49 protein-coding genes and 1 pseudogene (1 of these 50 running past the window's edge) are annotated in these 57671 nt (G+C 59.5%); 28 read left to right on the top strand and 22 right to left on the bottom strand.

Annotated features, from left to right (window positions below):
- Positions 1 to 545 carry the beginning of an efflux RND transporter permease subunit gene (locus ACESMZ_RS00250; protein WP_372956098.1) on the bottom strand. The gene continues 2728 nt to the left of window position 1, outside the view, so the window shows 545 of its 3273 coding nt (coding positions 1–545); its start codon is at positions 543 to 545; its stop codon lies off the left edge, out of view.
- Entirely contained in the window at positions 542 to 1582 is a 1041-nt protein-coding gene (locus ACESMZ_RS00245; RefSeq protein ID WP_372972058.1) for an efflux RND transporter periplasmic adaptor subunit, read from the bottom strand. The genes ACESMZ_RS00250 and ACESMZ_RS00245 overlap by 4 nt, the downstream gene beginning before the upstream one ends.
- Before the next feature lie 206 nt (positions 1583 to 1788).
- Here ACESMZ_RS00245 and ACESMZ_RS00240 point away from each other — a divergent pair, with 206 nt between their 5' ends.
- Positions 1789 to 3045, top strand: coding sequence for a sensor histidine kinase (locus tag ACESMZ_RS00240; RefSeq protein WP_372956096.1), 1257 nt, complete (start codon positions 1789 to 1791; stop codon positions 3043 to 3045).
- On the top strand, positions 3038 to 3568 hold the full coding sequence (locus ACESMZ_RS00235; RefSeq protein ID WP_372956095.1) for a response regulator transcription factor: 531 nt from the start codon (positions 3038 to 3040) through the stop codon (positions 3566 to 3568). The genes ACESMZ_RS00240 and ACESMZ_RS00235 overlap by 8 nt, the downstream gene beginning before the upstream one ends.
- A gap of 10 nt (positions 3569 to 3578) precedes the next feature.
- On the opposite strand, the gene ACESMZ_RS00230 is transcribed toward ACESMZ_RS00235, so the two are convergent.
- Positions 3579 to 4634, bottom strand: a complete 1056-nt coding sequence (locus ACESMZ_RS00230; RefSeq protein WP_372956094.1) for an NAD(P)-dependent alcohol dehydrogenase — start codon at positions 4632 to 4634, stop codon at positions 3579 to 3581.
- Positions 4635 to 4778: 144 nt separating this feature from the next.
- On the opposite strand from ACESMZ_RS00230, the gene ACESMZ_RS00225 reads away from it, so the two are divergent.
- Positions 4779 to 6881, top strand: coding sequence for a putative bifunctional diguanylate cyclase/phosphodiesterase (locus tag ACESMZ_RS00225; protein WP_372956093.1), 2103 nt, complete (start codon positions 4779 to 4781; stop codon positions 6879 to 6881).
- Here ACESMZ_RS00225 and ACESMZ_RS00220 read toward each other — a convergent pair.
- Entirely contained in the window at positions 6846 to 7505 is a 660-nt protein-coding gene (locus ACESMZ_RS00220; protein WP_372956092.1) for an energy-coupling factor ABC transporter permease, read from the bottom strand. The genes ACESMZ_RS00225 and ACESMZ_RS00220 overlap by 36 nt on opposite strands.
- A 187-nt stretch (positions 7506 to 7692) precedes the next feature.
- Here ACESMZ_RS00220 and gdhA point away from each other — a divergent pair, with 187 nt between their 5' ends.
- Both gdhA and ACESMZ_RS00210 read left to right on the top strand, forming a co-directional pair.
- Positions 7693 to 9042, top strand: coding sequence for an NADP-specific glutamate dehydrogenase (gdhA, locus tag ACESMZ_RS00215; protein ID WP_372956091.1), 1350 nt, complete (start codon positions 7693 to 7695; stop codon positions 9040 to 9042).
- A 2-nt stretch (positions 9043 to 9044) separates the two neighbouring features.
- Positions 9045 to 11651, top strand: coding sequence for a PEP/pyruvate-binding domain-containing protein (locus ACESMZ_RS00210; RefSeq protein WP_372956090.1), 2607 nt, complete (start codon positions 9045 to 9047; stop codon positions 11649 to 11651).
- Here the strand turns inward: ACESMZ_RS00210 and ACESMZ_RS00205 are convergent.
- From ACESMZ_RS00205 to ACESMZ_RS00170, 8 genes are all read right to left on the bottom strand, one after another.
- Entirely contained in the window at positions 11592 to 13355 is a 1764-nt protein-coding gene (locus ACESMZ_RS00205; protein ID WP_372972057.1) for a SulP family inorganic anion transporter, read from the bottom strand. The genes ACESMZ_RS00210 and ACESMZ_RS00205 overlap by 60 nt on opposite strands.
- A gap of 11 nt (positions 13356 to 13366) precedes the next feature.
- Entirely contained in the window at positions 13367 to 14233 is an 867-nt protein-coding gene (locus ACESMZ_RS00200) for an MBL fold metallo-hydrolase (protein ID WP_372972056.1), read from the bottom strand.
- A 76-nt stretch (positions 14234 to 14309) separates the two neighbouring features.
- Positions 14310 to 15824 (bottom strand): diguanylate cyclase, encoded by a 1515-nt coding sequence (locus tag ACESMZ_RS00195; RefSeq protein WP_372956087.1) that lies wholly within the window; start codon positions 15822 to 15824, stop codon positions 14310 to 14312.
- 138 nt (positions 15825 to 15962) lie between these two features.
- On the bottom strand, positions 15963 to 16688 hold the full coding sequence (gene phoU / locus ACESMZ_RS00190; protein ID WP_372956086.1) for a phosphate signaling complex protein PhoU: 726 nt from the start codon (positions 16686 to 16688) through the stop codon (positions 15963 to 15965).
- A gap of 32 nt (positions 16689 to 16720) precedes the next feature.
- The gene (pstB, locus tag ACESMZ_RS00185; RefSeq protein WP_372956085.1) at positions 16721 to 17620 is read right to left on the bottom strand and encodes a phosphate ABC transporter ATP-binding protein PstB; all 900 of its coding nucleotides are present in this window, start codon (positions 17618 to 17620) and stop codon (positions 16721 to 16723) included.
- 8 nt (positions 17621 to 17628) lie between these two features.
- The gene (gene pstA / locus ACESMZ_RS00180; RefSeq protein ID WP_372956084.1) at positions 17629 to 18906 is read right to left on the bottom strand and encodes a phosphate ABC transporter permease PstA; all 1278 of its coding nucleotides are present in this window, start codon (positions 18904 to 18906) and stop codon (positions 17629 to 17631) included.
- Positions 18899 to 20287: a phosphate ABC transporter permease subunit PstC gene (gene pstC / locus ACESMZ_RS00175; RefSeq protein WP_372956083.1), complete on the bottom strand. Its 1389-nt coding sequence runs from the start codon at positions 20285 to 20287 to the stop codon at positions 18899 to 18901. The genes pstA and pstC overlap by 8 nt, the downstream gene beginning before the upstream one ends.
- A 155-nt stretch (positions 20288 to 20442) precedes the next feature.
- Positions 20443 to 21492, bottom strand: coding sequence for a substrate-binding domain-containing protein (locus ACESMZ_RS00170; RefSeq protein ID WP_372956082.1), 1050 nt, complete (start codon positions 21490 to 21492; stop codon positions 20443 to 20445).
- A 177-nt stretch (positions 21493 to 21669) separates the two neighbouring features.
- On the opposite strand from ACESMZ_RS00170, the gene ACESMZ_RS00165 reads away from it, so the two are divergent.
- The 6 genes from ACESMZ_RS00165 (at position 21670) to ACESMZ_RS00140 (ending at position 26593) form a co-directional block, all read left to right on the top strand.
- The gene (locus ACESMZ_RS00165) at positions 21670 to 22068 is read left to right on the top strand and encodes an acyl-CoA thioesterase (protein WP_372956081.1); all 399 of its coding nucleotides are present in this window, start codon (positions 21670 to 21672) and stop codon (positions 22066 to 22068) included.
- Positions 22069 to 22251: 183 nt separating this feature from the next.
- Positions 22252 to 23199, top strand: coding sequence for a phosphate/phosphite/phosphonate ABC transporter substrate-binding protein (gene phnD / locus ACESMZ_RS00160; protein WP_372956080.1), 948 nt, complete (start codon positions 22252 to 22254; stop codon positions 23197 to 23199).
- A 16-nt stretch (positions 23200 to 23215) separates the two neighbouring features.
- Complete coding sequence (gene phnC / locus ACESMZ_RS00155; RefSeq protein WP_372956079.1) at positions 23216 to 24031, top strand: phosphonate ABC transporter ATP-binding protein; 816 nt, start codon at positions 23216 to 23218, stop codon at positions 24029 to 24031.
- A 3-nt stretch (positions 24032 to 24034) separates the two neighbouring features.
- The gene (gene phnE / locus ACESMZ_RS00150; RefSeq protein WP_372956078.1) at positions 24035 to 24838 is read left to right on the top strand and encodes a phosphonate ABC transporter, permease protein PhnE; all 804 of its coding nucleotides are present in this window, start codon (positions 24035 to 24037) and stop codon (positions 24836 to 24838) included.
- Positions 24835 to 25644 carry a phosphonate ABC transporter, permease protein PhnE gene (gene phnE / locus ACESMZ_RS00145; protein WP_372956077.1) on the top strand — a complete coding sequence of 270 codons (810 nt, stop codon included), beginning with the start codon at positions 24835 to 24837 and terminating at the stop codon, positions 25642 to 25644. Before phnE (ACESMZ_RS00150) ends, phnE (ACESMZ_RS00145) begins: the two co-directional genes overlap by 4 nt.
- 4 nt (positions 25645 to 25648) lie before the next feature.
- The gene (locus tag ACESMZ_RS00140) at positions 25649 to 26593 is read left to right on the top strand and encodes an HAD-IIA family hydrolase (RefSeq protein ID WP_372956076.1); all 945 of its coding nucleotides are present in this window, start codon (positions 25649 to 25651) and stop codon (positions 26591 to 26593) included.
- A 77-nt stretch (positions 26594 to 26670) separates the two neighbouring features.
- Here the strand turns inward: ACESMZ_RS00140 and ACESMZ_RS00135 are convergent, their stop codons facing one another.
- Positions 26671 to 27858, bottom strand: a complete 1188-nt coding sequence (locus ACESMZ_RS00135) for an OmpA family protein (protein WP_372956075.1) — start codon at positions 27856 to 27858, stop codon at positions 26671 to 26673.
- Positions 27859 to 28070: 212 nt separating this feature from the next.
- On the opposite strand from ACESMZ_RS00135, the gene ACESMZ_RS00130 reads away from it, so the two are divergent.
- Positions 28071 to 28406 carry a TraR/DksA family transcriptional regulator gene (locus ACESMZ_RS00130; protein WP_372956074.1) on the top strand — a complete coding sequence of 112 codons (336 nt, stop codon included), beginning with the start codon at positions 28071 to 28073 and terminating at the stop codon, positions 28404 to 28406.
- A gap of 116 nt (positions 28407 to 28522) precedes the next feature.
- Here the strand turns inward: ACESMZ_RS00130 and arsJ are convergent, their stop codons facing one another.
- From arsJ to ACESMZ_RS00115, 3 genes are read right to left on the bottom strand one after another with little or no spacing between them, the layout of a single operon-like run.
- Entirely contained in the window at positions 28523 to 29728 is a 1206-nt protein-coding gene (gene arsJ / locus ACESMZ_RS00125; protein ID WP_372956073.1) for an organoarsenical effux MFS transporter ArsJ, read from the bottom strand.
- A 1-nt stretch (position 29729) separates the two neighbouring features.
- Positions 29730 to 30734: an ArsJ-associated glyceraldehyde-3-phosphate dehydrogenase gene (locus tag ACESMZ_RS00120; RefSeq protein ID WP_372956072.1), complete on the bottom strand. Its 1005-nt coding sequence runs from the start codon at positions 30732 to 30734 to the stop codon at positions 29730 to 29732.
- A 46-nt stretch (positions 30735 to 30780) separates the two neighbouring features.
- Positions 30781 to 31542 carry a metalloregulator ArsR/SmtB family transcription factor gene (locus ACESMZ_RS00115; protein WP_372972055.1) on the bottom strand — a complete coding sequence of 254 codons (762 nt, stop codon included), beginning with the start codon at positions 31540 to 31542 and terminating at the stop codon, positions 30781 to 30783.
- Between the two features lie 83 nt (positions 31543 to 31625).
- Between ACESMZ_RS00115 and arsH the strand changes: the two genes are divergently transcribed.
- From arsH to ACESMZ_RS00100, 3 genes are all read left to right on the top strand, one after another.
- A complete protein-coding gene (gene arsH / locus ACESMZ_RS00110) occupies positions 31626 to 32345 on the top strand; it encodes an arsenical resistance protein ArsH (RefSeq protein WP_372956070.1) in 720 nt (239 codons plus the stop codon).
- Positions 32346 to 32354: 9 nt separating this feature from the next.
- Positions 32355 to 33425, top strand: a complete 1071-nt coding sequence (gene arsB, locus ACESMZ_RS00105) for an ACR3 family arsenite efflux transporter (protein WP_372956069.1) — start codon at positions 32355 to 32357, stop codon at positions 33423 to 33425.
- Between the two features lie 115 nt (positions 33426 to 33540).
- Positions 33541 to 34857, top strand: coding sequence for a DUF3422 family protein (locus ACESMZ_RS00100; RefSeq protein WP_372956068.1), 1317 nt, complete (start codon positions 33541 to 33543; stop codon positions 34855 to 34857).
- A gap of 75 nt (positions 34858 to 34932) precedes the next feature.
- Here the strand turns inward: ACESMZ_RS00100 and ACESMZ_RS00095 are convergent, their stop codons facing one another.
- A complete protein-coding gene (locus ACESMZ_RS00095) occupies positions 34933 to 35484 on the bottom strand; it encodes a sigma-70 family RNA polymerase sigma factor (protein ID WP_372956067.1) in 552 nt (183 codons plus the stop codon).
- A gap of 205 nt (positions 35485 to 35689) precedes the next feature.
- On the opposite strand from ACESMZ_RS00095, the gene ACESMZ_RS00090 reads away from it, so the two are divergent.
- The 3 genes from ACESMZ_RS00090 to corA all read left to right on the top strand — a co-directional run bounded on the left by ACESMZ_RS00090 (position 35690) and on the right by corA (position 38021).
- The gene (locus ACESMZ_RS00090; RefSeq protein WP_372956066.1) at positions 35690 to 36703 is read left to right on the top strand and encodes a permease; all 1014 of its coding nucleotides are present in this window, start codon (positions 35690 to 35692) and stop codon (positions 36701 to 36703) included.
- A 39-nt stretch (positions 36704 to 36742) separates the two neighbouring features.
- Positions 36743 to 36979, top strand: coding sequence for a thioredoxin family protein (locus tag ACESMZ_RS00085; protein ID WP_372956065.1), 237 nt, complete (start codon positions 36743 to 36745; stop codon positions 36977 to 36979).
- Positions 36980 to 37067: 88 nt separating this feature from the next.
- Positions 37068 to 38021 carry a magnesium/cobalt transporter CorA gene (gene corA, locus ACESMZ_RS00080; protein ID WP_372956064.1) on the top strand — a complete coding sequence of 318 codons (954 nt, stop codon included), beginning with the start codon at positions 37068 to 37070 and terminating at the stop codon, positions 38019 to 38021.
- A 216-nt stretch (positions 38022 to 38237) separates the two neighbouring features.
- On the opposite strand, the gene uvrD is transcribed toward corA, so the two are convergent.
- Positions 38238 to 40403: a DNA helicase II gene (gene uvrD / locus ACESMZ_RS00075; RefSeq protein ID WP_372956063.1), complete on the bottom strand. Its 2166-nt coding sequence runs from the start codon at positions 40401 to 40403 to the stop codon at positions 38238 to 38240.
- A 130-nt stretch (positions 40404 to 40533) separates the two neighbouring features.
- Positions 40534 to 41985 carry an NAD-dependent succinate-semialdehyde dehydrogenase gene (locus ACESMZ_RS00070; RefSeq protein WP_372972054.1) on the bottom strand — a complete coding sequence of 484 codons (1452 nt, stop codon included), beginning with the start codon at positions 41983 to 41985 and terminating at the stop codon, positions 40534 to 40536.
- A gap of 247 nt (positions 41986 to 42232) precedes the next feature.
- Here ACESMZ_RS00070 and ACESMZ_RS00065 point away from each other — a divergent pair, with 247 nt between their 5' ends.
- Positions 42233 to 43249 carry a histone deacetylase family protein gene (locus tag ACESMZ_RS00065; protein ID WP_372972053.1) on the top strand — a complete coding sequence of 339 codons (1017 nt, stop codon included), beginning with the start codon at positions 42233 to 42235 and terminating at the stop codon, positions 43247 to 43249.
- Between the two features lie 5 nt (positions 43250 to 43254).
- Here ACESMZ_RS00065 and ACESMZ_RS00060 read toward each other — a convergent pair whose 3' ends face one another.
- The gene (locus ACESMZ_RS00060) at positions 43255 to 43998 is read right to left on the bottom strand and encodes a YdcF family protein (protein WP_372972052.1); all 744 of its coding nucleotides are present in this window, start codon (positions 43996 to 43998) and stop codon (positions 43255 to 43257) included.
- Positions 43999 to 44078: 80 nt separating this feature from the next.
- Entirely contained in the window at positions 44079 to 45530 is a 1452-nt protein-coding gene (gene thiI / locus ACESMZ_RS00055; RefSeq protein ID WP_372956060.1) for a tRNA uracil 4-sulfurtransferase ThiI, read from the bottom strand.
- A 141-nt stretch (positions 45531 to 45671) separates the two neighbouring features.
- On the opposite strand from thiI, the gene ppnN reads away from it, so the two are divergent.
- Positions 45672 to 47057: a nucleotide 5'-monophosphate nucleosidase PpnN gene (gene ppnN / locus ACESMZ_RS00050; protein ID WP_372956059.1), complete on the top strand. Its 1386-nt coding sequence runs from the start codon at positions 45672 to 45674 to the stop codon at positions 47055 to 47057.
- A gap of 94 nt (positions 47058 to 47151) precedes the next feature.
- Here ppnN and ACESMZ_RS00045 read toward each other — a convergent pair whose 3' ends face one another.
- Entirely contained in the window at positions 47152 to 47490 is a 339-nt protein-coding gene (locus ACESMZ_RS00045) for a c-type cytochrome (protein WP_372956058.1), read from the bottom strand.
- 196 nt (positions 47491 to 47686) lie between these two features.
- Here ACESMZ_RS00045 and ACESMZ_RS00040 point away from each other — a divergent pair, with 196 nt between their 5' ends.
- From ACESMZ_RS00040 to ACESMZ_RS00005, 8 genes and pseudogenes are all read left to right on the top strand, one after another.
- Positions 47687 to 48790, top strand: coding sequence for an enoyl-CoA hydratase/isomerase family protein (locus tag ACESMZ_RS00040; protein ID WP_372972051.1), 1104 nt, complete (start codon positions 47687 to 47689; stop codon positions 48788 to 48790).
- A gap of 20 nt (positions 48791 to 48810) precedes the next feature.
- A complete protein-coding gene (locus ACESMZ_RS00035; RefSeq protein ID WP_372972050.1) occupies positions 48811 to 51648 on the top strand; it encodes a mechanosensitive ion channel domain-containing protein in 2838 nt (945 codons plus the stop codon).
- 70 nt (positions 51649 to 51718) lie between these two features.
- On the top strand, positions 51719 to 52342 hold the full coding sequence (locus tag ACESMZ_RS00030; RefSeq protein ID WP_372972049.1) for a MarC family protein: 624 nt from the start codon (positions 51719 to 51721) through the stop codon (positions 52340 to 52342).
- A 32-nt stretch (positions 52343 to 52374) separates the two neighbouring features.
- Positions 52375 to 52473, top strand: a pseudogene (locus ACESMZ_RS00025) (integrase); the annotation flags it as partial.
- Positions 52474 to 53043: 570 nt separating this feature from the next.
- Entirely contained in the window at positions 53044 to 54090 is a 1047-nt protein-coding gene (locus tag ACESMZ_RS00020) for a hypothetical protein (protein WP_372972048.1), read from the top strand.
- Positions 54091 to 54174: 84 nt separating this feature from the next.
- Positions 54175 to 55479, top strand: a complete 1305-nt coding sequence (locus tag ACESMZ_RS00015) for an SIR2 family NAD-dependent protein deacylase (RefSeq protein ID WP_372972047.1) — start codon at positions 54175 to 54177, stop codon at positions 55477 to 55479.
- A gap of 130 nt (positions 55480 to 55609) precedes the next feature.
- Positions 55610 to 56551, top strand: coding sequence for a HEPN domain-containing protein (locus ACESMZ_RS00010; RefSeq protein WP_372972046.1), 942 nt, complete (start codon positions 55610 to 55612; stop codon positions 56549 to 56551).
- A gap of 186 nt (positions 56552 to 56737) precedes the next feature.
- Positions 56738 to 57352 (top strand): tyrosine-type recombinase/integrase, encoded by a 615-nt coding sequence (locus ACESMZ_RS00005; RefSeq protein ID WP_372972045.1) that lies wholly within the window; start codon positions 56738 to 56740, stop codon positions 57350 to 57352.
- Positions 57353 to 57671 lie beyond the last annotated feature (319 nt).

The following is a 57671-nucleotide window of genomic DNA, read 5'->3' as shown; positions in this document are numbered from 1 at the left end:
GGTACCCGTTTCAGGGCCACTTCCAGGGTATGGGCCAGCCGGGTCAGCTCCTCGCCGGTATGACGGTTGGTGGGGTCATACAGGGTGAGACTCATGATGGGCACATCATCGATGGAGCGGGGCTTGATCACCGGCTGACTGGCGCCCAGGTCCGGGGGGAGCCAATCCTGGTTGGAGTAGACCTGGTTGTAGAGACGAACCAGGGCCTCCTGGCGGGTAATGCCCACCTCGAACTCCACGGTTATCACCGCCTGGCCCTGGCGGGACACCGAGTAGACATGCTCCACGCCGGCGATTTCGCTCATCACCTGCTCGGCCGGCGTGGCGATAACATTCTCCACCTCACGGGTGCTGGCACCGGGTAGCGCCACCATGATATCCGCCATGGTGACGTCAATCTGGGGCTCCTCCTCCTTGGGGGTGACGACCACCGCCATTACCCCCAGCAGTATGGCCAGTACCGTAAGCAACGGGGTCAGGCGGGAATCCTGGAAAGCCCGGGCAATCGCCCCGGATGGTCCTGTCGGTGGCAGCTCCCGGCTCACTCGTCACCTCCGGGCAGGGGTGCCAGCCGCTCAGTACCCACCAGGTCCTGCGGATTCAACACCAGCCGCTCACCGACGGACAGGCCGGCCAGGATCTCCACCTGGCCATCCTGGCGCCCGCCGGTACGCACCTGGCGTAATCTGGGATGCCCCTCCCCTTCGCCTTCCATGATAAATACCGCCCGGAGCTCACTGCGGTGGATCACGCTGCTTTCCGGCACGAGGACCGTCTGGCGCTTACCCACCGGCACTGACACTTTCACCAGCATCCCGGGAAACAGGGTGCCATTGGGCTCGGACAGACTCATGCGTACGCGGAACGTGTGGGTGCCGGGGTTGGCATAGGGGTAGAAAGTCATCTCGCCGGTAGCGATGGCGCGACCATCGCCCAGGGTGACCCGTGCCCGCCGCTGGTCCCTGGCCACGCCGGCGTACTTCTGGGGCAGGTCCACCACCACCCGCAGCTGTTCCAGGGAAAGGCCGCTGATCAGGGGCTGGCCGGGGCTGACAGACTCACCGAGTTCCACATGGCGCTCGGTCACAATGCCACCATAAGGCGCCTCAATCCGGGTATAGGACATTTGTTTGGCGGCTTCCTCGACCACACTCCGGGCCCGTTCCACGCGGGCGTTGGCTGATGTCAGGTTGTTGCTGGCCTGGTCATACTCCTGACGCGATACCAGCCCCCGGTCATGTAGCTCATCAATACGGCGAAAGCGCTGGCGGGCATCGGAAAGGCCAGAACGGGCCTCCTCCAGACCGGCCTCTGCCTGGGCCAGGCGGGACTGCTGTTCGCTGTCTTCGAGCCGCACTATCAACGCGCCGGCAGGCACCGAGTCATCCACATCAAAGGGGAGCTCCATGACCTTGCCGCTGGTCTGTGCCGATACGGTGCTCTGCTGCACCGCCTCGATCAGGCCGTCCAGCTGGAGCACTTCTTCGAAGGTACCCCGTTGCACCTCGCTGACCTGTACTTCGGCAAGGGCAGGAACTGCCAACAGGGCCATTCCCAGCAAACACCAACGCAGCATTACCATTACCCGGACTCCCCAGCGCACAATCATTCGTTTACGTTATAACCTTATGAGATATACGGTGACATGTCAGTATAGTCCGGTATACAGCATCCTCCGCCAGACAGAATGACGGCGATCAATCCCTGGGGCCCGGATGAGGGACATTCAGGTTCAGCTGAGACAGAATGTCGCGGCGGGCCGTTACAGGAGGGCACTATAATCTCGCCATGAAACTGCATACGATTTCCCAGGCTGGGTTCCGTCAGGCGGCCCGCTACCTTTTGCTGATGCGTCTTTCCATGGTAACCATGGAGTGGCTGGCGCTGGCCATACTCTGGTTCCTGGCTCCGCCCCTGGCAGGGCCGGCACCGTTGCTGGTCACGGTAGCCCACGCCCTGTTCGCCGCCGCCAGCTGGCTGTGGCTGACCCGTCATCCACCACGGCTGGCGTTTCCGGTGACCCTGTCACTTGGGGCAGACCTCATCGCCCTTGGCATCTGGCTGGCGCTGACCGGCGGCTCCACCAACCCGCTGGTCTCACTGTTACTGCTGCCCCTGGCCACCGGCCTGGTCCTGATACCGCTGCGGCAGAGCCTGTTCATAACCCTGCTGGCCATTATTGTTTACACGTTGCTGATGCTGTTCCCGGTACCCACACCGGTCAACCTGACACAGTCGAGTTACATGCACCTGCACCTGATGGGCATGTGGGGCACGTTCGCGCTCACCGCTGCCATCATGCTGGTGGTGGTCGGCTCGCTGGCGGGTCGACTCAGGGAACAGCAGCAGGCCCTGGCCCGTAGCCGCGAGGAACGGCTGCGGGATGAGCAGATCATCGCCCTGGGGCTGTCAGCGGCCAACGTGGCCCACCGTCTCGGCACGCCCCTGAACACCATGACCCTGGTGGTGGACGACCTGAGGCTGGCCCCGGAGTGCGCCCCCTTCCGGGAGGATATCGACCTTCTGAACCAGCAGCTGGGCCTGTGTCGGGAGCAACTGCAAACCATGACGGAAGCCGCTGTCCGGGCCCGGGAAGCCGCCACCGAAACCCTACCACTGGCCCGCTGGCAGCAAAGACTGCGGGAATCTGCCACCCTGCTGTGGCCGGGGGCCCATATCCAGTGGGCACAAATCCCGCCTGACGCAACCGTGCAGGTTGACGCCACCCTCGACCAGGCGGTACTGAACCTGATCGCCAACGCGTTGAGGGCGAGCCCGGAGGGCATCAGGATCAGCGCACAATGCCATAATGGCCGTGTGCAACTGAGTATTATCGACCGGGGCGCCGGCATTGAGGATACCCTGCCCGGGCAACGCCCGGTACACTCGGAGCAGGGACTGGGTGTCGGCCTGTTCCTCTCCAACGCCACCATCCAGCGCCTGGGTGGCCGACTCAGTGCCGAGGCGCGCACCGAAGGCCCCGAACGTGGTACCACAATGACCATTGAACTGCCGGCTGTTTCCGAGGAGGCTGCCCATGAGTGACACCCCCTGGCTACTCATTGACGACGATGAAACCTTTGCTGCCACCCTGGCCCGGTCCCTGGGACGCCGGGGCATCGACTGTGTTCAGGCCCATGACCCGGAAGCGGCCCTGAGCCAGCTGAGTGCCAGCGGCGCCCGTCGCTGCGTGCTGGACCTGAACCTGGCGGGAGAAAGCGGCCTGCAGCTGCTGCCGGAATTACTGGCAAAACAGCCCGAACTGGAAGTACTGATCCTGACCGGCTATGGCAGCATTGCCACCGCGGTGGAGGCCATGCGCAAGGGTGCGATGAACTACCTGTGCAAGCCGGTGACGGCGGACCAGATCATCGAAGGGTTCGAGCCGGACCACCATGAGCCCGCACTACGAAGCCAGCCTCCATCCGTGGAGGAACTGGAGTGGGAGCACATCCAGCGGGTGCTGTCGGAATACGACGGCAACATCTCTGCCACCGCCCGGGCCCTGAACATGCACCGCAGAACCCTGCAGCGCAAGCTGGGCAAGCACTCCCGCTGGCGGGAATGAGTGCGGGCGATCAGGCCCCCTTGAGGGACTTCATGTCGATCACGAAGCGGTACTTCACGTCGCCTTTTTTCATGCGCTCGTAGGCTTCGTTGATGTTGTGAATGTCCAGCATCTCGATATCACAGCTGATATCGTGCTCTGCGCAGAAATCCAGCACTTCCTGGGTTTCCGGCATGCCGCCGATCAGTGACCCGGTAAGGATGCGGCGCCTGCCAATCAGGTTGCGGGAATGTACCGTCGGTTCAATGGGCTCGATCATGCCCACCAGGATGTGACTGCCGCCCACCCTGAGAGTCGACAGGTAGGGGTTCAGGTCATGGTGAACCGGAATGGTATCCAGCAGGAAGTCAAAGCTCTCTGCAGCGGCCGCCATCTGATCCGGATCTGTCGAGATGATAACGTGGTCTGCCCCCTGTTTTTTTGCCTCGGCCACCTTCGCTTCAGAGCGGGTAAAGATGGTGACTTCGGCCCCCAGGGCCCTGGCGAACTTGACACCCATGTGACCAAGGCCACCCATGCCCAGAACCCCCACCTTGTGGCCCTTACCCACGCCGAAATGTTTCAGGGGGGAGTAGGTGGTGATACCCGCACACAGGATCGGCGCCGCAGCGGCCGGATCCAGCTTCTCCGGCACCCGTACCACAAAGCGCTCACTGACCACGATGCGTTCCGAGTAACCTCCATAGGTACGCAGACCATCAATGCGGTCTTCACCGTTGTAGGTGGGGGTCATGCCTTCCCGGCAATATTGCTCCAGGCCCTGCTCACAGGACGGACAGGAGCGACAGGAGTCCACCATACAGCCGACACCGACCAGGTCTCCGACTGTGAATTGATTCACATCATTTCCAACCGCGGTTACACGGCCGATAATCTCATGCCCCGGAACGACCGGATAATTGGTGCGTCCCCAGTCGTTCTCGGCAAAGTGGATATCAGTATGGCAAACGCCACAGTAGAGAATATCGATCGACACATCGTCCGCGCGGGGATCGCGGCGGTGAAAGCTGAAGGGGGCAAGTCCGGAAAGCTCGGAAGTGGCGGCATAGCCCTTTACGTCTGACATGGTCTTCTTACCTCTGTGCAGTTTGTCTCATTGTTTTAGTGTGGCACCTTGATCATAATCAGTTAACTACCCAATACGCCACGGAAGTCTGTACTGATCGCAGGGCAGCGTTTATTTTCATTTTCTACAGCCCGAGCCCGGAGTATGGACGACACACCCGCTGATCACCACAACGACGACCTCACCGCCCTGCTGGCGGAGGTCGCCCACCAGACCAGCAACGGTGTGGTGATTACCGATACGCAGCGACGTGTCCGCTGGGTCAACCGCGCCTTTGAAGAGTTGACCGGTTTCCGACTGGACGAAATCCGTGGTCACCGCACCGGTGAATTCCTTGCCGGCCCGGACACCGACACCAGCACGGAAAACGCCATCCGGGCGGCCGTGGAGTCCGGACAGGGCTTTGACAAGGACATCCTCGCCTATCGCAGGAATGGCACCACCGTCTGGCTGCGCGCCGTGTGCAATCCCATCGCACCCGGTAGCTCCGGGAATGGTGGATTCATGGCGGTGCTGATCGACGTTACCCAGCGCAAGGATCTGGAGCGCCGCCTCAAAATCACTTCCAGTGTGTTCGAGCGCAGCCAGGACGCCATTATCATCTCCGATGCCGATAACCGGATCGTTGACGTCAACCCGGCCTTCACCAGCATCACCGGCTACACCCGGGAAGAAGCCATCGGCAACAACCCCAGCATGCTCAGCTCGGGCCGGCAGGGGCCGGAATTCTACCGCTCCATGTGGCGGGCACTCCAGGAACAGAACTTCTGGCGGGGAGAAATCTGGAACCGGCGCAAGGACGGCGAGGAATACCCGGAATTCCTGTCCATCACCCGGGTGCAGCTGGATGAGCCGGGGGAACACTATTACGTCGCCAGCTTCTCCGATATCACGGCACTCAAGAACCATGCCGAGGAGCTGGAACGGGCCGCTCACTACGATGACCTCACCGGCCTGCCAAACCGGCAACTGATGGTCACCCGCCTGGAGCGGGAAATGGACCACAGCGACCTGAGTCACCAGCCCCTTGCGGTCTGCTACCTGGACCTGGACGGCTTCAAGACCGTCAACGACCAGGTGGGCCAGGGCCTGGGAGACCGGGCGCTGGTCACCATCGCCAACCGCCTGCGGCTGGCGGTACGCAGCGATGATACCGTGGCCCGGGTCGGTGGCGACGAGTTCGTGCTCTTGCTGCGCAATGTGGATGACGAGCGAGTCTACCAGCGCATCCTCAATGCGGTTCGCCAGCCCCTGTCTGTTGGCCCCACAACCGCCAATATTACCGGCAGCATGGGCATCACGGTGTACCCCCATGACGGGTCTGACGGCGAACGGCTGGTACGCCATGCGGACCAGGCCCTGTACTCCGCCAAGGAGAAAGGCCGAAACAACTACCACTTTTTTGACCCCACTCTCGACGACAACCTCCAGCAGCGGCGCCAGCAAATCACCGAACTGGCCCGCGCCCTCCGGAATAACGAGTTCGAACTTTACTACCAGCCCCAGGTTCAGCTGCGGGACTCGGCGGTTGTCGGCGTCGAAGCCCTGGTACGCTGGCAGCACCCCGACCGAGGCCTGCTGGCACCGGGCCAGTTCCTGCCCTACATAGAGGGCAGTCACCTGGAAGAGCGCTTTGGCCAGTGGGTGCTAAGGCATGCCCTGGCCCAGCAGGCGGAATGGTCAAGGGCGGGACTGACTCTGGGCATGAGCATCAACATCAGCGCCGCGCACCTGCTGGCACCGGGGTTTTCAAGGTTCCTGGGCCGGTACCTGGACGATCACCCGAAACAGGATCCGGCTTCTGTCACCCTGGAAATTCTGGAATCCACCGCCCTGGATGACATGCAGAGGGCCAGTCAGGTCATCAACGAGTGCCGGGACCTGGGCGTACAGATCGCCCTCGACGATTTCGGCACCGGGTTTTCCTCCCTGAGCTACTTCCGCAGCCTGCCGGTGAACGTCATCAAGATCGACAGGAGCTTCACCTTCGGCATGCTGGAGGACGACAGCGACCGGGCCATTGTGGAGAGTGTGATCTACATGGCCCAGCGCTTTAACCGCACGGTGCTGGCCGAAGGTGTGGAAACCGACCGCCATGCTCAGGCTCTGGCGCCCCTGGGTTGCGACCAGATCCAGGGCTTTGGCATAGCCCGCCCCATGCCGGCGGGAGAGATTGAAGACTGGGTGCGCCAGTGGCACGCGAGAGCACCGCTAACGGTACCGGCGTTCGTCCAGGGTGGTCAGTAATTCCGGGTGAAACACCATCAGGCCGGTGACCACCACACCATTGACGAACCCTTCCGGCAGCAGGAAAAGCGGCAGGTAGCGAACATAGTCGTGTTGCAGGTGGTACCAGTCATAGACGCCGGTCAGCCACAGCAGAACCACCATGGTCATTCCGGCGGCCAGCACCGAGGCCCCGGCCCCGAAAAAACCGCAGAAAAAGATATAGGCAAAGAAATTACGGAAGTTTCGGCGGCGCTCCCAGCGCATGATGGCATGGGTCACCAGCGCCGGCACCATTACCGTAATCAGGCCGTTGACCGCAAACAGGCTGACCGGCTCCCGCCCGGTAATCACCACAATCACCAGCGCCAGCAGGCCGCTGAACACCGCCAGCCGCCACCCCAGCATCAGGGTTACCGCTGTCATGCCAAAAATATGGATGCTCAGCCCCGGCGACAGCCCGGCCCGTAACTGCCACAGGAAACCCAGCACGACCGCGGCACCGAACAGGCAGTGCTGGGCCCGCTGCCCGGATCGCAGCCACTGCCAGTCAGTCTGGCGGATGGCCCGCAACAGAATGCCCACAAACAACACGGCCGTTAACACCAGCAGCCAGGCCGGAAAAAGGTTCTCAGTCAGACCCATAGGCGGACCCTACGCAAATAAATCCGGTAACCGGTGAGCCCGGCAGAACGTTGTTATATACGTTCTGACAGGGAAAGCGAACACTGATCTGAATCAATCATTGATTGCCAAACACGCCCTATCATGGTGCAATAGCTGGTTCCCATAAGTATTACCCACCATTAAATCCCACTATCAGGAGAATTCTATGCCGGCACGCCTGGACGAAAAACTTGAGCCCATTTTTCAGGACGTCCTGCACAGGAACCCCGGCGAGTCCGAGTTCCACCAGGCCGTACACGAGGTCCTGGAAACCCTCGGCCCGGTACTGGTGAAGTACCCCGAGTTCGCCGAGAAGAAAGTCATCCAGCGCATCTGTGAGCCTGAGCGCCAGATTATCTTCCGGGTACCCTGGCAGGATGACAAGGGCGAAATCCATATCAACCGGGCGTTCCGCGTCGAGTTCAACAGCGCCCTTGGCCCCTACAAGGGCGGTATGCGTTTTCACCCGTCTGTGTACCTGGGCATCATCAAGTTCCTTGGCTTTGAACAGATTTTCAAGAACGCCCTGACCGGTTTACCCATCGGTGGCGGCAAAGGCGGCAGTGACTTCGACCCCAAGGGCAGGTCCGATGATGAAATCATGCGTTTCTGCCAGAGTCTGATGACCGAACTGTACCGCCACCTGGGCGAGTACACTGACGTACCTGCCGGCGACATCGGCGTTGGCGGCCGTGAAATCGGCTACCTGTTCGGCCAGTACAAGCGCATCACCAATCGCTACGAATCCGGCGTACTGACCGGCAAGGGCCTGGACTGGGGCGGCAGCCGCGCCCGTACCGAAGCCACCGGTTACGGCACCGTGTTCTTCACCCAGGAAATGCTGAAGGCCCGTGGTGACTCCCTCGACGGCAAGACTGTAGTCGTTTCCGGTTCCGGTAACGTCGCCATCTACGCCATCGAGAAAGCCCACCAGCTTGGCGCCAAGGTTATCGCCTGCTCCGACTCCGGCGGCATCATCGTGGACGAGAAGGGCATCGACCTGGCCACCGTCAAGCGCCTCAAGGAAGTGGAGCGTCGCCGCATCAGTGCCTACACTGAAGCCCACAAGCACGCGAAATATGTAGAAGATGGCAACATCTGGAGCGTGCCTTGCGATGTGGCCCTGCCCTGTGCCACCCAGAACGAACTGAACGGCAACGATGCCAAGACCCTGGTGGAGAATGGCTGTATCGCCGTGGCGGAAGGTGCCAACATGCCCACCACGCCGGAAGGCATCCAGATTTTCCAGGAAGCCAGCCTGGCCTACGGCCCGGGCAAAGCCGCCAATGCCGGCGGTGTGGCCACCAGCGCCCTGGAAATGCAGCAGAACGCCAGCCGTGATTCCTGGACCTTTGCCTACACCGAGAAGCGCCTGGAAGACATCATGATCGAGATCCACAAGAGCTCCTTCGAAACCGCTGAAGAGTTCGGCTCCCCGGGCAACTATGTGCTGGGTGCCAACATCACCGGCTTTATCAAGGTTGCTCGTGCCATGGACGCCATGGGCCTGATCTGATCATGGCCAACGTCACCGATACTCAGGCCACCCCGATGATTTCCACCGGGCTGCCAGGGCTGGACCAGGTCCTGGATGGTCTGAGAATTGGTGACAATGTGGTCTGGCGGGTCACCGACCTGGATGACTACCGGCGGTTTGTGACGCCCTTTGTGGCGTCGGCCACCGCCGCCGGCCGCCAGATCATCTATCTGCGTTTTGGCCAGCACGAACCCTTGCTGGCACCCGCTCCGGGCATCCGCATCATCGAAGTGGACGCCCGGGACGGTTTCGAATCCTTCACCGCCCGTATCTGGGAACTGGTGGAAACCTGGGGCCGCGGCGCCTTCTACGTGTGCGACTGCCTCAGCGACCTGCTCAATGCCTGGGCCACCGATACCATGGTGGGCTATTTCTTCCGGGTGATCTGCCCCTTCCTGTTCGAGCTGGACACCGTCGCCTGGTTTGCCCTGCTGCCCCAGCGCCACTCCCGGCAGACCCTGGACCGCATCCGCGCCACCACCCAGGTGATGATCGACGTACACCGGGCCGACGACGACATGCAGCTGCAACCGGTCAAGGTATGGCAGCGTCAGTCCCCCACCATGTTCCTGCCCCACCGCTACCGGGACGGCGAGTTCATCCCGGTGACCGACAGCAGCAACGCGACCCGGCTGCAGGCTGCCATTGAGCAACAGGCCCACGCCACCCAACAACTGCTGGATGGCTGGGACCGATTATTCCTGGAAGCCGAGGAATGCGACACACCGGATAGCGACCGGGCCCGCGCGCTGGTACGCCGCATCCTTCAGGTACTGGTCAGCCGGGACCCCCGCATCCTGGCGTTGGCCGAAGACTATCTGTCACTGGATGACCTGACTGCGATACACAACCGCACCATCGGCAGTGGCTTTATCGGCGGCAAGGCCGTGGGCATGCTGCTGGCCCGGGCGATCCTGACCAGGGAGGATCCGGACACCTGGGGTACTGCCATGGATCCCCACGACTCCATGTTCCTGGCGTCGGATGTCTGGTATGCCTTCCTGGTTCACAACGGGCTGTGGCCTGCGATCATGAAGCACCGCACCCGGGAAGGTTTCTTTGATGAGGCCCCCGCCCTGCGTGAAGCCATACTTGAAGGCGAGTTCCCGCCGGAGGTACGCCCGGAGCTGATCCGCACCCTGGACCACTTTGGCCAGTACCCGATCCTGGTGCGTTCCAGCAGCCTGCTGGAAGACGGGTTCGGCAACGCCTTTGCGGGCAAGTACGAGAGTGTCTTCCTGATCAACCAGGGTGACCCGGAGCAGCGACTGGCCGCTCTGGAGAACGCCATCCGCCAGGTCTACGCCTCCACCATGAGCGAAGATGCCCTCAGCTACCGCCGGGGCCGTGATCTGGAAGACCTGGAAGAGCCCATGGCGCTGCTGATCCAGCGGGTGAATGGTCGCTTCCACGACCACTGGTACCTGCCCGATGCCGCCGCAGTGGGGGTGTCCCGCAATACCTTTGTGTGGGCGCCGGACATGGCCCCGAAGGCCGGCATGTTGCGGCTGGTAATGGGCCTGGGTACCCGGGCCGTGGACCGTATCCAGGGAGACCATGCCTGGGTTATCGCCCTGGACCAGCCCCTCAAGCAACCGTTCCGCAACCTGGAAGAGAATTACCGCTTCAGCCAGCACCTGGTGGACACCCTGGACGTCACCGGTCCGGGCCTGACCACCACGGATCTGACCACCTTGGTGCGGGAGGCGCCGTCCCTGCCCCTGGAACACCTGGGCGAGACCGACAGGGCCGCTTCACAAAGGGCCCGGGAACTGGGCCTGGACGCCCCTGTATGGCGGCTTACCTTCCGGCCGCTGATCCGCCAGGGGGCGTTCATCGACCTGGCCCATCGCATGCTTGCGACCCTTGAGAAAGCGTACCGACACCCGGTGGATGTGGAGTTCACGGTCCACCTGGATAACAGCGAGGTCCCGGTTCGCCTCAACCTGGTCCAGTGCCGCCCCCTGGCCACCATCGGCGACAGCCAGCCGGCGTCCCTGCCGGACCAGCCGGATCCCAGGCGCCTGCTGATGGCCAGTGAAGGGCGTTTCATGGGGGGCAACATCAACCTGGCCATCCATCGCGTCATCCTGGTCAGGGCGACGGAATACAGCGCCCTCGACCTCAACGGCAAGCATCAGGTGGCGAAACTGGTGGGCCGGCTGGCCCGGCAGACACCCGAGCATTTCAACTTGATGCTGGCCGGCCCCGGCCGCTGGGGCACCAGCAGCCCGGAACTGGGGGTTCCGGTGGGCTTTGCGGACATCAGCCGGGTGTCACTGCTGGTGGAAATCGCCGATATGGGTAACGGTATGGTGCCGGACCTGTCCTTCGGCTCCCACTTCTTCCAGGACCTGGTGGAGTCCGGCATCGCCTACGTGGCAATCTTCCCCGACCAGCAGGACTCCACCTGGAATCCGGACTGGCTGACGCACCATGCCCATCAGCGACACATCGACAGCCTGCTGCAGCAGGACCTGCCACCAGCCGCCATCCAGGACTGCGTCACCGTCCTGGAATGCGAGGGCTCACCCCTGCGGGTGCTGGCCGACGTGACCCGCCAGCGCCTCCTCGCCGGCCACTTCTGACGGCGTGAGGGCCTGCCAGGCCTGGAAGTTGGTCAGATACACCTTGCCAGTGAGGCTTTCCAGGAACGAGGTGCGCCGCAGGCGGTCCATTACCGGGCCTTTGACCTCGGACAGGTGCAGCTTTACACCACTGTCGTGGAGCCGCTCGTTGATTGCCTCCAGGCTCTCCAGCGCCGAGGCATCAATCAGATTGACCGCCGGGCAGACCAGTACCACATCCTTCAGTTCCGGGCGACTGCTCACCAGGTCCAGCACACAGTCCTCCAGGAAACGGGCATTGGCGAAATACAGGCTCTCATCCATCCGCAGCATGGCCAGCTCGGGCCGGGTTTCCACCTGGTGGCGCCGTACGTTCCGGAAATGCTCGGTACCGGGAACCCGCCCGACGATCGCACTGTGAGGCCGACTGGTGCGGTAAAGGAACAGCCAGAGGGACAGAATCACGCCGGCGACGATGCCCGCCTCCACGCTGTGGACCAAGGTTAATACAATGGTGGCAAGCATGGCGACGAAGTCCGAACGGGAATAGCGCCAGGTCCGGATAATTGCGGGAAAATCAATCAGGGTAGCCACCGCCACAATAATGGTGGCCGCCAGGGTGGCCACGGGCAACATGGCAATGGCCGGGGTCAGTAGCAGGGTGGCCAGGGCAATACCTATGGCGGTATACACGCCCGCGGCCGGGGTTTCCGCCCCGGCGTCGAAGTTCACCACCGAGCGTGAGAACCCGCCGGTCACCGGCATACCACCGGAGAAACCGGCAGCCAGGTTGGCAGTCCCCAGGCCCACCAGCTCCTGGTCCGGATCAATGCGCTGCCTGCGTTTGGCGGCCAGGGTCTGGCCCACGGACACCGACTCCACGAAGCCGACAATGCTGATCAGCAGGGCGCTGATTGCCAGCTGTTGCCACAGGGACAGGTCCATGCTGGGCATGACCAGGCCCGGCAGGCCACCGGGAATATCCCCGACCACCGCCACGCCGCTCTGATCCAGGCGCAGCAGCCAGGTGATCAGGGTGGTCACCACCACGGCCAGGATCGGCGCGGTTTTTGTGAGCATTCCTGCAGTCGCCCGGGACAGCCCCATGGTCACCAACAAGGGCTGCAGATACCGGCGGGCAGCCACCAGGAACACCAGCGCACCGACCCCGATCACCAGAGTGGGCCCATGGACGCTACCCAGCTGTCCATATAGGCCAGCCAGCAGCTCCAGCAGGTTGTGCCCGTCGAAGCTCACCCCCAACAGGTGCTTGAGCTGACTCGCCGCAATCACCAGGCCAGACGCGGTAATGAACCCGGAAATCACCGGGTGACTGAGAAAGTTGGCCAGGAACCCCAGCCGGAACACACCCATCAGCACCAGCATCAGCCCGGACATGACCGCCAGCAGGATCGCGCCGGCCAGGTATTCACCGGACCCCGGCTCGAACAGCTTGCCAAGGGCCGCCGCTGTCATCAGCGAAGCAACTGCCACCGGCCCCACTGACAGGGTCCGGCTGGAGCCGAACACCGCGTAGAGCACCAGCGGCAGGATACTGGCGTACAGGCCCACCTGCGGCGGCAGGCCCGCCAGCATCGCGTAGGCCAGCGACTGGGGAATCAGCATGACGGTGACAATCACCGCCGCCAACAAGTCGCTGGCCAGGGTGGACCGGTTGTAGTGTGGCAGCCAGTCCAGCACTGGCAGGAAACGGGTCAGCTTCACAATGGCTGACCTCAGAACCGGTTGATGGGCACTTTCAGGTAAACCTGACCATTATCCTCCGCCGGAGGCATGTTCCCGGCACGCATGTTTACCTGCACCGACGGCAGGATCAGGCGGGGCATATCCAGGGTGGCGTCCCGCTCGGTGCGCATCCTGACGAACTCCTCCTCACTGACGCCCTCGTGTACGTGTACGTTGGCTTCGCGCTGCTCCGCCACCGTCGTCATATGGTTGTACTCATCCCGCCCCGGCGCCTTGTAGTCATGGCAAAGGAAGATCCGGTTCTCAGCCGGCAGCGTCAGCACCTTCTGGATGGAACGGTACAGGGTGCGGGCGTCACCACCGGGGAAGTCACAGCGGGCGGTGCCATAATCCGGCATGAACAGGGTATCCCCCACAAAGGCGGCATCGCCAATCACATAGGTCAGGCAGGCGGGCGTATGACCCGGCGTATGAAGAACCCGGCCTTCCAGGCCACCGATACTGAAGGTGTCACCTTCCCGGAACAGCCTGTCAAACTGACTGCCGTCACGGGCGAACTCGGTACCGGCGTTAAACGCCTTGCCGAAAATTTCCTGCACCTCGATGATGTGGGCTCCGATGCCGGTCTTGCCACCCAACCGCTCATGCAGGTACGGAGCGGCGGACAGGTGATCGGCATGAACGTGGGTTTCCAGTATCCACTCCACCACCAGACCTTCCCGCTCGACATAGGCAATGATCTCTTCCGCCGAGCGCACATCGGTACGGCCGGCGGCGTAATCAAAGTCCAGTACGGAGTCCAGGATCGCGCAGGCGTTGCTGTCAGGGTCACGAACCACGTAGCTGAAGGTGTTGGTGGGTTCGTCGAAAAAGTGCTGAACGATAGGATTGGACATGACCTTACCTCCCGGGTAACGATAATTTAGTTCTAAGCATATACTGGAAGGTAATATAAAGTGAAATACGGTTTTCTTATAGGGGTGATGTTCCTGATGCATCGATCAGGCAGTTCCGACCGGAACGCTTGGCCCGGTAGAGCCGACGGTCGGCTTCGGTAATCAGGTCATCCGGCGTGGGTGAGTCACCAGCGAGGCCGCTCACGTGAACCAGCCCGGCGCTGGCAGTGACCGGTATCGCCTTGCCATGAAAACTGACTGCCAGTTCCCGCACCTCATCGATCACCCGCTCCAGCGCCCATGACGCACGTTCGGGGGTGACATCTGCCAGCACCAGGATAAATTCCTCTCCGCCGTACCTGGCCGCCACGTCTGTCGCCCTGCACTGGCGTTGCAGCAGCCGGGCAAAAATGCGCAGCACCTGGTCGCCGGCCAGGTGGCCATGGGTATCGTTCACCTGCTTGAAGTGATCAATGTCCAGCATCGCCAGGGCAAACCCCTCCCCCGAGCGCTGGTGGCGGGCGAGCATCTCGGCGATACGGGGCTCCAGATATCGTCGGTTGTGGATGCCGGTGAGCGGGTCACGAATCGACTGGCTGAGCAGCTCCTCTTCCAGACGGAAGCGCTCCATGGCCTGGGCAAGCAGGTTGGCCACCAGGATCAGCAGGTCAGAGAGGTCCCGCCGCCAGCGTCTTCTGGTGAGTGAGTCCATGCCGAAGAAGCCTTCGACCGAACCCCGGGTGACGATGGGAATGCAGAACATGGCCGCCACGCCCTGTTTCTCCAGCAGGGCCTTTTCGAGAGCCGCGGAGCCGGGCAGTTTACTGACGTCCTCGATAAACACCACACGGTTGTGTTGCAGCAGGTTGAGGCTCTGTTCCTGCCACCAGCGAAACTCGGTGATATCAACATTTTGCTGGGAGTCTTTCAGCGCAGGAACGCCGGCGCGGCACCACTCATGGGTGTTGGTCATCCGGGTCATCCGCTCGGAAAACCGGTAGATATAGACACGGTCCACGTCGAAGAATTCGCCAATGCGGGCCAGAAAACGATCAATTTCCTGATCGATGTCACCGATGGGGGAGTTGATGAAGTCCGAAGACAGGCTTGCCAGCAGCTTGTGGAACTGTAGCTGATAGGCGGACTCGGCCTCTCTCTCCCGCAACTCCGCTTCCAGCTCCTTGTGGGACTGGATGTCGATGAACTGTCCATACCAGAGCGTACTGCCATCTGCTTCACGGCGGGGCACCGAATGGGCCTCAAACCAGTGATAGGTTCCATCCTTCAGGCGCAGGCGAGCCTGGTACTGCCAGGGTTCAAGCCGCGCCGCCGAAGTCCTGATGGAAGGCAACACCCCAGCCTGGTCATCCGGGTGGATAATGGCGAACACTGCAGAGGCATCCACCTCCAGCTCGCCCGGATCAAGATCGAACAGTTCGCCGACACGGCGGCTGATAAAGGGGTAGTGATGGCGGGTACCGTCGGCGCTGAGCTGATAGCAGAAGAGTATACCCGGTACGCCGGAGGCCAGCTCCGGCAGCAGGGTGGAAACCCCGGGGACAGCCCCCTCATGATCAGGCTTGGACATCATGAACCTGAACTCTGTGCTGGCTTTATTGTTTCAGACTAGCCGAACCTGCGACAGAGAGCCACAAATCCGTTGTTGCAGCATATATGTCAGATTTGACGGCAGGTAAAACCCGGAAGGTTTACCCGCCCCCACAGGCTGTCACTCGCCCGAAACCACCTTTTCTGCATCTTCCAGCGGTGTATGACGAACGTCCTCACCTTCGACCATGTAGATCACGTTCTCTGCAATGTTACAGGCATGATCACCGACGCGCTCCAGTGCCCGGAGGACCCACATTACCGCCATGCAGCGTGAGATATTACGGGTATCTTCCATCATGAAGGTCAGCAGGGTACGTGCGGCCGCCTGGTACTCCTCGTCCACCCGCTTGTCTTCCTTCATGATGCGCAGGGCCTGTTCGGCATCCAGCCGGGAAAAGGCATCCAGCGCGTCATGCAGCATGGAGGTCACATGGTTGGCGATGTGGCGGACCTCCACATAACCCCGGGGCGCCTGGCCTTCCTCCGCCAGGGTCAGGGCGAACTTGGCGATTTTCTTCGCTTCATCCCCCACCCGCTCCAGGTCAGCCACCATCTTGATCACGGAGATGACAAAACGCAGATCCCGGGCTGCGGGCTGGCGCCGGGCGATGAGGCGGGTCGCTTCCTCGTCCAGTTCCATTTCCATCTTGTCCACCACCTTGTCCCGGGCACGGATCTCGTCGGCGGCATGACCGTCGCCATCAATCAGGGCGTTGACCGCGTCCAGGGTCTGCTGTTCCACCAGGCCACCCATCTTGAGAAAGTCATTTTTCAGGCTGGACAGGTCATCGTTGAACTGATGGGAAATATGATCCCCATACATGTCATCTTTTCTGTTAGGCATAGCTTGCGTGCTCCTTTGAATCCTGACCTGAATCAACCGAAACGCCCGGTAATATAGGATTCGGTGAGTTCGTGCTCCGGCGCCGTGAATACCTTATTGGTTTCATTCACTTCAACCAGGTGCCCCAGATGGAAATAGGCGGTGCGGTGGGAAACCCGGGCCGCCTGCTGCATGGAGTGGGTCACGATGACGATAGTATAGCTCTCGGACATCTCCGCGATCAGCTCCTCCACCTTTGCAGTGGCAATGGGGTCCAGGGCCGAGCAGGGCTCGTCCATGAGGATGACTTCCGGGCTGACGGCGATCGCCCGTGCAATACACAGGCGCTGCTGCTGACCACCAGACATGCCGGTAGCAGTGGCATCCAACCGGTCTTTCACCTCGTCCCACAGGCCAGCCTTGCGCAGACTGTGCTCGACAATCTCGTCCAGGTCTGACTTGCGGTTGGCCAGCCCGTGGATACGGGGGCCGTAAGCAACGTTCTCGTAGATGGACTTGGGGAAGGGATTGGGCTTCTGGAACACCATACCCACCCTGGCCCGCAGCTCCACCACATCCCGGCGGGGGTCATAGATATTCTCGCCATCCAGCATCAGCGAGCCCTTCACCCGGCAACTGTCGATACTGTCATTCATGCGATTCAGGCAGCGCAGGAAGGTGGACTTGCCGCAGCCGGAGGGACCAATAAAGGCAATCACCTCGTTGCGTGCAATGTCCAGGCTGATATTGCGGATAGCCCGGGTGTCTCCGTAAGAGACCTCCACATTGCGCAGGGCAAACTTGGCGTCTTCACTGAAAGGCGTGCCAACGGTTTTGCCTTCCTCAATTTCTACCGTTTCCTGACGCTTTTCTTCAACCGGGTCCCTGACCGGAATGATGGTATCTTCAGGCACGCCGGCCTCCCCGGTAATTGTGGAATTCATGCTGTTCATAACGTCTCCTACCACCGGCGCTCAAGGCGCTTGCGCAGCCAGATAGCCAGTGCGTTCATGCTGATCATGAAGGTCAGAAGGACCATGATGCCCGCTGATGCCAGTTCGATAAAACCCTGTTCGGCGCTGCTTGCCCACAGATAGATCTGGACCGGGAGTACGGTAGCGGCGTCGAAGAAGCCGTCTGGCACATCGACGATAAAGGCCACCATCCCGATCAGCAGCAGCGGCGCGGTTTCTCCCAGTGCCTGGGCCATACCGATGATGGAGCCGGTCAGCATGCCAGGCATGGCCAGTGGCACCACATGGTGCAACACCACCTGCATCTTGGAGGCGCCAATGCCCTCGGCCGCTTCCCGGATCGAAGGCGGCACACTCTTGATGGCCGCCCGGCTGGAGATGATGATGGTGGGCACGGTCATCAGCGCCAGCACCAGGCCACCTACCACGGGCACTGACCGGGGCAGGCCGAACAGTCCGATAAAGACCGCCAGACCCAGCAGGCCAAAGATGATGGATGGCACGGCAGCCAGGTTATTGATATTCACCTCGATAAAGTCGGTGAGCCGGTTCTGGGGCGCAAACTCCTCCAGGTAGACCGCCGCTGCCACCCCGACCGGGAAAGAGATCGCAAGCGTAACCAGCATGGTCAGCAGCGAACCCACAATCGCGCTGAGAATCCCCGCGTTGGCCGGTTCCCGTGAATCGCCCTTGCTGAACAGGACGTCATTGAACCCGGTCTCGATCACACCCTTGTCCACCAACTCGTCGACCCATTGCTGCTGTCGCTCGGACAGCCGCACGGTGTACCGGGGGTTATCGGCATGTTTGACGTATACCGAAACCGTATCGTGGGCGAGGAACTCCATGGTCTGGGTAGTACCCAGCAGGTCAGGATTTTCTTTCAGCAGATCTCTGATATCACTGGCGCCATAGCTGCCAACCAGTCGGGCAAGTTCCCGGTTTGCGGCGCTGCCTTCCACATCCGGGAAATGCTTCTTCAGCGCCCCGATAATAGGCGCCATGAAATCAGCCATGGCCCGCTCATCCGGATCGGTCGGATCCTCCAGATACATGGTGTCGCCATCCAGTTCCACTTCGAGGGTGACCGTCGTTTTCAGGAAACCGGTATGCCCCTTGTTGATAATGTCGGCAAACAGGATGAACAGCGACAGCAGGGCCACGGCAATGGCTGCAATGCCATACATCCGGAAGCGGCGCTCCTTGCGATAGCGGCGCTTGAGTGACTGGCGGACGATGTCCACCTGGGACGATGAGTTACTCATACTGCTCCCTATATTTCCGCACGATTTTCAGGGCAATCACATTCAGGGCCAGGGTGACGATGAACAACAGCATGCCCAGGGCAAAGGCCGACAGGGTCTTGGCGCTGTCAAACTCCTGGTCACCCACCAGCAGCGTGGCAATCTGAACGGTTACCGTGGTGACCGAATCCAGTGGATTGGCAGTAAGGTTTGCCGCCAGACCCGCCGCCATGACCACGATCATGGTCTCGCCGATAGCGCGGGACGCCGCAAGCAGAATACCGCCCATGATGCCCGGCAGCGCCGCCGGGAAAATCACCTTCTTCATGGTCTCCGACTGTGTGGCCCCCAGGGCCAGGGAGCCATCCCGCAGACTCTGGGGCACGGCATTGATGACATCGTCAGACAGGGACGAAACGAACGGAATGATCATGATGCCCATGACCAGGCCAGCGGCGAGCGCACTCTGGGAGGACGCTTCCAGGCCAATAGCCTCCGCCAGGTCACGGATAAACGGCGCCACCGTCAGCGCGGCGAAAAAGCCATACACCACAGTGGGAATACCGGCCAGTAGTTCCAGCAACGGCTTGATCGTGGAACGGACTTTCTTGCCGGCATACTCGGACAGGTAAATAGCAGACAGAAGCCCGGTGGGAACCGCTACCAGCAGGGCGATGGCGGATATCAGCAGGGTGCCGGTGAACAGGGGGATAACCCCGAAGGCGCCATCAGCGCCCACCTGGTCCGCGCGCAGGGCGGTCTGGGGACTCCAGCTGGTTCCGAACAGGAATTCGGTAATGGGTACCCGCCCGAAGAAACGCACAGTTTCCAGTATCACCGAGAACACAATGCCCAGGGTCGTCAGTACCGCGAGTGCCGCACAGACGAAGAAAATCCGCCGCAGTGTCGTCTCCACACTGGTACGCGCATTGACCTGGGGCGCTACCCGGAACCAGGCAAAGGCAGCACCGAGCACGGTAATCAGGATCACCAGTACGGCCATGAACAGCTTGCTCTGTTCACGCAGGGTCTCCAGCAGGGCCGCAGCCTTGACGATAGGCTCCGGGGCAAGATCCGGGTTGAGGCTTCCTGAGGCTACGTTGCTGATCTGGGAGAGCAGCAGGCTGGCCTTGCCCGGTGAGTCAGGCCACATCTCCGGCGGCAGCGAAGCCATCACGATGCCCTGAATGATCTTGCCTTCGAAACCGGCCCACAGGGCCAGCACGATCAGCCCCGGAATCGCGCTCCACAGCGCGGCGCGTGCAGCGTAATGGGTTGGCAGCGCTTTCAGGTGGCGGACTCCGCCAAGGGGCGCTGCGACGGCTCTGGAACGCTGGAAGGCCAACCAGTAGGCCACGGCTGCCAGAATCAGTACCAGAGGAAATAGATTTGCCGTCTGCATATCAGTCTCTGAGTTGATGACGCGTTTGATAACGCAGGCGTTGACGCCTGTCTGTTTTTACGGGCTTGTTCAGATGCAACAAAAGGAACGCGGACACCTGGCCCGCGCTCCTTCCTGTTCGATGATCTTCCGTGATCAAGACTGGTCAGCGACGCTTACAGCTCGTTACCAGTCATCGGCTCCAGATCCTTGGCGCGCTTGGCGATCTTCATGCGATCTTCACGCGGGTTCGGGATCAGGCCTACATCCACCAGGTAACCGTTGTCACCCCAGGTACCTTCACTGGTGAATTCTGCCACGTACTCCTGAATACCCGGCACCACACCGACGTGGGCCTGCTTGATATAGAAGTACAGGGAGCGGGCCACCGGATACTCTTCCGCAGAAATGGATTCCGGAGTCGGCTCCACACCGCCGATAGTGGCGGCCTGGATCTGGCCGGAGTTCTCCATCAGGAAGCTGTAACCGAAGATACCCAGGGTATCCGCGTCACGGCTCAGACGCTGAACGATCAGGTTGTCGTTTTCACCTGCCTCAACGAAGGGACCGTCTTCACGCATGCTGTGACAGACAGACTTCATGTCGCTCTTGGCCATGGACTTGATGAAATCGAACTGCTTACAGCCACCTTCCATTGCGATCTCAACGAAGGCGTCACGGGTACCGGAAGTCGGGGGCGGTCCCATTACACTGATTTCCATGTCCGGCAGGCTGGAGTCAATATCACTCCACTTTTCGTAAGGGTTGGCCACCAGCTCGTCGCCGCCATCCGGGTTCGGCACTTCCTTGGCCAGGGCCAGGAAGATCTGCTCCAGGGAGAGATCCATTTTCTCGGCATCCTTGGAGTTGGCGATGACAATGCCATCGGCACCGATACGCACCTCAGTGATTTTCTCAACACCGTTCTGCTGACACATATCGAACTCGGACTTCTTCATGCGGCGTGAAGCGTTGGTGATATCCGGGTGCTCGGTGCCCACACCTTCACAGAACAGCTTCAGGCCGCCGCCGGAACCGGTGGATTCCAGTTTCGGGGTCGGGAAATCGGTGTTACGACCAAAACGCTCGGCAACCACGGTGGCGAACGGGTATACGGTGGACGAACCGACAATGCTGATGGTGTCCCGGGCCATGGCCGGGGTGGATACGGCTGCAATGCTGCCCGCCAGGGCGACGCTTGCCAGTGCTGTTTTCAGTTTCATCACGTTGAGTCTCCATCGGTTTATTGGCTTCGGGTTATCCGATGGTTGGGAGATTACGGACAGTCTATGACAACTTTGTTACACCCGCAGAAATAATTTCCACTTAATCTGTCGATTTCACTTGCACGCGTAGGTGTGATGAATACCATGCTCAGCAAATAACAACTCAGGTAGCACTCAATGACTGACTATGACGACGACAGGCCAACCCCCCGCGGCGAGCTGATGATCCAGCTGGTTCCCCTGCCCGCCGATACCAATGCCAATGGCGACGTTTACGCCGGCTGGCTGGTACAGCAAATGGACACTGCCGCCGGAACCCTGGCTGGCCGCATTTCCCAGGGCCGCAATGCCACCGTGGCCATGGACCGGATGGAATTTCTCTCCCCCCTGCGCATCGGCGCCCAGGTGGGCTGTTACTGCGAACTGGTGGATATCGGCCGCAGTTCCATGAAAATCCACGTGGAAGTGTGGACCCGTGACCGCAACAACAAGCCACCCCGCAAGGTGACCGAGGGACTGTTTGTCTACGTGGCCATTGATGAACACGGCCGCATCCGCGAAGTACCGGAGCAATAACCGCCAACCCCGGTTCCCGACGTGCTGACAAGAAGGCACCGGGGCCGGGCCATTACCTTCCTCAGTGTCTCGTTTTTCTTATAAATGTAAGACCTGTAGCCACCCTGCCCGGCTGTCATAAAAACATCATCCGATTTCTATAGGTTTGGATCTGCATTCTCCGAAACCAGAAGGATATCTGTGATGAAAAAGCTCAAGCTGCTGGCCTGTATCTCCCTGCTGCTGCCTGTCGCAGCCACTGCCGAATTCAAGCTGGATGACCGTTACCAGGACAAGGATGGCGACCTGATTGCCGACATCCCCACCGATGCCTCAAAGCAGGTGGATCCCTCTACCCTGATCTTCGCCTACACTCCGGTAGAAGACCCGGCGGTTTACCGGGAAGTCTGGTCCGAGTTCCTGGATCACCTGGCCGATACCACCGGCAAGAAAGTGCAGTTCTTCCCGGTTCAGTCCAATGCCGCCCAGATTGAGGCCATGCGGGCCGGTCGCCTGCACATTGCCGGCTTCAACACCGGCTCCAACCCGCTGGCCGTGGCTTGCGCCGGATTCCGTCCATTCACCATGATGGCGGGAGCAGACGGCTCGTTCGGTTATGAGATGGAAATCATCACCTATCCCGATTCCGGTATAGAGGATGTGGAAGACATCCGTGGCAAGGAGATGGCCTTCACCTCCCAGACGTCCAACTCCGGCTTCAAGGCGCCGTCTGCCATCCTCAAGGCCGACTACAACATGGTCGCCGGCGAAGACTTCGAGCCGGTATTCTCCGGCAAGCATGATAACTCCATCCTGGGCGTTGCCAACCAGGACTACCCCGCTGCGGCCATCGCCAACTCGGTGCTTAACCGTATGCTGAGCCGGGATGTGGTCAGCGAGGACCAGATTGTTTCCCTCTATAAATCCCAGACCTTCCCCACCACCGGTTACGGCATTGCCCATAACCTGAAGCCGGAACTCCAGGAAGCGATCCAGGAAGCCTTCTTCTCCTTCGAGTGGGAAGGTACAGCGCTGGAGGAGGAATTCTCCAAGTCCGGTGAGGCGCAGTTCGTGCCGATTACCTTCCAGGAGCACTGGGAAGTTATCCGCAAGATCGACGACGCCAACGGCGTTGTATATAACTGCCAATAAGCGGTGAAAAGTCTACGTGCTTGAACTCAGCAATCTCTCCAAGACTTACCCCACCGGGGACGCAGCCCTGCGCCAGGTCAGCTTCGAGGTACCGGCTGGCCAGGTGGTGGGGCTGATCGGCCCCTCGGGCGCAGGCAAGTCCACCCTGATCCGGTGCATCAACCGGTTGGTGGAGCCATCCGGCGGACAGATCATCCTGTCCGGCACCAACCTGGTGACACTGCGGGGCAATGCCCTGCGTCGCGCCCGGCGCCGGATCGGGATGATCTTCCAGGAATACGCCCTGGTGGAACGCCTCACGGTGATGGAAAACGTACTGTCCGGCCGGCTCGGTTACGTGCCGGCCTGGCGGTCGTTTCTGCGCCGTTATTCCCGTGAAGACGTGGCAAAGGCTTTCTCACTGCTGGAACAGGTGGGACTGTCGGACCATTTCAACAAACGGGCGGATGCCCTCTCCGGGGGCCAGCGCCAACGGGTAGGCATTACCCGCGCGCTGGAACAGGACCCGGAACTGCTGCTGGTGGACGAGCCCACGGCTTCCCTGGACCCCAAGACCTCCCGCCAGATCATGCGCCTGATTGGCAATGCCTGTCGGGAACGCAACCTTCCGGCGATCATCAACATCCACGACGTGTTGCTGGCCCAGCAGTTCACTGACCGGATCATCGGCCTTAAAGCAGGCGAAGTGGTGTTCGATGACAAGCCCGAAGCCCTGACCGACCAGGTTCTTACCCGCATCTATGGGGATGAGGACTGGACACAGATGCGGGGCGAGGACAGTCGCCACGAGGAACCCCAGACACCCGCTGTCGATCTGGCAGAGGGGGTATAATTGATGGCGCACAGCTACCCCACCCGCTGGAAACGGCCGCCGGTGCTGCTGACCAATCCCTTTTGGCGCCGGGCGATCTACACCGGCGCCCTCGTCTACCTGGTACTGGCACTGCAAAGCGTGGAGATTGACTGGCAGCGGGTATGGCTGGGGCTGGACCGGGGTTGGAAATTCGTCGAGGGTTTCCTGCTGCCAGACTTCACCACCCGCTGGCGGGATATCCGCGAGGGGCTGGTGGAAAGCCTGACCATGACGGTGACCTCCACGGTTGCCGGCATCCTGGTTTCAGTACCGATTGGCATCGGCGCCGCCCGCAACCTGGCACCTGCCCCTGTTTACCTGCTGTGCCGGGGTATTATTACCCTGTCTCGTTCGTTCCAGGAGGTGATCATTGCCATCCTGCTGGTGGCCATGTTCGGCTTCGGTCCCTTCGCCGGTTTCCTGACCCTGGCATTCGCTACCATCGGCTTCCTGTCGAAATTACTGGCGGAAGATATAGAAGAGTGCGATCACAGCCAGCTGGAAGCCATCCGCGCTACCGGCGCCGGCTGGTGGCAGGTGGTGAACTACGCGGTACAGCCCCAGGTAATGCCGCGACTGGTGGGTCTGTCGCTGTATCGCCTGGATATCAACTTCCGGGAATCCGCAGTCATTGGCATCGTCGGAGCTGGCGGTATCGGTGCCACCCTGAATACCGCCATCGACCGGTACGAGTATGACTCCGCCGGTGCCATCCTGATCATCATTATCGCCATCGTGCTGGTGGTGGAATACAGTTCATCCTACATCCGCAGGTGGGTTCAGTGATCGCGACCACTCAGAAACCCGTGTGGCATTACCGTACCCAGAAACAGACACTGCTGCGGTGGCTGGGCTGGTTCGCGCTGGTGGCGCTGACGGTGTTCAGCTGGCAGCTGATGAACGAGAACACCATCTGGGCCTTTGTCAGTGACGCGCCGGACCAGGCCGCTGATATCGGCGAGCGCATGTTCCCGCCGGCCTGGGGTTACACAGGCCAGCTCTGGGGACCCCTTTGGGACACCATCAATATCGCGACCCTGGGCACTCTGCTGGGCGTTCTGTTTGCCGTGCCCGTGGCGTTCCTGGCGGCCAGCAACACCACGCCCAGCACCCGCTTTGTGCGCCCGCTGGCTTTGCTCATCATCGTGGCGTCCCGGTCCATCAACTCCCTGATCTGGGCATTGCTGCTGGTGGCCATTATCGGCCCCGGGCTTCTTTCCGGCATTATCGCCATTGGCCTGCGCTCCATCGGATTCGTCGCCAAGTTGCTCTATGAGGCCATCGAGGAGATTGATACCAGCCAGGTGGAGGCCGTGCGCGCCACCGGCGCCAGCGGTGCCCAGGTAATCGACTATGCCATCGTGCCGCAGATTCTACCGGCGTTCTGGGGTATCAGCGTATTCCGCTGGGACATCAACATTCGCGAATCCACCATCCTGGGGCTGGTGGGCGCCGGGGGCCTGGGCATACAGCTCAATGCCTCACTGGCTACCCTGGCGTGGAACCAGGTGGCGATGATCTTCGTGGTGATCCTGGCCACGGTCGTGGTGTCGGAATGGGTTTCCGCGAAGGTGCGACAGGCGGTAATCTGACCCAATGGAAGACACACACCCGACCGCCTTCGCCGGGGTAACCCCTGACCCGGCCTGGGCCTTTGACCAGTACCAGCGCCTGCGGGACCAGCTTCCCCGGGCCGATCGCAAGCCCGGCACCACCCAGGCACTGTTATCACTGGAACCGCTACAGGACCGGTTCGACGCCTTTGTGTTCGATGCCTTCGGCGTACTGAACACTGGCATGGCGGTTATCCCCGGCGCCGTAGCGCGCCTCGCCCGCTTGCAGGCCGCTGGCAAACCGGTACTGGTACTCTCCAACGCCGCCACTGCCAGTCAGGCGGCGCTGACTGACAAGTATCGGGCAATGGGCTTCGACCTGACGGAAAACCAGATCATTTCCAGCCGCTGGTTGCTAGAAGATTCCCTTGGCCGAGAGCCACGGGATGGACTCTGGGGCGTGATCGCACCGGCGGCGTCTGACAGCCAGACCCTGCCCGGCATTCGCCAGCACCCCGTTCGGCCGGGTATCACTGACGACGAACTGGATGCCTGCGACGGCTTTATCTTTCTGAGCAGTGAAGACTGGAACGAGGTATTGCAGGAAAAGCTTACGGCCAGCCTGGAGCGACACCCCCGCCCCCTGGAAGTGGCCAATCCGGACCTGGTGGCTCCCCGGGGCGATTGCCTGACCCTGGAACCGGGCTTCTTCGCCCATAAACTGCGGGAAGACACCGGCATCAGCCCACGGTTCTTCGGCAAGCCCTACGGCCCGGCATTCCAGGCTGCCCTGGAGCGCCTTAAAGGGATTCCCGCTCACCGGGTGCTGATGGTCGGGGACACCCTGCACACTGACATCCTTGGCGCCCGGGCCACCGGCATGGCAAGTTTGCTGGTGAGCAGCCACGGCTCGTTGGCAGGCATGAACCTGGACAGCTGCATCCGCCAGTCCGGTATTACACCGGACTTCGTCACACCCTCAATCTGAACCAGCGACAACCCTTGTCTGGTAACGTCCGCGGCTCGGCTGCAAAGGCTGCCAGACGGCTCCCATGAGCCGCCTGGTCAATCCGGCTTCAACGCTGATTTCTCCTTGACCTGCCACTCATCCGGGTAAAGCAGGACTTCGATACGACGGTTCATGCGTCGGCTGGCGGCATCGGTTTCCTCAACCAGCGGGCGGGTATTGGCGTAGCCGACCGCCTGCATGCGTTCAGCGGCGATGCCCGTTTCCCGGAGCACCCTTACCGCCGAGGCCGCCCGGGAGGCGGACAGTTCCCAGTTCGTGGGGTAGCGATACTGGAGCCTTGGGGAAATGGAGCGGCTGTCACTGTGACCCTGGACACTGATCGTGTGATCGGGAAAGCTTTCAAGGGCGTTGGCCAGAAGTTGCAGGGTTTGGCGCCCGGACTCACCGATGCGGGCGGAGCCGGAATCAAACACGATATTTTCCGGTAACTTGATGACAGTGGTGCCGTCTTCCAGGCGTGACACCAGGGTCTGCTTTTCGTTGCTCAACGCCTGCAGGCGGGTCTGAAGATCGTTCATGGCAGACTGTTCACGCTGCAGCCGGGCTTCCAGCTCTGCTATGGTCTCGCTGGCGCTGCGGCTCCGGGCCTGTTGCAGGGCAAGCTGTTCCCGTGCCTGACGGTATTGTTCAGCGACCGACTGGCGCTCAGCGGAGGCCTCATCCAGTGCCGCTTTCCGTTGCTCTACCTGGTCCCGGGCCTGTTCAAGTTCGGCTCGGGCGGTTTCCAGGTCATCCTCAAGTTCGTTCGCCTGCACCCGGGCCCTGGCCTGTTCTTCCCTGGCGGTCGCCAGTGAGGCTTCCAGATCCTGGCGACGGGCCGTCAACCCGGCAACCTCCGCTTGGCTTTGGGCCAGCTGGTCGTTGAGCTCGTCGATCTGTTGCCGGGCGTCAGTCAGGTTTCGTTGCGAGTCATTCAGCTGCGCTTCCAGCCGATCGGCGCTGGTGTTTCGCTGTTCAAGGCGCTCCCGGGCCCTGAGCAACTGCTGACGCAGGCGTTCCTGTTCACTTGCCTGCGTGTTGAGCAGTGCCTGGAGCCTGTCCCGCTCAGCCTGAACGCCGATTAGCGCCTCCTGCCGCTGGCTTGCCTCGGCAAGCGTTTCCTCATGGGTGCGGGTCAGCTGTGACAGCTCCTTGTCCAGGGACCAGTAAAAGTAGACCCCGGCCACTATGACAAGTACCAGAACCGCTGCTAACGTCGTGGAAACCCAGCTTCGTTGCGCCATGCCATTTCCTCTCGGTTACGGAGTATTAACCATAATTCATATTGACAAGTTGATCGAGTCACGTCAGCAATCGTCTGACAAAGTGGTTAAGATTTCTTGAAGATTCATTGCCATGGCTCATTTCGGCCCGTTGATACGGCCGCGCCCACCGCTGACCGAATGGCAAGATCCAATCAACTTGAGTCGCCACGTTTTTCCTGAGGATAAAAGACATGAAACAACAAGAACTGGAAAGGTTCCGAAAACTTCTGGAGGAACTCCGCGAGGATCTGCTCTCAACCAGTGCCGTCCGTGATGAAACCAGCAGCACCGTCCACCTGGACCAGCAGAGCGTCGGGCGCCTTTCGCGTATGGATGCACTGCAGAGTCAGGCCCTGGCAAAGGCGGGCAAGGAGCGGGCGAACCGACAGTTACTGATGATCGAAACCGCGCTGAAACGAATTGAAAATGACGAGTTCGGCGAGTGCATGGAGTGCGGAGAGCCCATCAACCCGAAGCGACTGGAAATTGACCCGACCACCCTGTATTGCATCGACTGCGCTCACTAGCCGCCATCATTTTCCGGTCACTTATTTCAGTTTTACTTTTGTAGGTATTGGGCCTGGCCTGAGCGCAGCCTCAACTTGCCCACGAGGCGGGGGGAGATCACCCGGGGGGCAGTCAGTCACCCGTTGCCGGCCACTACCACAGGACGCCTTTGTGGCAGCATCAGCGACAACAACGACGCCATAGCCACCAGGGCGGCCGAGATCCACAGGCAGGCTTCCAGCCCCCAGGCCTGGTAGACCCAGCCTGACAGCACGGTGCCCAGCAAGCGCCCGGCGGCGTTGGACATGTAATAGAAGCCCACATCCAGTGACACCCCGTCACCCCGGGCGTAACTGACAATCAGGTAGCTGTGCAGGGATGAGTTGATGGCGAACAGCACGCCGAACAACAGCAGCCCGCCGACCACCACAACTTGCGCTGACCAACCCACCATCAGCGCAGCCGCAATGCCCGCCGGAATCAGCGCCAGCAATGCAGCCCAGGCAACGGCCCCGGACTTGCCATCCGAATGGCCGGTTATCCTTGGCGCGATAGTCTGGATAAAGCCATAGCCAATGATCCAACTGGCCATAAAGCCACCCACCTGCCAGTGGTCCCAGCCAAACACCGTGGCCATGTACACCGGCAACGCCACCACAAACCACACATCCCGGGCCCCGAACAGGAACATGCGCGCCGCCGACAGCACGTTGATGGCCCGGCTCTTGGACAGGATTTCACTGAACTTCGGCTTGGCCGTGCTCTTGCCCAGGTCCTGCCCCAGCAGGAACAGGCTGGCCAGCCAGACCAGCCCCAGGGCCACCGCCATAAGGATGACCGCCCCCTTGAAGCCGGCAGTCATCAGCAGTACGCCGCCCAGGAAAAAGCCCACCCCCTTGAGGGTGTTCTTGGAACCGGTGAGAATCGCCACCCACTTGTACAGGGTGCCCTGCTGCTCATCCGGCACCAGCAGCTTGATGCCGCTCTTGGCGGACATCTTGTTCAGGTCCTTTGCGATTCCCGACAGAGCCTGGGCCGCCATTACCCAGGGCACCGTGAGTATGGCGGCAGGTACCGCCAGCATGGCCAGTGCCACAATCTGCAGGAACAGGCCGATGTTCATGGTGCGGTTCAGACCCCAGCGAGCGCCCAGATAACCGCCCACCAGGTTGGTCACCACCCCGAAGAACTCGTAGAAGATGAACAGCAGTGCAATTTCCAGGGGCGAGTAACCCAGCTGGTGGAAATGCAGCACCACCAGCATCCGCAGGGCCCCGTCCGTCAGGGTAAAGGCCCAGTAATTGCCGGTGATCACCAGGTACTGGCGGATGGCAGCGGTCATATCAGGCAGAGCCTACCTTGCGGGCCAGCTCGACGGTGCGGTTGGCATAGCCCCACTCGTTGTCATACCAGGCGTAGATTTTCACCTGGGTGTCATTGACCACCAGGGTGGACAGGGCGTCGACAATGGACGAGCGTGGATCGGTCTTGTAGTCGATGGATACCAGCGGGCGCTCCTCATAGCCCAGAATGTCTTTGAGCTCGCCTTCTGCAGCTTCCTTCAACAGCTGGTTCACGGTATCCCGATCCGTTGCCTGCTCCACCTCGAACACGCAATCGGTCAGTGAGGCGTTGGTCAGGGGAATCCGCACGGCATGGCCATCCAGCCGTCCCTTCAGTTCCGGGAAGATCTCGATGATGGCGGTGGCGGAACCCGTGCTGGTGGGAATCAGCGAACTGCCGCAGGCCCGGGCCCGGCGCAGGTCCTTGTGGGGTGCATCCAGAATGGTCTGGGTGTTGGTGAGGCTGTGGATGGTGGTGATGGAGCCGTGTTTGATGCCCAGTTTCTCGTGGATCACCTTCACCACCGGCGCCAGGCAGTTGGTGGTGCAGGAGGCAGCGGTAACAATCCGGTCGTTGGCCGGGTCGAAAATGTGCTCGTTCACGCCCATGACGATGTTCTTCGCGCCAGCTTCCTTCACCGGCGCTGTGACCACCACACGCTTTACGCCCTGATCCAGGTAACCCTGCAAGACCTCCACGGTCTTGTTTACGCCACTGGCCTCGATCATCAGGTCACAGCCTGACCAGTCGGTGTCGCCGATGGCCTTGTTGCGGGTCACCCGGATGCGCTGGTCCGCAATGACCATATCCCTGCCGTCGGCTTCTGCCTGTTGGCTCCAGGTACCATGCACACTGTCAAAGTTGAGCAGGTGTGCCAGGGTAGCGGCATCGGCCCCCGGGTCATTGATGGCCACGAACTCCATATCCGGCGAGCCCCACGCGGCGCGCAGGGCGAGCCGTCCGATACGGCCGAAACCGTTAATGCCTACCTTGATCTTGCTCATAATTTTCTCCTGACAGTTCCCGGATTTTGGTAAACGAATGACGCCCTCAGGGGCAGGACACTTCCGGGCGGTTCGCCATGGCTTGCAGTCGGGCCTGTGGTGTGTGAATCAGCGACTCGTTGGCACTGGCGGTCTCATCGATTACCCGCCTCAGCCATCCCGGCAACTGAGGACTCAGGTAATAATAGACCCACTGACCATGGCGTTCCGTCTCCACCAGTCCGGCATCCCGAAGCGAGGCCAGGTGACGGCTCACCTTGGGCTGAGACACATCCAGGGCTTCGGTCAGCTCACAGACGCACAGTTTCTGATCACGGATCAGTAACAGTGCTGCCAGCCGCAGCTCATCCGCCAGCGCCTTGAATACCGCCACCGGGCTGTAGTCTGTGGCTTTCAGGCCGGTTTCCTTCTGGTGTACCAGGGTAAACAGGCTGATGCGCTCCCGGAGCTCCTTCAGGGTCAGGGCGAACACCGCATGGCGGTTGCTTTGAGCCGGATCCGGGAAATCCCAGGCGATGCGCTGGGCTGGCTGGCAGATGTCACCACACTCGTTCGCCGCCTTTTCGCACAGGGTAATGACATAGTCCCAGGGCTGATCCTGCAGGCTGGACAATCGCTTGCTTCTAAGGCCCTCCGTAGGAATGCCAGCCTCTTCGAGCACCTGCAGAGCCATGGGATGGGGGCTGGCCGGCTCTGTGCCGGCACTGGCCACCTCGAACCGATCGCCTGCCATATCACGGAGCAGGGCTTCCGCCATCAGGGAACGTGCACTGTTGGCGGTACAGACAAACAGGACCCGGCGCTCCATATGATCACCCATATATTCGATTTAACAGATATCTGTTTTTATGCATAATAGACATCACCTTATCCCGAGTAAAGGACATTTCTGTGACAGCTACCGATGACCTGCCCAACATCGACCCGGAACACTTCAGGACGCCTTCCAGCGGGGCCCTCTCTGACCGCACACCATCGGCCCACAAGCCCAGGATCCTGTTGCTCTACGGCTCATTGCGGGAGCGCTCCTTCAGTCGTCTGGTCGCGGAAGAGGCCGCCCGCCTGCTGGAAGCCATGGGCGCCGAACCCCGGATCTTCAATCCCCGCGGGCTGCCCCTGGCGGATGCCGAGGATGCCTCACATCCCAAGGTGCAGGAACTCCGGAAGCTGGCGGAATGGTCGGAAGGCATGGTGTGGTGTTCGCCGGAGCGCCACGGTGCCATGACCGGTATCATGAAAACCCAGATTGACTGGATTCCGCTGTCTATCGGCGGCATGCGCCCCACCCAGGGCAAGACCCTGGCGGTGATGCAGGTGTGCGGCGGCTCCCAGTCGTTCAATGCGGTGAACCAGTTGCGGGTGCTGGGGCGCTGGATGCGCATGATCACCATCCCCAACCAGTCGTCGGTGCCGAAGGCCTTTACCGAGTTTGATGACAACAACCGAATGCTGCCTTCGCCGTTCTACAACCGTATCGTGGATGTGATGGAGGAGCTGGTGAAATTCACGCTGCTGACCCGGGATTGCAGTGACTATCTCACCGACCGCTACTCCGAGCGGGTGGAAAGTGCCGAGGAAGTCTCGAAACGTGTCAACCAACGGTCCATGTGAGGGGACACCATGAGCAACAAGGCAGATGTCGCCATCGCCGATGAAACCGGCGAGGGTATGGGGTTGTTCGGACGTTACCTGTCGGTATGGGTAGCGCTGGCCATTGTCGCTGGCGTGGCCCTCGGCCAGCTGGCGCCGGCGGTACCGGAGACGCTCTCCCGATTCGAATACGCCCAGGTATCCATTCCCATCGCCATCCTGATCTGGGCAATGATCTTTCCGATGATGGCCCAGATCGATTTCAGTGCCGTTGTGGGGGTACGCAAGGAGCCCAAAGGCCTGGCCATCACCACCACGGTCAACTGGCTGATCAAGCCTTTCACCATGTTTGCCATTGCCTGGTTCTTCCTGATGGTGGTGTTTGAACCTCTGATCAGCCCCCAGCTGGCCAGTGAATACCTCGCCGGTGCCATCCTGCTGGGGGCCGCGCCCTGCACCGCCATGGTGTTTGTCTGGAGCTATCTCACCAGGGGCGATGCCGCCTATACCCTGGTGCAGGTGTCGCTGAACGACATCATCATGCTGTTCGCCTTTGCGCCCATTGTGGTCTTCCTGCTGGGCATCTCGGACATCCAGGTCCCCTGGGACACGGTGTTGCTGTCGGTCGTCCTGTACATCGTTATTCCGCTCACCGCTGGCTACCTGACCCGCCGCATCCTGATCGCCCGCTATGGCCAGCACTGGTACGACGAGGTGTTCCTGAAACGCATCGGCCCGGTGACGCCAGCGGCGCTGATCGTCACCCTGGTATTGCTGTTCGCCTTCCAGGGCGAGGTGATCCTGGAGAACCCCCTGCACATCGCACTGATTGCCGTGCCGCTGATCGTGCAGACATTCCTGATTTTCTTCCTGGCCTACGGCTGGGCCCGGCTGTGGAAGGTGCGACATTGCATCGCAGCACCGGGTGCCATGATCGGCGCCAGCAACTTCTTCGAACTGGCAGTCGCGGCAGCTATTGCCCTGTTTGGCCTCCAGTCCGGCGCGGCGCTCGCCACGGTGGTGGGCGTGCTGGTGGAGGTGCCACTGATGCTGGTACTGGTGCGCATTGCCAACCGGACCCGGGGGGCCTTCCCGGACTGACCCGCCCGGCATGAGGCTCCCGACCGCCCCGGCATGGCCTTTCGCTGCCGGGGCAAACCTGATCTAATTCGCTGCAGACCGAACCTGGCAACCAGAATTGCCCTGAGACGCTGCCATGACACACTCGTTGAGCATACCCGAAGCCCGCGTTCACCCTGAGCGGGAAAGCCTGTACCAGGAGCTGCACGCCAGGCCCTTTCCGATTATCGAGCACACCGGCCACATCACCCATCTGGCCCTGCTGCTGACGGAATCTGAACGTGAGGCTGACTATCGGCATCTGGTCGACCTCTGTCAGCGCTACGGGGTTCATCCACCCGACAGGGAAGCAACCAGCTTCAACCAGGCGCTGGGCGATATCCAGCTGCGCTGGGAACGCCACCTGGAATTTGTCACCTACACCTTCATGCGCGACAGGACCAGTGGTGCGCCCTTTGAGAACAGCGCCTGGGCCCTGCTGCCCCAGTCCTGGATAGCCGGGTTTCCCGGCCTGCTGGTTGCCGCGTTTCACCTCGACCTGGTTGACTCGGGTCAGGCGGACTGGAGCCGGGAGGCACTGGCGGATGCCTTCGAGGGGCACCGCCTGATCCAGGCTTCCCTAGGCCAGGGCGCCGCGACTCTGATCAGCGCATTCCGCCTGCATGGCGATGGATTCGGGCGCTTCCTGATGCACTCCGAGGGCCTTCGCCCCAGCCAGCTGGGGCGCCTGGTGCAGCGCCTTCTGGAACTGGAGACCTATCGGCTGATGGCGTTGCTCAGCACAAAGCTGGCCAGGGAGATGGCACCGGTGCTGGGGGCCATGGACACTCAGCTCGCCGACATTATCACCCGCCTGTCCCAGGAAGCGGAGCTCAACGAAGAACAGGCCCTGCTGACGGAACTGACCAGCATGGCAGCCCGCATCGAGCAGGAACGCGCACGGACGACCAGTCGTTTCGGGGCCACCCGCGCCTATTACGAGCTTGTCCAGAGCAGGCTGACCGAACTGGAGGAAGTACAGTCCGGTCGCAACTTCACCCTCCACGATTTCTTTCATCGCCGGCTGACACCTTCGGTAAACACCTGCGAAGCGGTGGCACTGCGGCTGGAGGACATTGCCCGGCGCATTGAGCGCGCCAGTGACCTGATACGAACCCGGGTAGACCTGAAACTGGAGGCCCAGAACCGCAACCTGCTCGCCTCAATGAATCGCCGTTCAAGGCTGCAGCTGCGGCTCCAGGAAACAGTGGAGGGGCTCTCCATTGCAGCGATCAGCTATTACAGCGTCAGCCTGCTGGGCTACCTGTTTGCTGCGCTGGAAAGCACCTGGCCGGCGTTCAGTGCCACTTGGGCGACGGCCGCCAGCATTCCGGTGGTGGTCGGCTCAATCTGGTGGATCACCCGCCGCATCAAACGGCTGATCATCAATGCCGAGGAACCAGGTACCCGCTGACTTCCAGAGCAGGGCGCCCGGTGCCATCAACAAGCTGACTCAGCATCAAGTGTCCCGTGCGGTTAATTCGCTGACCTACTGCGTGACGCTGGGGCCATTTGTCTGGCCGTGGCAGCATACGTTGCCGGACTCATCCAGAATCACGTTACAGCGGTGCGCAAGGGCCTCTCGCAAACGCTCTCGCGCGCGCCGGATTCTGCCCTTGGTAGCTGACAAAGACAGTCCCTGCGCCCGGGCGTAGGCCTCCTGGGACATGGGACCGAGATCGCAGGCCTGGAGAATATCGCGGTCGCTTTCTGCCAGGTACGGCAGGGTCGCACCAATGCAGGTATCCAGTTCGTCCACCGGGGCCCGCTCCGGAGCACGCTCATCAGGCAGGTGGTCCGGCACCGGCACCCAGTGCTTGCTCAGGCGATGGCGGTCCGTGAGCGCATTCCTGGTCACCCGGAACAGCCAGCCGCGGGGGTTCTCCAGCTCACAGAACGACTGCCCCTCGCGCATGGCCTTGAGGAACACATCCTGCAACAGGTCATCACTCAGGGCCGGTTCTTTAACCTGGCCAAGCAGGAAGTGACGCAATTCAGCCTGATGGTCATGCCAGGCTCGCAGTACACACTCAAAAGCCATCTCAAACATCTCTCTTCGCTCTGTACGCCGCGGCGCCCCTGGAGGACTGTCCCGCGACGCTCACTCACCCGGGTGGGGAATGCCTTGATTCCCCAACACTATGAACGCCGGAAAGAAAAATAAACATCCGGAATTTCACAGGTATCCTTTTGCAGCGTCGTTCGTCTTCAAGGGTGTCGATTAACAAACACAGGCTTTCAGGGCGATGCTTGATTTTTTCACCTACTTTGCCAACTGGCTGGCGTACACCGTTTTCGGACTCGATCCGGCTACCAGACTCGGCACATCGATCCATTTTTTCATTGAGGACACCACCAAGATCCTGTTCCTGCTGGTGGTGATGATCTATGTCATTGCCCTGGCTCGGGCCGCGCTGGACCTTGAGCGCGTGCGCGCCTACATCCAGGGCAAGCACCGGTTTGCCGGCTATCTGTTCGGCTCCGGGTTTGGCGCCATCACGCCGTTCTGCTCCTGCTCCAGCATTCCCCTGTTTCTGGGCTTTACCAGCGCCGGGATCCCCCTGGGCATCACCATGGCGTTCCTGTTTACCTCGCCCATAATAAACGAAGTGGCGGTGATCATGCTCTGGAGCCTGCTGGGTTGGAAGTTCACCCTGGCCTACGTGGTCATTGGCATGGCCGTGGGCATTTTTGGCGGCATGATACTGGACACGCTCAAAGCTGAACGCTGGCTCAAGGACTTTGCTGCCAAAGCCTATCAGAAAGCCGCCGGGGCACCCCGTCATCCCGGCGAGGCTGAAGTGCCACAGGCCCGGAAGATGACGTTCGCCGAACGCCATCAGTTCGCGAAGGACGAGCTGAAGGAAATCGTCGGACGCATCTGGAAATGGGTACTGATCGGCGTCGGCCTGGGCGCGGCCCTGCACGGCTTCGTCCCGGATGGCTGGTTTGCTGAAAACCTCGGCTCGGGCCAGTGGTGGAGTGTACCTGTCGCGGCGTTTGCTGGCCTGCCGCTGTACTCGAACGCCACCGGCGTTATCCCGGTCATGGAAAGCCTGATCATGAAGGGCCTGCCGGTGGGCACCACCCTGGCCTTCTGCATGAGCACCGTGGCCGCCAGCTTTCCGGAATTCATCATGCTCAAGCAGGTGATGACCTTCCGCCTGCTGGGGCTGATTTTCGTCATCCTGCTGGCCAACTTCATGGTGGTCGGCTGGGTCATCAATGCCATCGGACCCTGGCTTTTCGCCGGACTCTGAGGGCAGTTTCCGTGTCATTCAATATCAGGAGATATGTCCATGAAGACTTTCGAAGTACTTGGGACCGGCTGCAAAAAATGCCAAACCACCGCTGAGAGCATTGAGCGGGTGGCCAGTGAACTGGGGCAGACCGTGACAGTGGAGAAAGTCACCGACCCGGCAAAAATCATGGAGTACCAGGTGATGTCCACCCCGGCGGTGGCGATAAATGGAGAGGTGATTCACAGCGGCTCTGTCCCCGACCACGAGAAAATTGTCGGCTGGCTGAAACCATAAACCGGCAGGACGCGGGGCAGGTTTCCCGCGTAAGATAGCGGGTGCACTAAACTGTAGTCAGAGTCACCCGCTTACCCGGAGTATGCCTATGCTGAGGTTTTTCAGGATTGTCGACGGTCTTATCAGGGAAATCGATAACCGGGAAGAGGATAACGAAGACCGGTTACGACAAGCAGACTGGATCGACGCCTGTGAACCTGACGACGATGAACGGCAGATTCTCCAGCGCCTGTTGAAAACGGATATTCCGGAGTTTGACGACGTGGAGGAAATCGAGGCGTCGGCCCGCTACTTCGTGGATCAGGCCGGGGTACATGTTCACTCCATGTTTCTTAACCTGACCGAAGGGCGTCATAACACGGTATCCGTGGCATTCATCCTGCAGAAAAGCCGCCTGATCACCATCCGCGAGACGGAACTGGCCGACTTCCGGCTGCTGCGCATGCGCGCCCGCCGGGGGCAGGTGGAGGCCCGCAACCCGTGCGAGATGATGGTGACCCTGCTGGAGCAGAAGGTGGAAAACCAGGCGGACGGCCTGGAGGATCTTCACCGCCAGCTGGAGGATGTCAGCTACCTGGTGCTGGAGGACGAAGAGGCGGAACTGGACGAGGCCATCGATCGCCTGGCCCGGCTGGAGGACAGCAACGGCAAGACACGGCTGTGCCTGATGGATACCCAGCGGAATATTTCCTTCCTGCTGCGGCATCTGCGTAATGAAGGCGATCTGCGGGAAACCCTGCGGGAGATCAACCGCGACATCGAAACGCTGATGTCTCATACCACCTTTTTGTTCGACAAGATCAACTTCCTGATGGACTCCACCCAGGGTTTCATCAACATTGAGCAGAACCAGATCATCAAGACCTTCTCGATTGCTGCGGTGGTTTTCCTGCCCCCGACGCTGATTGCCAGCATTTACGGTATGAACTTCGCGCATATGCCGGAGCTGGAGTGGCTACTGGGTTACCCCGGGGCGCTGGGGCTGATGGTGGCGGCGGGGATTGCGCCCTACTGGTTTTTCAAGCGCAAAGGCTGGCTTTAACCGGCCTTCGACTAACGGTATGTCCTGCACTCCCGCTCGCCCTGAGCCTGTCGAAGGGCCAACAACCGAGGCGGGAATCAGAGGGGCGGACACCACCCTTCGACAAGCTCAGGGTGAACGGTTGGGGCCATTCACGATCAGCGGTAGGGGGCATGTTGAAGAACTGATTGTCCCTGAACCCACATCGGGTACCCAGGTACGACAGTTGCTTTCTTATTAACAAGCCTCCAACGGAGCATAAGCCAGAACAAGCCACTTGGCCCCATCGTCAAAGTTCACCTGAACCCGGGTGTGGTGACCGCTCCCCTCGCTGTTCATCACAATCCCCTCACCAAATTTCGGATGACGAACCCGCTGCCCCAGGGAAAACCCGGCCTGTTCCATGGGCGCGGAATCGAACAGCCCTTCATTGGGCCGGGATACCATGGCCGGGCGGGTAACGGTGTTGCGCAGGCGCACTTCCTGGATGCAGTCCGCCGGAATTTCCCGCACGAAACGGGACAGGGCGTGGAACTTCTCCTGACCGTAGAGACGGCGTGATTCGGCGTAGGTGAGGATCAGTCGTTTCATGGCCCGGGTGATGCCCACATAGGCCAGCCGGCGCTCCTCCTCCATGCGTCCCGGTTCTTCCAGGGACATGCTGTGGGGGAACAGGCCCTCTTCCACACCCGCCAGGAAAACCAGCGGGAACTCCAGGCCCTTGGCGGAGTGCAGCGTCATCAGCTGCACGCTGTCCTCGTGGGTATCCGCCTGGGCCTCACCGGCATCGAGGGCTGCCTGGGCGATGAATTCCGCCAGCGCGTCCTCGCCGTCTTCCACCTCGAAATCCGACAGGGCGTTGACCAGCTCCTCCAGGTTCTCCACCCGGGCCTGGCCTTTTTCGCCTTTTTCGTTGGCGTGGTAATCCTTCAGCCCGCTGAGCCTGAGGGTTTCTTCCATCAGGCCCTGCAGGGAGGACTGGTCTACTTTTTCCGAGACGGTCTGGATGATCTCGATGAACTGCTGCAGTCCGGAGCGGGCCTTGCCCTTGACGGCGCCGGCGTCCAGCATGCGCTCCGAGGCCTCCCACAGGGAGATGCCCTGCTCCGTGGCGTAGGCCCTCAGGTCCGCCAGGCTCTTGGCGCCGATGCCACGGGTGGGAATGTTCACCACCCGCTCGAAGGCCGCATCATCCCGGCGGTAGTGAACCAGTCGCAGGTAGGCGATGGCGTTGCGGATTTCCTGGCGGTCGTAGAAGCGCAGCCCGCCGTAGACCCGGTAGGGAATGCCCTGTCGCATCAGGGATTCCTCCAGCACCCGCGACTGGGCGTTGGAGCGATAGAGAATGGCCGCCTCACTACGCAGGTTGCCCTCGTCCACCCAGGCGCTGATGGTGTCGGCGATGTAGTTGGCCTCGTCCATCTCGTTGAAGGCGGCATACAGGCTGATGGGCTCGCCTTCAGGGCCGTCGGTCCACAGTTCCTTGCCGAGGCGGCCCTGATTGTTGGCAATGACCGCGTTGGCGGCCTTCAGGATCAGCTGGGTGGAGCGGTAATTCTGTTCCAGCCGCACCAGGCGAGCGTTGGGGAAGTCCCGCTGGAACTGCTGGATATTCTCGATTTTCGCACCCCGCCAGCCGTAGATGGACTGATCGTCGTCACCCACCACTGTGATGGGCACCCGGTTGCTGGCGAGGATCTGCAGCCAGGCGTACTGGATGGTGTTGGTGTCCTGGAACTCGTCCACCAGGATGTGCTGGAAGCGGCGCTGGTAGTGGGCCAGTAACTCCGGCCGGTGCAGCCACAGTTCATGGGAGCGCAGCAGCAGTTCACCAAAGTCCACCAGGCCACCCTGGTTGCAGAGCTTCTCGTACTGCCGGTAAATCTGCAGCATGGTGTTGGTGAAGTGGTCCCCCGGGTTGTCCTGGATATGGTCTGCCCGCAGTCCCTCGTCCTTCTGGCTGTTGATGAACCACTGGGCCTGTTTTGGTGGCCAGCGGCTTTCGTCGATCTGCGCCTCCCGCATGACCCGCTTGATCAGGCGCAGCTGGTCGTCACTATCGAGTACCTGGAAGTTTTCCGGCAGGCCGGCATCGGCGTAGTGAGCCCGCAGCAGGCGGTGGGCAATGCCATGGAAGGTGCCGAACCACATACCCCGGGCAGGGATGTTCATCATCTGTTCGATGCGGTAGCGCATCTCCTTCGCCGCCTTGTTGGTGAAGGTGACCGCGAGGATGCCGGTGGGCGGCACACCATCCACCTGCATCAGCCAGGCCATGCGGTGGACCAGTACCCGGGTCTTGCCACTGCCGGCACCGGCGAGCACCAGCAGGTGATCGTTCTGGGCGGTTACCGCTTCGCGCTGGGCGTCATTCAGGGGGTCGATGATGGGGGAGACATCCATGGGTTCTGCCGTTCATTGCCTGGTGGAAAATGAGGCAGCAGTATATCACCCATGGGTGGGAGATTGGGTTATGGGTGGGAAGGCTGGAACCGCGACTCGTGTACCCGAGGCGCGGTTCCAGGGGTTGAGCTTAAAATCCGCGTGGAACGGACTGCGGCTCGACGAATTCGAACAGGCCTTCGATGCCGCCCTCGCGGCCGATGCCAGAGGCTTTCATGCCGCCGAAGGGGGCTTCCGGGGTGGGGCCGGTGCCGGTGTTCCAGCCGACGTGGCCGAATCGGAGGCCGCCGGCTACGCGCTGGGCGCGGTCTTCGTCAGCGGTGAAGACGTAGGAAGCCAGGCCGAATTCGGTGTCGTTGCCCATTTCGATGGCTTCGTCTTCAGTACTGAAGGACACCATGGGCACCAGCGGGCCGAAGGTTTCCTCACGGAAGCAGGCCATGTCCCGCTTGACGCCGGAGACGACGGTGGGGGGGAAGAACAGCTTGTCGCTCGGCAGGTCTTCCGGCTTCGCGCCGGCCACGAGGCTGGCGCCTTTCTGGAGGGCGTCTTCCAGGTGCTCTTTGACCTTGTTGAAGCCGGCCTTGTTGATCAGCGGACCGATATCCACGTCGCCGTTGATGCCGTCGCCTACCGTCATCTTGTTGACCCGTTCAGCCAGTTTCTGGCCGAAGGCGTCCATGACGTTCTCGTGGACGAAGATGCGGTTGGCACAAACACAGGTCTGACCGCCACCGCGGAACTTGTTGGCAATGAGGTTATCCGCCGCCTTGTCCAGGTCGGCATCGTCAAAGATGATGTACGGCGCGTTGCCGCCCAGCTCAAGGGCAAGCTTCTTGACGTGCTCCACGGTGTCCAGGATGAGCTTGCGGCCCACTTCGGTGGAGCCGGTGAAGCTGAGCATGGGTACGTCCGGGTTCTCGCACAGCTCCTTGCCGATGACGCTGGCCTTGCCCATCACCAGGTTGATCATGCCCTCCGGGAGGTCCACGTTTTCTTCAATGACCGTGAACATGGCGATCATGGTCAGCGGGGTTTCACTGGCAGGCTTGATCACGGACGGGCAACCGCCGGCGAGTGCAGCAGAGAGCTTCTTGGCGATCATGCCGATGGGGAAGTTCCACGGGGTGATCAGGCCCACCACACCGATCGGACGGTAGTGGATGGTCCAGGTGCAGTCCCGGGGCTTTTCTTCCAGGGTGTGGGAATTCAGCTCGCCAATGGTCTTGGAGAAATAGTCGAAGAACCCCGCAGCATAGTCCACCTCACCCTGGGCTTCGTTCAGGGGCTTGCCGTGTTCCAGGCACAGGATACGGCCAATCTCTTCCTTGTTGGCCTTGAGGGCATCGCGGATTCCTTCGAGCCACCGGCGGCGGGTTTCGATGGCGTAGGGTTCGGTCAGGCGGAGGGCAGACTTGCCGGCTTCGATAGCGGCCTTGACGTCTTCCGCCGGCATGGACGGTACGCTGGCAATGACTTCACCAGTGGCCGGGTTATAGACGTCGAAGGTGTTGTCGCCGATCGCCTTCCATTGACCACCGATATAGCCTTTGAGGTTTTTCAGCAGGGGTGATTCGATCATGATGGCTCCTCGTTCTGATAGACAGTCGTTTTTAGTTGTTGGAAGCTGTCCGGGTATTGACGAAATCGTCCTGGAGTGAGACTACTGATCAAGTCTCCGGACACCCAGAAGTCCGGGCAGGGTTGATAATTTATTCAACCATATTGGCTGCCTTTGTCACGTCTGTAAAGGCAAACGGCCAGAGCGGGCAACCCTGAGAGTGCCTACTATACTGGTCCGAAACGATGACCCATCAGGAGGCCGTAACATGAAAGCGTATTTCCACCCGTCACAGGACCTGCACGCCCCCAAGACGTACTTCACCCGTGGGCAGATGCGCCAGCCCCAGGAGGTGGCTGACCGGACCGGTCAGATGCTGGAAGGCCTGAAGGAACTGGGCGTGGAAGTACTGCAACCGGCGGACCAGGGCGCCGGGCCTATCTCTGACATCCATGACCTGGGCTATCTGCGCTTTCTGGAATCCGCCCACCGCCGCTGGATGGAACAGGAAGACTGGGGTGACGAGGTCATCTCGAACATTTTCGTACGGGCGCCCAACCACCTGCAGGGCATCCTGGCGGAAGCAGCCCGCTACCAGGCAGACGGCAGTTCACCCATTGGCCCCAAAACCTGGGAGGCTGCCTACTGGTCGGCCCAGTCTGCCCTGGGCGCAGCCGACGCCATCAAGGCCGGCGACCGGGTAGCCTATGCGGTATGCCGCCCGCCCGGCCACCATGCCCGTCGCGATGCGGCCGGCGGCTTCTGTTACCTGAACAATGCCGCCATTGCGGCCCAGCACCTGCAGGACCGGTTTGCCCGCGTCGCTATCCTGGATACCGACATGCACCATGGCCAGGGGATCCAGGAGATTTTCTACGACCGCAGCGACATGCTTTACGTATCCATCCACGGAGACCCCACCAACTTCTATCCGGTGGTCACCGGCTTTGAGAACGAGCGCGGCGAGGGGGACGGCTACGGCTATAACATCAACTACCCGATGCCCCACGGCTCCAGTGAGCAGCATTTCTTCGACACGCTGGACAAGGCCATCCGCGACATCCGCCTGTACGACCCGGATGTGCTGGTGCTGTGTCTGGGCTTTGATATCTACAAGAACGACCCTCAGGCCAAGGTATCGGTCACCTCGGAAGGGTTTTCAAAGCTGGGCAAGCACCTGAGCCAGCTGCACCTGCCCACCCTGGTGGTGCAGGAAGGCGGCTATGACCTGGAATCCCTGAACGAGAACGTGCAGCAGTTCTTCAAGGGCATTGGCGGGGTCTGAACCGCTCAGTCCGTCAGCCAGTAGTAGAGCCGACCGATGTGTTCGTAGACCAGCCGCGTACTCTCCTGAAGGTAGAGGGCGCGCGGCAGCAGGCCCAGGTCATCGCTCTTGCCCGAACTGGCAAACCCCATGGGAGCCGGAATCACTTCAAAGCCGTGCTTCTCGAATTCCGGAATCGCCCGGGTCAGGTGGGCCGCGTGGGTTACCAGCAGGATGGTGTCCATGCCGCCAGCGTCCAGGATACGGGCACTGAACTCGGCATTTTCCCGGGTATCCCGGCTCTCGTGCTCCAGCCAGCGGGCCTGGAGGCCAAAGGCTTCGTCCAGCATTCGCGCCATCAGCTGCGCCTCTGATTCAGCGCCATCAATCCCGTTACGCCCGCCAGTCAGCAGCAGCGGCAGGCCGGTACGCCGGTGCCACCGCGCCGCCTCCGCGAGCCGGGCCAGCGGTGCCTCGGCAACGGTATCGCGGCCATTCCACTGGGGCGCCGAGGTGTCCCGGCCACCACCGAGCACCACGATTACCTCGGCCCTGGACGCTTCCTCTTCTGTCGGCACCGGATGATCTTCCAGCCCGGTACTCAGCACCGACAGCGACGGCGGAATGGACAGCAGATACAGGCAGAGCGTGCTCAGTGCAATCAGCCACCACCCTGCCCTGGGCCAGCGACGGATCATGAGCAGGCCGGCCAGCACCAGAAGGATGTTGGCAAACGGCGGAAGTACGGCGTATTTGATGAACAGAAGCACGTATACGATTCCTTTCCCGGTGTTGGCGGCGTTATCAGTTATCCGGACGTCCCTGCCCGGAACAAAACAGGGCAGGCGGCTCAGCCCGGGGCATAGACCTTGATGTTGTCATGCCCCTCGGCCTTCAGGTGCCCGGCATGGACCCGGCTCATGGTGCCCTTGTCGCAATAGAGCAGGTACTGGCGGTGGTTGTCCAGGCGCTCCACCTGCTTGTTGAGCTCGTAGAACGGGATATTGATGATCTGGTTATTGGTCAGGGTCAGCGGCGCGCGCTGTTCCTCGTCCGGGTGACGCACATCGATGATGACATCATCCACTGCCGGGGTGTTGACCAGCTCGACATCGTCCAGGGTGACTTCGGGTACCATCATGCGCCCGACCGGGGTCTCGGTACGGTCGGCGACTGCCTGCTCCAGGACTGCCGGGTCCATCTGCGCCTCGTCGTATTCCACCCGATCCAGCTTCGCCCGGGTGGCAGGTTTCTGGGAAATAACACCGCAGTACTCGGGCATGTTACGGGCGTAGGAGTCCGTTCCGATCTCATGGGCAATGCGGATAATCTGCTGCTTGTCCATGGCGATCAGCGGTCGCAGCACCACCATGTTGCTGGCGCGGTCCACCACGTTCAGGTTGGTCAGGGTCTGGCTGGACACCTGGGCCACGGCATCGCCCATGACCAGGCCTTCTACCCGGATTTCCGCGGCCACCTTGTCAGCGGCCTTCAGCATCTGCCGCTTGAGCACCACGCCCCAGTGCCGGTGGTTCACGGTACGCATGATCTCCGCCACTACGCCCTCAAAGGGTACGGATATGAACTTTACGGAGTGGCTTGAGGCGTAACGGTTCCACAGGTAGCTGGCCACCTGTTTCACGCCCACTTCGTGGGCCTGTCCGCCAAGGTTGAAGAACAGGAAGTGGCTGCGCAGGCCCCGACGCATCATCAGGTAGGCAGCCACGGAAGAGTCATAACCACCGGAAACCAGCGTCATCACATTCTCGACGGTTCCCATGGGGTAACCGCCCAGGCCTTCATGCTTGCGGTGGGAGATATGGAACTTGTCGTCCCGCACGTCGATCCGTACCTCGACATCCGGTGCCTTGAGCTTCACACCGGCCGCGTCGGAGTTCGCCAGCAGCAAGCCGCCAACCTGCCGTTCCAGTTCGCTGGAGGTAAAGTCATGGTCTCCCGAGCGACGGGCCCGAACGGCAAAGGTCCTGCCGGCCAGGCGTTCCCTGTATGCCGCCAGGGTTTTTTCGCCCACGTCGTCCAGGCTGACCAGCGGATAGACGGAGATTTCCTGGATGGTGGAGATTCCGGGAATGCGGCTGAGTTCGTCCAGCACCGGGCTCAGCAGCCCCCGGCCGTCAGGTACGTCCACATCAACGCGGTCCCAGGAACCCTCGACACGGATTTCCGGGTCCAGGCGGGCCAGCAGTTTGCGGATATTCTGGCGGAGCTGGCGCATCTGCTGACGACGAACCGGCTTGCTCTTGATGGCTACTTCAGCAGCCGGGCGAATCAATAACATCATGGGGGACAAATCGACTATCGGGTGACTGGCGTAAAGAAAGTAAAGGCGTTAGTTTACCCGGTTCCCGGAGTGCCTCAAAATCCGGCCTTGCCGAAAGCCACCGGAAGTGTGCACAACGAATCATCAGGAGTCAGGTAATCCATGCAGAAACAGCCCACGGTGAATGCCCTCATTTCCCCTGAAGGCAGCCTCGAAATACTGTCCAACCACGAAGTCAACCGCCTCAAGGATCGCAGCGAGGGTGGCCTCTATCAGTTGTTCCGACAGTGCGCCCTGGCTGTGCTCAATACCGGCGCCGAGACCGACGACACCAAGGACCTGATGGAGGCCTACTCGGATTTCGACATCCGCCTGGTGCCCCAGCCCCGGGGGCTGAAGCTTGAAGTGGTTAACGCACCGGCCAGTGCCTTCGTGGACGGCGAGATGCTTCTCGCCATCCGTGAACACCTGTTCGCCGTTCTCCGGGATATCGTGTATTCCAACACCATTCCCACCTCGGTGGCGGGTTTCCGCCGGGATAACCCGGAAGACCTTACCAATCTGATCTTCCACGTCCTTCGCAACGCGAGGTCCCTGCAGGCCGGGCGCTCACCGGACCTGGTCGTGTGCTGGGGCGGGCACTCTATCAGCCGTGAGGAATACACCTACAGCAAGGAAGTGGGCCACCAGCTGGGCCTTCGGCGCCTTAGCATCTGCACCGGTTGCGGACCGGGTGCGATGAAAGGCCCCATGAAGGGCGCAACCATCGGGCACGCCAAGCAACGGGTCAAAAACGGCCGTTACATTGGTATTACCGAACCGGGTATTATCGGCGCCGAGGCTCCCAACCCGATCGTTAACGAACTGGTGATCATGCCCGACATCGAGAAACGCCTGGAAGCGTTTGTGCGTGCCGGCCATGGCATCATCGTCTTCCCGGGTGGTGTGGGTACAGCCGAGGAGATTCTCTACCTGCTGGGGCTGTTGCTGCACCCGGACAACGCCGACCTTCCCTTCCCGGTGGTCTTTACCGGCCTGAAAGAAAACGCCGAATACTTCGAAATGATCGACCGCTTTATCCGCAATGCCCTGGGGGACAAGGCCGCGGAGAAATACGAAATCATCATCGACGACCCGGCTCGCGTCGCCCAGACCATGAAAAAGGGCATTACCGAAGTGGAAACCTTCCGCCGGGCCATGCAGGATGCCTATCACTTCAACTGGATGCTGAAGATCGACCCCGTTTTCCAGATGCCCTTCGAGCCCACCCACGAAAGCATGCGCGCACTGGAGTTACATCGCGACCAGCCGGTCCATATGATCGCGGCAAACCTGCGCAAGGCCTTCAGCGGCATTGTGGCGGGCAACGTGAAACAGGAGGGGATCAAACAGGTAGAGGCCAAGGGCCCGTTCGAGATCGCCGGCGACCCGGTTCTGCTGGATCCGCTGGAGGAGATGCTGGCGGCGTTTGTTGCCCAGAACCGGATGAAACTGCCGGGAGGGTCTGCCTATATTCCCAGCTACCGGATCGTCAGTGGCGGGTACTGAGGGGTTTCCTGCGTTCAGGCAACCCCACAAACAAAAACGGCCGGGGTTCTGAACCGGCCGTTATCTGCTTCAATGATCCGAAGTGTACCAGGCCTTACTTGCCACCATCGGCGGGCAGACTGGCGTAGAACGCTGCCAGGTTGGCAATATCCTCATCACTGAGGCCGGTTGCCTGACCCTGCATGACCGGAGCCTGGCCACCAGAACGTTGCTTGTTCTTGTATGCCTTCAGAGAAGACACCAGATAGGCCTCGTTCTGACCCGCCAGATTCGGGTAACCCGGAATCTGTGCAATACCATTCTGGCCGTGACATGCCGCGCAGACGGCTGCCTTGGCCTTGCCAGCTTCCACATCGCCCGCGGCACTTGCCAGACCAGGTGCTGCAAAAGTTGCCATTACCACACCGGCCATTGCCAGTTTTTTCAAGCTCATAGGTCTCTCCATCAGTTTTTGGAACCTTTGATCCGTTTTATATCACAGCCCTTCTGGCGCCGCACATGAGTTAGATCAAGAGGCACCGCTCAACAATGCGCCTCCGACCTTTGTACTCTTTATTTCTGATACAGTTAGCACCACAGTAGGTACTTGTACCCAACCTATTAGAACCCACGGAAAGCGTCCAAACATTATGAGCATTCAGACCCGCGAACTCTCCTGCCGCAGCGGCAAGCTCGGCCTGCTGACCCTGGACTCGCCGGATACCCTGAATGCACTTTCTTCGGACATGTTCCACCGTATGCAGGCCCAGCTGGATGCCTGGGCCGACGATGACAACCTCTGTCTGGTAATGATCAGCGCCAATGGTGACCGGGGCTTTTCCGCTGGCGGGGATATCCGCGAACTCTACCAAGCGCTGAAAGGCCCCCCTGGCGCAGCCACTGTGACAGAGGTATTCGCTCAGGAGTACCGGGTGGATTACACCCTCCACACTTTCCCCAAACCAGTCGTCACCCTGGCCCACGGCATTACCATGGGCGGCGGCATGGGACTTTTACAGGCCAGCCGCTACCGACTGGTGACCCCAGACACAACCCTGGCCATGCCCGAAGCCGCCATTGGTCTGTTTCCAGACGTCGGTGCCAGCTGGTTTCTCAACCGCCTGCCCGGCAGTATCGGCCTGTTTATGGGCCTGACCGGGGCACGGATGAACGCCGCCGACGCCATGCGCATTGGCCTGGCCGACCTGGTCATCGAACGCAGCCAGCAGGATGAACTGGTCAGCCGCATTACCGACCAGTACTGGACCGGCGAGATTGCCGCTGACGACAACCGACTGTTCCGCCTGCTTAACCAGCTGGATGAGGCCCCCACCGAATCCCTGCCTGCCAGTGAACTGGCCACCCACGAACAGGAAATCGCCCGGCTTTGCCGGCGTGATGAACTGCCCCGTGTGGTGGAACGGCTGCTGAACAGTACTGCTGACGATCACTGGTGGCGGGCGTGCATTGATGGATTACGCAACGCCTGTCCGGTATCGCTCTACCTGCTGGAACGTCAGCTGGCCCATGGCCTGCAGATGTCGCTGAAGGATATCTTCCGGATGGAGCTGGCCATGGTGGCCAACTGTGCCACCCATCCGGACCTGGCCGAGGGCATCCGCGCGCGACTGATCGACCGGGACAACCAGCCCGCCTGGAGTTTCCAGTCGTTGGCCGAAGTTCCGGAGGACTATGTGGAAGGCCACTTCACGCCTCCCTGGCCTGAAGCGGAAGACCCCCTCGCGGACCTCTAGTGTCCCGGAGGCGCCAGGTTATGCTGTTCTTCAGCGTTAACCGCTACACTACTGCAAACACGGAACAACAGGCTCCTCCACCGATGCTCACCCGACACGTCTCCCAATTGCCCTGGCGCGTCATCACGATCACCCTGGTCAGCCTGCTGTGGCTGCTGCAGCCCACATCGGCTGCAGCAGCCGTTACCGACCTCCTGCCAGGAGCAACCGAGGAGCAGGACCGGGAGTCCGCAGAGGAATCCTCAGAACCTGATGACTCCGGGAAGGCCCAGGAAGAAGGCCAGAAAGAAACCGAAGCAGAGCCACCACCGGAACCTTCCGCAACCCCGGTTCAGCCGGTACTGGAAGAAGAACCGGAACAACCGCTGCAAAGTGACCTGCCAACGGCGGAGCATGCCGATATCCGCCAGCAGATCGACACCTTGCGAGAGGCCCTGGCAAAACGCCAGGCCGCCCTGGAGGCCAGTGAGCGCCGCCTTACACAGGCCCGCTCCCTGCTGGAGCGACTGGATAACGAATACCGCAGCTTTGAGCTGCGACTGGAAACCGCCGGCCTCAACCTCACCAATGACTACGCCCGACTGCTTCGCCAGCGCCTGGAACGACTTCAGAGCCAGACCATCGCCGACGGCCTCACCGAAGGCATCAGTACCCAGCTGGCCGCAGCGCGGGAAGAACAGCTTCGCCTTGAAGAGTATGAAGCCCTCAGTGGCCCTGAAGATACTGACCGTGGTCGTCTGCGACAGCTGCGCAGTGAGGTCATCGTCCAGCTACATGGGGCGGTTACCGACCATATTGATGTACTGAACGACTACTACAACACGGTAGTCGAGCTGCGTGAACGTTTTTCTTCCTACCAGACTTTGCTGCAGCAGCGTCTGTTCTGGCTACCCAGTGCGAACCGGGTATCGCCAGCCAGCGCCGGCGAGCTGTACCACGGCGTCAGCTGGCTCCTGTCAGGACTGCAGTGGCAGGAATTGAGGCACACCGTCAGTGCGTCCTTCGATGAACGGGGCGCCCGGATACTGCTCATTCTGGCGATACTGGCTGTATTGCTGATGCGACGCCGGTCCCTCCGCAACACGGTGGTCAATAGCGGCGAAGACGTCGGTAACGTAGGCAAAGACCGGATGGCCCTGACCATCACTGCCGCCAGCCTGAGCTTTTTACTGGCACTGCCCTGGGTTCTGGTGCTGTCGGCGGCGGCGCTTCTCCTCAAGGAAGGGAACACATTCTTTACCGCGCTGGCCTCCGGCTTTACCGGTGCCGCCTTCGTGACCCTGCTGCTGCGCACCCTTCATTCAGTGGCAAGGCCCGAAGGTCTGGGGGAACGTCATTTTCACTGGAACAAGCCAACCCTGGCATCCATTCGCCGGCAAATGCCGCTGCTGCTGGCCGTGCTGACACCGGTGGTAGTCATTCTGCCCACTATGGAGACGCCGGAAGGGGCCGCCTACAGCAACAGCCTGGGACGCTTCCTGTTCCTGGTTGCCTCAGCGGCGCTGGCCTGGTTCGCTTACCGGGTCATGTCAGCAGTGCTTACCGCCAACCCCTCCAGCCGGTTCCTGCAGGGCGCCCGGGTTCTGACCGTGGCCATTCCGTTGTTACTGGCGCTGGCCTCCCTGTGGGGTTACCACTACACCGCCGTCCAGCTGGAAGGGTTGTTATTCCTCAGTGGTTGCTGGCTGGCGACTGTGATGCTGATGTACTACCTGGCCCTGCGAGCCCTCTCCGTCCGGGAACGCCGGCTGACCCTCAAGCGATTGCGGGAACAGCGAGTCGCCGAACGCAAGCTGGCAGAAGCCCGCGAGACCGCCGAAAATTCCGGCGAAGGCATGCCGGTGGCCCTGGACATGCCGGAAATGGACCTGAAGGACATCAGTCACCAGAGCAAGACCCTGGTGCGCATCGTCGCCTATGTGCTTGCGGCCTCTGTGCTGTGGGTATTCTGGGCGGACGTTATTCCCGCCCTGCAGGTGTTTGACAGCATCACCCTGTGGTCCATCGGCGGCGCCGAAGGGGAAGAGGCCCTGCCCATCACCCTGGGCGACCTGATGCTCGCCCTGCTGTTCGGAATCGGTACCATCCTGGCCGCCCGCAACCTGCCGGGCACCCTCGAAGTCATGCTTCTCAGCCGGCTGAACCTGGAGCCCGGCGCCGGCTACGCCATTACCACCCTGGTCACCTACGTTATCGTGTTCGTCGGCATCGTGGCGGCCCTGGCGGTGATCGGGCTGCAATGGTCGAAACTGCAATGGCTGGTGGCAGCCCTCGGTGTCGGGCTCGGCTTCGGGCTACAGGAAATCGTCGCCAACTTTGTGTCCGGCATCATCCTGCTGTTCGAACGGCCGATACGGGTGGGCGACACCGTCACCATCAACGGCATCACCGGCACCGTGGCCCGTATCCGCATCCGCGCCACCACCCTGGTGGATTGGGACCGCAAGGAACAGATCATTCCCAACAAGACCTTTGTCACCCAGGACCTCACCAACTGGACGCTGTCCGACCCGATTACCCGCGTAATCATCCGGGTCAGCGTTGCCTACGGCTCAGACGTGGACAAGGTACGTGACCTGCTGCAGGAAGTGGCTGAAAACAACGAGCGAGTGGTGAACGATCCGGCCCCGGCGGTCTTTTGCGTGGGCCTCGGCGACAGCAGCGTCAACTTCGAGGTCCGGGTTTTTGTTCGCGAGCTGCTGGACTTCATGCCCCTCTCCCATGAGTTGCACTCCGCCATTACCCGCACCCTTCGGGAGGCCAACGTGGAAATCCCCTTCCCGCAGCGGGATATCCACATCCGCACAGCCCCCATGCCCTGGGGAGTACCCGGAGCAAAGACCGAGGGGGCAACCTGATGGCGCCGTCCACGTTGTGTAACACCTGGCGGCTATACTCGAACTTTCCCAACTGAGGTAAGCGGATACGATGTTTGAGATGTTCTTTTCCACCTATGTCAGCTCCACCATCCGCTTCCTGTTCCTGCTGGCACCCTTCTTTGTGGTGTCCATGTTCCTGGCGCTCACCCGGGGCCTACCGGCGCACGAGAAAGCATCCATCATCAAACGGGCCTCTATCTCAGCGCTGATTCTGGGCCTGGTCCTGTTCTTCGCCGGCCCGATCCTGTTCAGTGCCATCGGCATCACCCTGAACTCGTTCCGTATCGGCGCAGGCAGCCTGCTGTTCCTGACCGCAATCAGCCTGGTCACCAGCGGCACCCGTAACCACGCCACCGGACTGCCCGAAGAGGAGCGGGACGACGTTGCCGTCGTACCACTCGCCATCCCGGTCATGATCGGACCGGCCACCATCGGCGCCATCCTGGTCTACGGCGCCGAACTAAAGGCCGTGCCGGAAGTGGCCGGCGGGCTGCTGGGCCTGTTGTCGGGGTTGCTGATCCTGGCCGTATTGCTGCACCTGTCCGGCCACCTGGAGAAACTGCTGGGCAAGACCGGGCTGAATATCCTGTCCAAGATCAGCGGACTGATTTTGTCGGCCATGGCTGCGGAGATTGTTATGACGGGGGTTGCAGGGTTTGTAGGGTCACTTTGATTGGTCTTGCAGCTGAAACAGGGGTGTATACACAGTTGCTATTGGGACACACAAATATGTCGAGTACCGGACGGTACCTTGGTGTTGAAGTCGAGGATGCTATGGAGATAGCTGAGAATATTGAGATCTAAATGCGTAACTAGGCTCCTTGGTTCCTGGATGCCGCAGACGCTGTTAGCTCCAGTCGAGGATCACCCTCGAGTTTCGATCAGGTTCCTCCGGTCGTAAACAAAAGCGAACATTCGCCCCGTACTCAATCCGAACCTGTTTTCTGCCTCAAACTTGAGAAATCCATCTTTTCTGGGGCTCAGAAATTCGTCTATACATGAGTTACTGTGATGCCATTCGATCGGCAAAGATGCGCTAGAATTTGGGGGCAGGTCATGAAAACACCTGAAATCCGCAAATTCTTACGGTTTATTTTGCAAAAACGCTGCACGCTTTTCACAGGCAAACCTTGTAACCTATTGTTTTAACACGGAGATTTCCAGAATCCTGGATTTAACATTGCAAAAATGTGCACAAATAAGTCGCGTGCAAACTGTTCACAGAGCGTGGGTTCGCAAAATCGTGGAAAGGCAGCTAGTATCCCCCTGAAATGGATAGGAAATCCGCACTGTGATTCAGGTCTAGATTGAAAGAGCCGACTGGGTTCAAAGCGAATTCAAACTAATAAGCTGTTATGACTTAAGGAGAGTCCAGTGCAAGTAAAAGAGCTGTTGGAGCTTACGACGTGGATAGACAAACATATAAAGGCGCCGGATGTGGCAAAGAAAGTTCATGCCTTACACCAAGTACTAGAGCAGAATAAAAACGCTCGAAATAACCAGCAACAACAGCCTTTTGAAGACCAAAAGAATAAGTTAATAAAAACGATAGAAGCCATAGATACCGCATCTCTCACCAACGAGCAGGAGCGAATGCTTACTCGCATGGGCATATTAGATAACATTGGGCCAAGCGGCGTGGCAAAAGTCGAAGATATTCTTTTTAGAAATAGTTTAGATGTCACTACAGCATCAAACAAAATTAAAGAGATTTTCGATCAGGTTAGCAGTGCTACAAACACATCTGATCAGTTGAAGAGCAGCCTTTCTCCTTTGGTTGAAGGCAAAGATGAAGACAGTGATAGCCCTGATAGCTCTGATGTATTAATGAGCGTGAGGTTCCAAAATGAAGTGAGCCTGAGCAATGTAACCGACTTTAAGCGATTAGGCAGTAGTTGGTGGGAAATTGGAAGAGGAATTGCGATGGCGCATGATTGTGCGCCTGAAGATGTCCGGATAGTCGGTGCTCAAAAAGGCTCAATTGTTGTCGAGTTAGCTGTAATTGCTGCCATCGCAACAACCACCAGCACGATTATTTTAGCGGCATTAAAAGTAGCTGAACGAGTCCTTTCGATACGAAAGCAGGTTGAAGAACTAAAGGGACTAAAACTTAGTAACAAGAAACTCGAAGCGGAGCTTGAAAAAGAAGCCGACAAAGAGAAAAAAGAAGGTCTTGAAAGGATCGCCAAGGAAGTTGCTGATGCCTTGAATATTAACCAGAACGGTGATGGCGAGAAATATAAGGTGTTAGAAAAGTCTGTCAAAAATCTAGTGGATTTTGTCGAAAAGGGTGGCGAAGTCGATTTTTTCTCACAGGGCGAGGACTCGGATTCCGAGGAACATGACAAGTTGAAAAGCAATTTCTCAGAGATCAAAAAACTGGAAAAAAGAGTTTTGCAGCTTGAACGCGCGCAGTCATAACAAGCGACTGTACGGCGACCGATTTTCCGTCGCTTCGCGCCTTCAAACCGGCGCGTGGGCCGGGCGTTATAAATAGGAGGAACGTTGGACCCGTATTATGAATTAGCTTACGCATTAGAGTCTCAATCACTGAGCTTCTTTGTAGGAACTGGCTTTTCCATGCACTTAACGGATGGGACTGCTCCGAGTTGGTTGAGCCTGTTAAAAACCTGTTGTGAAAAAATTGATGGTGGAGAAGAGTTGGCAGAGCAACTATTTCCGAATGACAACCCAATCATGTCTTTGGAAGAATGTGCCAGCATCATTAAGGTAAAGATGGATAGCCAAGGGTACTGTCTTCATACAGAAATATCAAAGGTTATTGGAAACCTAGAGCTTGGGGAATCAGGCGAAGAAACCAAGGAGGTACTAGAGGGGCTCCCAGCTGTCACGTTTATCACTACAAATTATGACCTTTTGATAGAGGAGGAACTCATTGGAGATTATAAATGTACCTCGTATTCAATAGGTTATCCAATAAACAGGCAAGCAAAAGACTATCAGGTTTATCATGTGCATGGGTCTGTAAAGTATCCAAAGAAGATGGTTGTCACCGCAGATGATTATTTTCGATTTATTAATTACCCTGACTACTTTTCTAAGAAAGTCCAAACGCTCATTGAGGAAAGTACGACGGTTATAATTGGCTACTCGCTTGGCGATGTCAATTTCAAAGCCATTCTTAATAATATTAGATCGAATAGAATTCATGATATAAATAGACAGAACCTATTTTTTCTTTCGAGAAATCCTGTGAACAAAAATATCAAGGACTATTACGATAGAAGCTACGGACTTCGAGTGATCGAAAACACAGAGGTTGAGGATTTTCTTAGAAAAATAGAAACAAAGCACGAGCAAATAAAAGAGAGGGTATCGAGGTCTCGTGACCTTTTGATGCCTGTCTTAGAGGGCAAAAAAAGGTTTACCGATTCGTATTTGAAAAAGCGAGACTCTTTCTACGAAATTATAGCAACCTTGTCGTCAAATGGGATTATTGTGTCCCACTCTAAAGTGGTTAAATTTCTCAAGGATATATTCGAAAGAAAGCGCGGTTTTACTCGGGTTACTGGCGCTTGGCAGCAATATAAGCATTTGGCTGGCTGGCTTGTTCATATTGGTGCAATAATGGACATTCAGGGAACCCCTCTTGAAGATGCGTACCTCAAGGCAGTCGAGGCATCGTTTAACAATATGTCCAAAAGAAAAATCATGGGCAAGTCATGGGACTCCTTCGTCATATGGAAGCGGCACTGGCTAGATCTAACTTACGACAACAGAATAATGATCTGTCAATATTTTGAAGGCGTGGATGTCTCTTCGGATGCATCAGAGGTAATGAGCCAGTGAATTTATGACAATCGGCTGCGCAGCGACCTATTTCCCGCCGCATTGCGGCTCCAAACCGGCGCATGAGCCCGGCGATAATCCGGCTTTCTTTCATTATATCGTACCCTAAAGGAATTTCTTGAGGTTTACTATGGGCCACAACGACCATTTTGAAGACGACTATCCGGATTTACCGGATGAAGCAGGAGCGAATACACGGTCAGGCTTCGAACCTAATAATGAGTGGCTTTTATCTGCACCCCCCAACCTTCGTCATGAGGCAATGCGACAATGGTTCCTGAGTCGTTATTGGGATCCCGCGAATGATACGCCTTACAACGGTCGTGAAGGAGGGTACCTATATATCCACGGCGGTCCCTATGAAGCCGAGGATGAGCTTTATGGGAGATTCGGGGAGCTATTCGATGATGAGGTAGTGCGTGCTGTCATTGATGATGTTGAGTCCGATGGAGTATATGAGTGGGCACCAATACACACTGAACCAGATTACGATAATTACTTCGCTCTTGAAGTTGAATCGGAAAGTTTGCCTTACGAGCAGTTTGCGCAGGGCTTATCGGAGATTGATTCATTAAATGCTACAGAGCTCGATCCGGAGCATGCAAGGCTTCTTCGCCAACTTCTTTATTCGCACCTAATTGCTGCTTTAGAGACCTATTTGTCAGATACCATGTCATATTGGATTAAATCTGACGATGCTGTTTTTAGAAGGTTCGTATCTCACTGCTCTGATTTCAAGCAGGAAAAATTTTTTCTATCCGATATATTTAACCGCCTTGAGAGTCTACACGATCAGGTAGAACAATATATACAGAAAACTGTCTGGCATCGCCTAGATAGAGTTATTCCGCTCTTTGCGAGTGCGCTGGATATCGAAAGACCAGAAATAGAACAGCTTATGGTACACATAGTGATTCGTCATGACATAGTTCATCGGGGAGGCAGAACCAAGGATGGGAACCATGTTGAAATAACAGCTGATAAGCTAGCCGAGCTACGTGAATGTGTTGCAAGCTTTGTAGCGAAGATAGAAGACGAAATTACGTCAAAAGACGATGATTCTGATTTATAGTGCTTTCCAGGGGGCGCTTAAAAAATGCATGTTGTCGGACAGATTGTCCGCTGCGCTCCAAAATCAGCCGATAAAGCAGACGTTGATTGACCATCCTGAATGTCCGCTTTGCGACCAGGTTGGCCGTCAGAGAACAATCTTCTGAACCATACTTAAAGGCCCTTACTCTCCAAAGAGGGCCTCGTCATGGCATTTCCTACCAGCAAAGCTCCCTGGAACAAAGGGAAGCTCGTCGGCCAGAAGCTACCGCTCAAACTCGAACAAATATGGGCTATCCGTATTCGGTTAGAGATAGCGAAGAACATCCGCGAGCTGGCGATGTTCAACATGGCAATTGACTGCAAACTCCGATCCTGCGATCTGGTAAAGCTTTTGGTTCGAGATATTTCCAGAAACGGTGAGGTTCTGGACCGAGCGCAAGTCATCCAGCAGAAGACCAGTCAGCCTGTTCAGTTTGAGATAACCAAAAAGACGCGCGAATCGGTCGAAGCATGGATCGAGTTGCGCGGACTCTCGGGTATGGATTATTTGTGGCCGAGCCGGATACGAAAGTTCGACCATATCACTACCCACCAATACGCCCGCCTTGTCAAAAAGTGGATTACCAGCATTGGACTTGACCCTTCAGTCTATGCAACCCATTCAATGAGACGCAGCAAAGCGACATTGATCTACAAGAAGACCAAGAATCTTCGAGCCGTCCAGTTGCTGTTGGGACACACGAATATGTCGAGCACCGTGCGGTACCTTGGTGTGGAGGTCGAGGATGCTCTGGAGATAGCTGAGAGTATTGAGATCTAGGTGCGTAACTTGTGTCTTTGGCCCCTTTGGATGCCGCAGACGCTGCCAGCCCCGGTCGATGCTCACCCTCGGGTTTCGATCATGCTCCTCCCGTCGCTAAACAAAAGCGAACTTCGCTTGCCCCACTTTTCGGCCAGTTATCTATCGCCCTGGGGTGGTCGACCCCCTCAGATTACGCCCGAAAACACGCTGTTTCCGGCCATTTGAAGCAGCCATTGGAGTGACCCTACCCCAGAATTTCGGTCCATTTAAAACTGGAAAATCCGGCATGATAGAGCCTTGAGCAGGAGATCATGTCATGAAGCGATCCCGTTACACC

The sequence above is a fragment of the Marinobacter sp. genome (assembly GCF_041690615.1).
Taxonomy (GTDB): Bacteria; Pseudomonadota; Gammaproteobacteria; order Pseudomonadales; family Oleiphilaceae; genus Marinobacter.
The sequence above is the reverse complement of the archived record's forward strand: the minus strand, read 5'-3'. Positions and strand labels throughout refer to the sequence as shown.

What these genes read in the sequence shown, in the direction of transcription:
- ACESMZ_RS00245 (WP_372972058.1), bottom strand. Translation starts at nt 1,582, where the DNA reads ATGGTAATGCTGCGTTGGTGTTTGCTGGGAATGGCCCTGTTGGCAGTT.
- ACESMZ_RS00240 (WP_372956096.1), top strand. Translation starts at nt 1,789, where the DNA reads ATGAAACTGCATACGATTTCCCAGGCTGGGTTCCGTCAGGCGGCCCGC.
- ACESMZ_RS00235 (WP_372956095.1), top strand. Translation starts at nt 3,038, where the DNA reads ATGAGTGACACCCCCTGGCTACTCATTGACGACGATGAAACCTTTGCT.
- ACESMZ_RS00230 (WP_372956094.1), bottom strand. Translation starts at nt 4,634, where the DNA reads ATGTCAGACGTAAAGGGCTATGCCGCCACTTCCGAGCTTTCCGGACTT.
- ACESMZ_RS00225 (WP_372956093.1), top strand. Translation starts at nt 4,779, where the DNA reads ATGGACGACACACCCGCTGATCACCACAACGACGACCTCACCGCCCTG.
- ACESMZ_RS00220 (WP_372956092.1), bottom strand. Translation starts at nt 7,505, where the DNA reads ATGGGTCTGACTGAGAACCTTTTTCCGGCCTGGCTGCTGGTGTTAACG.
- gdhA (WP_372956091.1), top strand. Translation starts at nt 7,693, where the DNA reads ATGCCGGCACGCCTGGACGAAAAACTTGAGCCCATTTTTCAGGACGTC.
- ACESMZ_RS00210 (WP_372956090.1), top strand. Translation starts at nt 9,045, where the DNA reads ATGGCCAACGTCACCGATACTCAGGCCACCCCGATGATTTCCACCGGG.
- ACESMZ_RS00200 (WP_372972056.1), bottom strand. Translation starts at nt 14,233, where the DNA reads ATGTCCAATCCTATCGTTCAGCACTTTTTCGACGAACCCACCAACACC.
- ACESMZ_RS00195 (WP_372956087.1), bottom strand. Translation starts at nt 15,824, where the DNA reads ATGATGTCCAAGCCTGATCATGAGGGGGCTGTCCCCGGGGTTTCCACC.
- phoU (WP_372956086.1), bottom strand. Translation starts at nt 16,688, where the DNA reads ATGCCTAACAGAAAAGATGACATGTATGGGGATCATATTTCCCATCAG.
- pstB (WP_372956085.1), bottom strand. Translation starts at nt 17,620, where the DNA reads ATGAACAGCATGAATTCCACAATTACCGGGGAGGCCGGCGTGCCTGAA.
- pstA (WP_372956084.1), bottom strand. Translation starts at nt 18,906, where the DNA reads ATGAGTAACTCATCGTCCCAGGTGGACATCGTCCGCCAGTCACTCAAG.
- pstC (WP_372956083.1), bottom strand. Translation starts at nt 20,287, where the DNA reads ATGCAGACGGCAAATCTATTTCCTCTGGTACTGATTCTGGCAGCCGTG.
- ACESMZ_RS00165 (WP_372956081.1), top strand. Translation starts at nt 21,670, where the DNA reads ATGACTGACTATGACGACGACAGGCCAACCCCCCGCGGCGAGCTGATG.
- phnD (WP_372956080.1), top strand. Translation starts at nt 22,252, where the DNA reads ATGAAAAAGCTCAAGCTGCTGGCCTGTATCTCCCTGCTGCTGCCTGTC.
- phnE (WP_372956078.1), top strand. Translation starts at nt 24,035, where the DNA reads ATGGCGCACAGCTACCCCACCCGCTGGAAACGGCCGCCGGTGCTGCTG.
- ACESMZ_RS00140 (WP_372956076.1), top strand. Translation starts at nt 25,649, where the DNA reads ATGGAAGACACACACCCGACCGCCTTCGCCGGGGTAACCCCTGACCCG.
- ACESMZ_RS00135 (WP_372956075.1), bottom strand. Translation starts at nt 27,858, where the DNA reads ATGGCGCAACGAAGCTGGGTTTCCACGACGTTAGCAGCGGTTCTGGTA.
- ACESMZ_RS00130 (WP_372956074.1), top strand. Translation starts at nt 28,071, where the DNA reads ATGAAACAACAAGAACTGGAAAGGTTCCGAAAACTTCTGGAGGAACTC.
- arsJ (WP_372956073.1), bottom strand. Translation starts at nt 29,728, where the DNA reads ATGACCGCTGCCATCCGCCAGTACCTGGTGATCACCGGCAATTACTGG.
- ACESMZ_RS00120 (WP_372956072.1), bottom strand. Translation starts at nt 30,734, where the DNA reads ATGAGCAAGATCAAGGTAGGCATTAACGGTTTCGGCCGTATCGGACGG.
- ACESMZ_RS00115 (WP_372972055.1), bottom strand. Translation starts at nt 31,542, where the DNA reads ATGGAGCGCCGGGTCCTGTTTGTCTGTACCGCCAACAGTGCACGTTCC.
- arsB (WP_372956069.1), top strand. Translation starts at nt 32,355, where the DNA reads ATGAGCAACAAGGCAGATGTCGCCATCGCCGATGAAACCGGCGAGGGT.
- ACESMZ_RS00100 (WP_372956068.1), top strand. Translation starts at nt 33,541, where the DNA reads ATGACACACTCGTTGAGCATACCCGAAGCCCGCGTTCACCCTGAGCGG.
- ACESMZ_RS00095 (WP_372956067.1), bottom strand. Translation starts at nt 35,484, where the DNA reads ATGGCTTTTGAGTGTGTACTGCGAGCCTGGCATGACCATCAGGCTGAA.
- ACESMZ_RS00090 (WP_372956066.1), top strand. Translation starts at nt 35,690, where the DNA reads ATGCTTGATTTTTTCACCTACTTTGCCAACTGGCTGGCGTACACCGTT.
- ACESMZ_RS00085 (WP_372956065.1), top strand. Translation starts at nt 36,743, where the DNA reads ATGAAGACTTTCGAAGTACTTGGGACCGGCTGCAAAAAATGCCAAACC.
- corA (WP_372956064.1), top strand. Translation starts at nt 37,068, where the DNA reads ATGCTGAGGTTTTTCAGGATTGTCGACGGTCTTATCAGGGAAATCGAT.
- uvrD (WP_372956063.1), bottom strand. Translation starts at nt 40,403, where the DNA reads ATGGATGTCTCCCCCATCATCGACCCCCTGAATGACGCCCAGCGCGAA.
- ACESMZ_RS00070 (WP_372972054.1), bottom strand. Translation starts at nt 41,985, where the DNA reads ATGATCGAATCACCCCTGCTGAAAAACCTCAAAGGCTATATCGGTGGT.
- ACESMZ_RS00065 (WP_372972053.1), top strand. Translation starts at nt 42,233, where the DNA reads ATGAAAGCGTATTTCCACCCGTCACAGGACCTGCACGCCCCCAAGACG.
- thiI (WP_372956060.1), bottom strand. Translation starts at nt 45,530, where the DNA reads ATGATGTTATTGATTCGCCCGGCTGCTGAAGTAGCCATCAAGAGCAAG.
- ppnN (WP_372956059.1), top strand. Translation starts at nt 45,672, where the DNA reads ATGCAGAAACAGCCCACGGTGAATGCCCTCATTTCCCCTGAAGGCAGC.
- ACESMZ_RS00045 (WP_372956058.1), bottom strand. Translation starts at nt 47,490, where the DNA reads ATGAGCTTGAAAAAACTGGCAATGGCCGGTGTGGTAATGGCAACTTTT.
- ACESMZ_RS00040 (WP_372972051.1), top strand. Translation starts at nt 47,687, where the DNA reads ATGAGCATTCAGACCCGCGAACTCTCCTGCCGCAGCGGCAAGCTCGGC.
- ACESMZ_RS00035 (WP_372972050.1), top strand. Translation starts at nt 48,811, where the DNA reads ATGCTGTTCTTCAGCGTTAACCGCTACACTACTGCAAACACGGAACAA.
- ACESMZ_RS00030 (WP_372972049.1), top strand. Translation starts at nt 51,719, where the DNA reads ATGTTTGAGATGTTCTTTTCCACCTATGTCAGCTCCACCATCCGCTTC.
- ACESMZ_RS00010 (WP_372972046.1), top strand. Translation starts at nt 55,610, where the DNA reads ATGGGCCACAACGACCATTTTGAAGACGACTATCCGGATTTACCGGAT.
- ACESMZ_RS00005 (WP_372972045.1), top strand. Translation starts at nt 56,738, where the DNA reads ATGGCATTTCCTACCAGCAAAGCTCCCTGGAACAAAGGGAAGCTCGTC.